This window comes from Photorhabdus sp. P32 (genome assembly GCF_038085095.1).
Classification (GTDB): Bacteria; Pseudomonadota; Gammaproteobacteria; order Enterobacterales; family Enterobacteriaceae; genus Photorhabdus; species Photorhabdus luminescens.
Genome location: NZ_JAZGJN010000286.1, coordinates 1 through 57,671, shown reverse-complemented (window position 1 = coordinate 57,671; position 57,671 = coordinate 1). Strand labels below are relative to the sequence as shown.

Annotated in this window: 48 protein-coding genes (1 of these 48 running past the window's edge); 28 read left to right on the top strand and 20 right to left on the bottom strand. The window is 43.2% G+C overall.

Going from position 1 to position 57,671, the window contains the following annotated elements; translation table 11 throughout:
• From thiB to rluA, 8 genes are all read left to right on the top strand, one after another.
• Positions 1-260: the final stretch of a thiamine ABC transporter substrate binding subunit gene (thiB, locus tag V2H77_RS18260; RefSeq protein ID WP_341499934.1), read on the top strand. 754 nt of this gene lie to the left of the window's left edge; only the last 260 of its 1,014 coding nucleotides appear in the window; the start codon falls outside the window, past its left edge; it ends in the stop codon at positions 258-260.
• Entirely contained in the window at positions 236-1,840 is a 1,605-nt protein-coding gene (thiP, locus tag V2H77_RS18255; protein WP_341499933.1) for a thiamine/thiamine pyrophosphate ABC transporter permease ThiP, read from the top strand. The genes thiB and thiP overlap by 25 nt, the downstream gene beginning before the upstream one ends.
• Positions 1,833-2,540, top strand: coding sequence for a thiamine ABC transporter ATP-binding protein ThiQ (gene thiQ, locus V2H77_RS18250; RefSeq protein ID WP_341499932.1), 708 nt, complete (start codon positions 1,833-1,835; stop codon positions 2,538-2,540). The genes thiP and thiQ overlap by 8 nt, the downstream gene beginning before the upstream one ends.
• A 170-nt stretch (positions 2,541-2,710) precedes the next feature.
• Entirely contained in the window at positions 2,711-3,190 is a 480-nt protein-coding gene (locus V2H77_RS18245; RefSeq protein ID WP_088373893.1) for an Hcp family type VI secretion system effector, read from the top strand.
• A 2-nt stretch (positions 3,191-3,192) separates the two neighbouring features.
• A complete protein-coding gene (locus tag V2H77_RS18240) occupies positions 3,193-3,933 on the top strand; it encodes a hypothetical protein (protein WP_341499931.1) in 741 nt (246 codons plus the stop codon).
• A 674-nt stretch (positions 3,934-4,607) separates the two neighbouring features.
• Positions 4,608-6,956 (top strand): DNA polymerase II, encoded by a 2,349-nt coding sequence (locus V2H77_RS18235; RefSeq protein ID WP_341499970.1) that lies wholly within the window; start codon positions 4,608-4,610, stop codon positions 6,954-6,956.
• 180 nt (positions 6,957-7,136) lie between these two features.
• Positions 7,137-10,043 carry an RNA polymerase-associated protein RapA gene (gene rapA, locus V2H77_RS18230; protein WP_265513862.1) on the top strand — a complete coding sequence of 969 codons (2,907 nt, stop codon included), beginning with the start codon at positions 7,137-7,139 and terminating at the stop codon, positions 10,041-10,043.
• Positions 10,044-10,138: 95 nt separating this feature from the next.
• Complete coding sequence (gene rluA, locus V2H77_RS18225) at positions 10,139-10,789, top strand: bifunctional tRNA pseudouridine(32) synthase/23S rRNA pseudouridine(746) synthase RluA (protein ID WP_265378697.1); 651 nt, start codon at positions 10,139-10,141, stop codon at positions 10,787-10,789.
• Between the two features lie 245 nt (positions 10,790-11,034).
• Here rluA and djlA read toward each other — a convergent pair whose 3' ends face one another.
• The gene (gene djlA, locus V2H77_RS18220; protein WP_341499930.1) at positions 11,035-11,856 is read right to left on the bottom strand and encodes a co-chaperone DjlA; all 822 of its coding nucleotides are present in this window, start codon (positions 11,854-11,856) and stop codon (positions 11,035-11,037) included.
• A gap of 184 nt (positions 11,857-12,040) precedes the next feature.
• Here djlA and lptD point away from each other — a divergent pair, with 184 nt between their 5' ends.
• The 6 genes from lptD (at position 12,041) to apaH (ending at position 18,752) form a co-directional block, all read left to right on the top strand.
• The gene (gene lptD, locus V2H77_RS18215) at positions 12,041-14,365 is read left to right on the top strand and encodes an LPS assembly protein LptD (protein ID WP_265378699.1); all 2,325 of its coding nucleotides are present in this window, start codon (positions 12,041-12,043) and stop codon (positions 14,363-14,365) included.
• Positions 14,366-14,434: 69 nt separating this feature from the next.
• Positions 14,435-15,736: a peptidylprolyl isomerase SurA gene (gene surA / locus V2H77_RS18210; RefSeq protein ID WP_341499929.1), complete on the top strand. Its 1,302-nt coding sequence runs from the start codon at positions 14,435-14,437 to the stop codon at positions 15,734-15,736.
• Positions 15,714-16,733, top strand: coding sequence for a 4-hydroxythreonine-4-phosphate dehydrogenase PdxA (gene pdxA / locus V2H77_RS18205; RefSeq protein ID WP_341499928.1), 1,020 nt, complete (start codon positions 15,714-15,716; stop codon positions 16,731-16,733). Before surA ends, pdxA begins: the two co-directional genes overlap by 23 nt.
• Entirely contained in the window at positions 16,726-17,544 is an 819-nt protein-coding gene (gene rsmA / locus V2H77_RS18200) for a 16S rRNA (adenine(1518)-N(6)/adenine(1519)-N(6))-dimethyltransferase RsmA (RefSeq protein WP_341499927.1), read from the top strand. The genes pdxA and rsmA overlap by 8 nt, the downstream gene beginning before the upstream one ends.
• A gap of 12 nt (positions 17,545-17,556) precedes the next feature.
• On the top strand, positions 17,557-17,934 hold the full coding sequence (apaG, locus tag V2H77_RS18195) for a Co2+/Mg2+ efflux protein ApaG (RefSeq protein ID WP_341499926.1): 378 nt from the start codon (positions 17,557-17,559) through the stop codon (positions 17,932-17,934).
• Positions 17,935-17,936: 2 nt separating this feature from the next.
• On the top strand, positions 17,937-18,752 hold the full coding sequence (apaH, locus tag V2H77_RS18190) for a bis(5'-nucleosyl)-tetraphosphatase (symmetrical) ApaH (protein WP_341499925.1): 816 nt from the start codon (positions 17,937-17,939) through the stop codon (positions 18,750-18,752).
• A gap of 55 nt (positions 18,753-18,807) precedes the next feature.
• Here the strand turns inward: apaH and folA are convergent, their stop codons facing one another.
• Complete coding sequence (gene folA / locus V2H77_RS18185; RefSeq protein ID WP_341499924.1) at positions 18,808-19,293, bottom strand: type 3 dihydrofolate reductase; 486 nt, start codon at positions 19,291-19,293, stop codon at positions 18,808-18,810.
• A gap of 178 nt (positions 19,294-19,471) precedes the next feature.
• Between folA and V2H77_RS18180 the strand changes: the two genes are divergently transcribed.
• The 11 genes from V2H77_RS18180 to V2H77_RS18130 all read left to right on the top strand — a co-directional run bounded on the left by V2H77_RS18180 (position 19,472) and on the right by V2H77_RS18130 (position 30,688).
• On the top strand, positions 19,472-20,086 hold the full coding sequence (locus V2H77_RS18180) for a LysE family translocator (RefSeq protein ID WP_341499923.1): 615 nt from the start codon (positions 19,472-19,474) through the stop codon (positions 20,084-20,086).
• Positions 20,087-20,722: 636 nt separating this feature from the next.
• A complete protein-coding gene (locus V2H77_RS18175; protein ID WP_341499922.1) occupies positions 20,723-26,104 on the top strand; it encodes a DUF637 domain-containing protein in 5,382 nt (1,793 codons plus the stop codon).
• Positions 26,101-26,451 (top strand): ribonuclease toxin immunity protein CdiI, encoded by a 351-nt coding sequence (cdiI, locus tag V2H77_RS18170; protein WP_341499921.1) that lies wholly within the window; start codon positions 26,101-26,103, stop codon positions 26,449-26,451. Before V2H77_RS18175 ends, cdiI begins: the two co-directional genes overlap by 4 nt.
• A gap of 43 nt (positions 26,452-26,494) precedes the next feature.
• Positions 26,495-26,935 (top strand): hypothetical protein, encoded by a 441-nt coding sequence (locus V2H77_RS18165; RefSeq protein WP_341499920.1) that lies wholly within the window; start codon positions 26,495-26,497, stop codon positions 26,933-26,935.
• Complete coding sequence (locus tag V2H77_RS18160) at positions 26,932-27,282, top strand: hypothetical protein (protein WP_049583742.1); 351 nt, start codon at positions 26,932-26,934, stop codon at positions 27,280-27,282. Before V2H77_RS18165 ends, V2H77_RS18160 begins: the two co-directional genes overlap by 4 nt.
• Positions 27,283-27,318: 36 nt before the next feature.
• The gene (locus V2H77_RS18155; RefSeq protein WP_341499919.1) at positions 27,319-28,077 is read left to right on the top strand and encodes a hypothetical protein; all 759 of its coding nucleotides are present in this window, start codon (positions 27,319-27,321) and stop codon (positions 28,075-28,077) included.
• On the top strand, positions 28,074-28,451 hold the full coding sequence (locus V2H77_RS18150) for a hypothetical protein (protein ID WP_341499918.1): 378 nt from the start codon (positions 28,074-28,076) through the stop codon (positions 28,449-28,451). The genes V2H77_RS18155 and V2H77_RS18150 overlap by 4 nt, the downstream gene beginning before the upstream one ends.
• A 122-nt stretch (positions 28,452-28,573) precedes the next feature.
• The gene (locus V2H77_RS18145; protein ID WP_341499917.1) at positions 28,574-29,086 is read left to right on the top strand and encodes a hypothetical protein; all 513 of its coding nucleotides are present in this window, start codon (positions 28,574-28,576) and stop codon (positions 29,084-29,086) included.
• Entirely contained in the window at positions 29,086-29,541 is a 456-nt protein-coding gene (locus V2H77_RS18140) for a hypothetical protein (RefSeq protein WP_341499916.1), read from the top strand. Before V2H77_RS18145 ends, V2H77_RS18140 begins: the two co-directional genes overlap by 1 nt.
• Positions 29,542-29,912: 371 nt before the next feature.
• Positions 29,913-30,362: an immunity 42 family protein gene (locus V2H77_RS18135; RefSeq protein ID WP_341499915.1), complete on the top strand. Its 450-nt coding sequence runs from the start codon at positions 29,913-29,915 to the stop codon at positions 30,360-30,362.
• 179 nt (positions 30,363-30,541) lie between these two features.
• Positions 30,542-30,688, top strand: a complete 147-nt coding sequence (locus V2H77_RS18130; protein WP_341499914.1) for a hypothetical protein — start codon at positions 30,542-30,544, stop codon at positions 30,686-30,688.
• Positions 30,689-30,777: 89 nt separating this feature from the next.
• On the opposite strand, the gene carB is transcribed toward V2H77_RS18130, so the two are convergent.
• The 8 genes from carB to ribF form a co-directional block, all read right to left on the bottom strand.
• A complete protein-coding gene (gene carB / locus V2H77_RS18125) occupies positions 30,778-34,014 on the bottom strand; it encodes a carbamoyl-phosphate synthase large subunit (RefSeq protein WP_341499913.1) in 3,237 nt (1,078 codons plus the stop codon).
• A gap of 15 nt (positions 34,015-34,029) precedes the next feature.
• Positions 34,030-35,193: a glutamine-hydrolyzing carbamoyl-phosphate synthase small subunit gene (gene carA, locus V2H77_RS18120; RefSeq protein WP_341499912.1), complete on the bottom strand. Its 1,164-nt coding sequence runs from the start codon at positions 35,191-35,193 to the stop codon at positions 34,030-34,032.
• A gap of 433 nt (positions 35,194-35,626) precedes the next feature.
• A complete protein-coding gene (gene dapB / locus V2H77_RS18115) occupies positions 35,627-36,448 on the bottom strand; it encodes a 4-hydroxy-tetrahydrodipicolinate reductase (protein ID WP_341499911.1) in 822 nt (273 codons plus the stop codon).
• A 120-nt stretch (positions 36,449-36,568) separates the two neighbouring features.
• On the bottom strand, positions 36,569-37,522 hold the full coding sequence (ispH, locus tag V2H77_RS18110; RefSeq protein ID WP_341499910.1) for a 4-hydroxy-3-methylbut-2-enyl diphosphate reductase: 954 nt from the start codon (positions 37,520-37,522) through the stop codon (positions 36,569-36,571).
• On the bottom strand, positions 37,503-37,973 hold the full coding sequence (gene fkpB, locus V2H77_RS18105) for an FKBP-type peptidyl-prolyl cis-trans isomerase (protein WP_265380009.1): 471 nt from the start codon (positions 37,971-37,973) through the stop codon (positions 37,503-37,505). The genes ispH and fkpB overlap by 20 nt, the downstream gene beginning before the upstream one ends.
• Before the next feature lie 5 nt (positions 37,974-37,978).
• Positions 37,979-38,482 carry a signal peptidase II gene (gene lspA / locus V2H77_RS18100; protein WP_265380010.1) on the bottom strand — a complete coding sequence of 168 codons (504 nt, stop codon included), beginning with the start codon at positions 38,480-38,482 and terminating at the stop codon, positions 37,979-37,981.
• Entirely contained in the window at positions 38,482-41,295 is a 2,814-nt protein-coding gene (gene ileS, locus V2H77_RS18095; protein WP_341499909.1) for an isoleucine--tRNA ligase, read from the bottom strand. The genes lspA and ileS overlap by 1 nt, the downstream gene beginning before the upstream one ends.
• Positions 41,296-41,319: 24 nt before the next feature.
• Entirely contained in the window at positions 41,320-42,264 is a 945-nt protein-coding gene (ribF, locus tag V2H77_RS18090; protein ID WP_265380012.1) for a bifunctional riboflavin kinase/FAD synthetase, read from the bottom strand.
• Positions 42,265-42,614: 350 nt separating this feature from the next.
• On the opposite strand from ribF, the gene rpsT reads away from it, so the two are divergent.
• Positions 42,615-42,878 (top strand): 30S ribosomal protein S20, encoded by a 264-nt coding sequence (gene rpsT, locus V2H77_RS18085; protein WP_049583754.1) that lies wholly within the window; start codon positions 42,615-42,617, stop codon positions 42,876-42,878.
• Between the two features lie 71 nt (positions 42,879-42,949).
• Here the strand turns inward: rpsT and nhaR are convergent, their stop codons facing one another.
• The 4 genes from nhaR to dnaK form a co-directional block, all read right to left on the bottom strand.
• Complete coding sequence (gene nhaR / locus V2H77_RS18080; RefSeq protein WP_049583755.1) at positions 42,950-43,864, bottom strand: transcriptional activator NhaR; 915 nt, start codon at positions 43,862-43,864, stop codon at positions 42,950-42,952.
• 209 nt (positions 43,865-44,073) lie between these two features.
• Positions 44,074-45,240, bottom strand: a complete 1,167-nt coding sequence (nhaA, locus tag V2H77_RS18075) for a Na+/H+ antiporter NhaA (RefSeq protein ID WP_341499908.1) — start codon at positions 45,238-45,240, stop codon at positions 44,074-44,076.
• Positions 45,241-45,735: 495 nt separating this feature from the next.
• Positions 45,736-46,854 carry a molecular chaperone DnaJ gene (dnaJ, locus tag V2H77_RS18070; RefSeq protein ID WP_341499907.1) on the bottom strand — a complete coding sequence of 373 codons (1,119 nt, stop codon included), beginning with the start codon at positions 46,852-46,854 and terminating at the stop codon, positions 45,736-45,738.
• 113 nt (positions 46,855-46,967) lie between these two features.
• A complete protein-coding gene (dnaK, locus tag V2H77_RS18065) occupies positions 46,968-48,878 on the bottom strand; it encodes a molecular chaperone DnaK (RefSeq protein WP_139655991.1) in 1,911 nt (636 codons plus the stop codon).
• Between the two features lie 311 nt (positions 48,879-49,189).
• On the opposite strand from dnaK, the gene satP reads away from it, so the two are divergent.
• Entirely contained in the window at positions 49,190-49,759 is a 570-nt protein-coding gene (gene satP, locus V2H77_RS18060) for an acetate uptake transporter (RefSeq protein ID WP_341499906.1), read from the top strand.
• 114 nt (positions 49,760-49,873) lie between these two features.
• Here the strand turns inward: satP and galM are convergent, their stop codons facing one another.
• From galM to V2H77_RS18045, 3 genes are read right to left on the bottom strand one after another with little or no spacing between them, the layout of a single operon-like run.
• Complete coding sequence (galM, locus tag V2H77_RS18055) at positions 49,874-50,953, bottom strand: galactose-1-epimerase (protein WP_445935566.1); 1,080 nt, start codon at positions 50,951-50,953, stop codon at positions 49,874-49,876.
• A gap of 8 nt (positions 50,954-50,961) precedes the next feature.
• Positions 50,962-52,122 (bottom strand): galactokinase, encoded by a 1,161-nt coding sequence (galK, locus tag V2H77_RS18050; protein ID WP_341499905.1) that lies wholly within the window; start codon positions 52,120-52,122, stop codon positions 50,962-50,964.
• 43 nt (positions 52,123-52,165) lie between these two features.
• Entirely contained in the window at positions 52,166-53,221 is a 1,056-nt protein-coding gene (locus V2H77_RS18045; RefSeq protein ID WP_341499968.1) for a UDP-glucose--hexose-1-phosphate uridylyltransferase, read from the bottom strand.
• Between the two features lie 493 nt (positions 53,222-53,714).
• Between V2H77_RS18045 and V2H77_RS18040 the strand changes: the two genes are divergently transcribed.
• Positions 53,715-55,346, top strand: coding sequence for a sodium/sugar symporter (locus V2H77_RS18040; RefSeq protein ID WP_341499904.1), 1,632 nt, complete (start codon positions 53,715-53,717; stop codon positions 55,344-55,346).
• Between the two features lie 112 nt (positions 55,347-55,458).
• Here the strand turns inward: V2H77_RS18040 and mog are convergent, their stop codons facing one another.
• The 3 genes from mog to V2H77_RS18025 all read right to left on the bottom strand — a co-directional run.
• A complete protein-coding gene (gene mog / locus V2H77_RS18035; RefSeq protein WP_341499903.1) occupies positions 55,459-56,034 on the bottom strand; it encodes a molybdopterin adenylyltransferase in 576 nt (191 codons plus the stop codon).
• 90 nt (positions 56,035-56,124) lie between these two features.
• Positions 56,125-57,078, bottom strand: coding sequence for a transaldolase (gene tal, locus V2H77_RS18030; RefSeq protein ID WP_132346326.1), 954 nt, complete (start codon positions 57,076-57,078; stop codon positions 56,125-56,127).
• 238 nt (positions 57,079-57,316) lie between these two features.
• Positions 57,317-57,671, bottom strand: a 355-nt coding sequence (locus tag V2H77_RS18025; RefSeq protein ID WP_341499902.1) for an ATP-binding cassette domain-containing protein, incomplete at its 5' end; no start/stop codon positions are given.

Genomic DNA, 57,671 nt, shown 5'->3' with positions numbered 1-57,671 from the left:
TGCAAGTCGAAGTGGCTGCACAACTGGCTTCCAGCAAGCAGCCGGAGCTTGCCCAGAAATTTATGCAGTTTATGTTGACTCCAACTTTCCAACAGGAGATTCCAACCACTAACTGGATGTATCCGGTCATTGATATTCCACTTCCAGAAGTATATTCACAGCTTTCAATACCTGAAAAATCGCTGCAATATCCCGCAGAAGACGTCGCAAAATACCGTAACCAATGGATTCGTGCATGGCAAAGCGCTGTCAGCCGCTGATAGCCGGATGGCTGTTGCCGGGGGCCATTGCCTCCGGTCTTTTACTATTGATCGCCTTACTAGCATTCGGTGCGCTTTGGTCTAATGCGCCTGAACATAACTGGTCTTTACTGGCAGAAGATAGCTATCTGTGGCATGTGGTGGGTTTTACCTTCTGGCAGGCTTTTTTGTCGGCGCTGTTTTCTGTTATCCCGGCTATTTTTCTTGCCAGAGCACTCTATCGCCGCCATTTTCCAGGCCGAACCCTGTTTCTCCGCCTATGCGCTATGACGCTGGTTTTGCCTGTATTGGTCGCTCTGTTCGGCATTCTGACGGTTTATGGCAGAGCCGGCTGGCTGGCTCAGTTCTGCGAATGGATCGGCATTGATTACCATTTCACCCCTTATGGTTTACCAGGAATTTTACTAGCACATATCTTCTTTAATATGCCATTAGCAACACGGCTTTTACTGCAATCACTGGAAAACATCGCAGTGGAACAACGGCAATTAGCGGCGCAGCTAGGTATGAATGAATGGCAACATTTCCGTTTTGTTGAATGGCCTTATCTACGCCGCCAGATCCTACCCACTGGCGCACTGATTTTTATGCTCTGTTTCGCCAGTTTTGCTACCGTGCTGGCATTAGGCGGCGGGCCTGCTGCAACAACTGTCGAATTGGCAATCTATCAGGCGTTAAGCTATGACTACGATCTCAACCGGGCCGCGTTACTGGCGTTGATTCAGATTATCTGCTGCCTTGGCCTTGTGCTCCTCAGCCAGAAGCTTAACAGTGCGCTATCCGTCGGCTACAGCAACCAACAACAATGGCGTAATCCACAGGATACTTTGTTGAGAAAAATCTGCGACAGCCTGTTAATTACCGCAGCATTATTACTACTCGTGCCGCCATTGCTAGCTGTTGTCGCGGATGGCCTTAACAGCGGGCTGTTTAACGTATTGCGCCAGCCTGCATTGTGGCAGGCATTTATCACCTCTGTAATGATTGCTTTAGGCGCAGGGTTACTGTGCGTTTTATTCACCATGATGCTACTGTGGAGCAGCCGCGAGCTATTCTTGCGTTATTCCCCCCGTTGGGGCCAGGCAATGGAAATAAGTGGTTTGTTGATCCTGGCGATGCCCGGCATTGTACTGGCAACAGGGTTCTTTCTGTTACTCAACGATACCGTTGGTCTGCCCCGTTCACCCTATGGTTTAGTGATTTTAACCAACGCACTGATGGCAATTCCCTATGCACTGAAAGTTCTGGATAATCCAATGAAAGATCTGGCGGCCCGCTATAATCCACTGTGTCGCTCCCTGAATATTCAAGGTATTAACCGACTGCGCTGGATTGAACTAAAAGCACTGAAAGTTCCGCTGGCACAAGCGCTGGCCTTTGCTTGTGTCCTGTCCATTGGAGATTTTGGTGTTGTAGCGCTGTTTGGTAATGAAGATTTCCGTACCCTGCCCTTCTATCTCTACCAACAAATCGGGGCTTACCGTAGTCAGGATGGCGCGATCACTGCTTTATTGCTGTTATTACTATGTTTTATGCTGTTTAGTTTACTTGAACGCTTACCGAGACCACATAATGCTTAAACTTGAGAATCTGACTTACCGCTATGAACATCTGGTGATGCGCTTTGACTTGCAAATTCAGGCCGGAGAACGTATCGCAATCCTGGGTCCCAGTGGGGCTGGTAAAAGTACGCTCCTAAACCTAATTGCTGGTTTTCAAACAGCAGAAAAAGGCTCCCTATGGCTGAATGGGAGAAATCATACCAGTACGCCACCAGCTCAACGCCCGGTCTCCATGCTATTTCAAGAAAATAATCTCTTCTCTCATTTGACAATTGAGCAAAATATTGGGCTAGGCTTACATCCCGGATTACGCCTTAATAGCGCACAGAAACAGACATTACAGCAAATAGTCTCTCAAGTTTCGTTGGAAGATTGTCTTAGCCGTCTACCAGCTCAACTTTCTGGTGGACAACGGCAGCGGGCAGCATTAGCCCGTTGTCTGGTTCGTCAGCAACCAATCTTATTACTTGATGAGCCTTTTTCTGCCCTAGATCCGGCACTGCGTAATGAAATGCTGGTATTGCTGGAACAAGTTTGCCATGAACGTCAGCTTACATTACTGATGGTTTCGCATAATCTGGATGATGCCGCTCGTATAGCTGATCGCGCTTTATTAATTGTTGATGGCAATATTCATTATGACGGATCAACAAACGCGTTGGTTGCCGGTACTGTTTCTGAGGCGGCTATTTTGGGAAGGAAGGTTGACTCTCATTAGGCGTTATTAACTCCATCGCTATCAGAATAAATGGGAATAGGATATGGCTTGGTATTTTGATTATTTCCTTCTGTGACTAAGGTCTATATTTTAAAAATAAAATTGGATGGTATAAATCTTTTTTGTTATAAGTATTTTTTATGTATTAATTTTTCATAAAGGATTTAATAATGTCTAACTTGATTTATGCGACCATAAAAGGAAAGAACCAAGGGTTAATTTCAGCAGGCTGTTCTACTTTTGATTCTATTGGTAATAAATATCAAGAGAACCACAGGGATCAAATATTAGTTTACTCCGCTACACATTCTTTAACTCGCGTACAGCATGTAAGTCATCATCCTTTTAATATCATAAAACCTATCGATAAATCCTCTCCTTTACTTGGACTAGCAATTTCAAACAACGAAGAACTTCATATCCTGCTAGATTTTTATAGAACTTCATCAGAAGGTGCTCAAGAAAAGTTTTATTCAATAGAATTAACAAAAGCAAAAATAAATGCTTTTAATATTAATTACCCTCACTCTTTAACCCATGCAGAGAATCAACCAGAAGAGAGTATCTCTGTCATTTATCAAAATATAACTTGGAGTCACCACATTGCGGGTACTTCTGCTTATAGTATCAGAGATGATGAGGTTTATTAAAAATGAATAAATTACGTAACAGGGTATTAAGTAATAATTTCTGTACATATGACCCAAGTTCCAGGCCATCTTTTAGGCGATGGGATGAAATAGATGCTTCAATTTACCTTCTTAATCAATTTATTCCAGGCTCAGTAAATTATCTGGATGGTTATAAAGATGCATATGTGAAATATAACAGAAACCTAATTTTAAAATATGCCCATATAGAACAAATCCCACCAAATCTTTTAGCTGGTGTTGCCAGAATAGAAGCGGGCGGTAAACCAGATATGTGGAAGTTAAACACTATTGCAATGAGGCAATGGCGTGAACAGGCTTTTAATCTTGATAAAACTCGCTCAAAAGGCTCAAATGAAACTTCTACGGGTATAGTTGCAATACAGATAAGACATGTAGCAGATATGATGGGTTTCGACTCAAATACATTAACAACAACAGACCAGTTAGAAATTGCAACTTGCCTTCAAATTGATGAATTTAATATTAAAATGGTTGCTCGTCATTTAAGAGATTTAATTCTCTATGATTATCCTAATGCAAATACCAAGAACTTAACAAAAGAACAATATATCATGGCTGGTTCTAGATATAACCGTGGTATAACAAGAGAAAAGGGAGATTTCATAAGAATAATGAACACTCCTCCTGAATTAAGCACTACTGATGAAAAAAAATGGATTTCTTACGGAGTAAGTATATATAAGCGGCTAGATTATTTAGATAATTTACTTAAAGGATAAAAAATGAAAATATCAGATATATTTACATTTTTTATGTTAAGTTTTTTATCCTTTGGATTAATTAACTCATTCGCTTTTCCTAGGGTTACAGACTTTTTTGACTTCAACTCAATTGATTGTGATATATGGCAATATGAAGATGGAGGTATTGATATAATCACTTCCATATTTATATTAATCCCACTTAGTCCTTTTTATATAGCCTGTTTTTACAAGTCATATGCTTTATTTAAAAACAATAAAATTAGATCAATAAGCTATTTTGTTTTTGCCTCCATTTTTATTCTTTATTGGTTCTATACTTACTACGCTAGATTTATGCTTTATTGCTAGACGGGATAAGCGTAATAATGTCTAACCTAGCGGTTTTATAAATTTAACCCGCCCTTTAACTTTATTAGAACCTCCATAAATAACTTAAACTTACAAGAACAAAAATAATATCTATACCCGTCATCTTTCAAGATGCATCGCGACGGCAAGGGAGCGAATCCCCGGGAGCATAGAGAACTATGTGACCGGGGTGAGTGAGTGCAACCAACAAAGAGGCAACTTGAAAGATAACGGGTATACATCACATCACGATATAGCGAGCTCAAACAACTGTACAAATAACCATTACCCAATGCTATAATTGTGGTTATTTTCAACAAATATAAGCGCCAGCCTCTATGATGCAACAGAATCATGCTGAACAAGGTTTTATACTGACACGCCACTGGCGTGATACTCCCGCAGGTATTGAAGTGGAATTTTGGCTCGCGACAAATCAGGGGCCACGTCATATAAAAATTCTTCACCAACAAGCTGTTGCTTTTATCCCGCAAGCCAATATGCCGCGGGTGGAAAAAATTCTGGCGCAAGAGCGCAACTACCATCTCCGCTCACTCTCATTAAAAGATTTCAATCGCCAACCTGTTGCCGCACTTTATTGCCAGCAATATCGGCAGTTACAACGAATTGAGAAAGTACTACAGCAACAGGAAATTCAGGTTTATGAAGCAGATATCCGTCCACCAGACAGATTTATGATGGAACGTTTTATCACTGCCCCCATCTGGTTCAGTCAGGCGCCTAATGGCAGCTATCAAATGAAACCCAACCCGACTTATCGCCCAACATTGAAATGGGCATCCCTAGATATTGAAACCAGCCAGCATGGAGAACTTTATTCCATTGGATTAGCAGGATGTGATCAGCAAAAAGTATTTATGCTTGGCCCTGCTAACGGTAATGAATACCCGGTAAATTTCGATTTGGAATATGTAGCAAGTCGTCCGCAAATGCTGGAAAGACTCAACGAGTGGCTGGAAAAATATGACCCTGACGCCATTATTGGCTGGAACCTGATTCAGTTCGATCTACGAATTTTACAAAAACATGCTGAACGCTACGGTGTCCCGCTGAAATTTGGACGTGCCGGAGGGTTACTGGAATGGCGGGAGCACGGCTTTAAACCGGGGCACTTTTTCGCTTCCACCGCCGGCCGGTTGATTATTGATGGTATTGAAGCGCTAAAAACCGCTACCTGGAACTTTCCCTCTTTCAGCCTGGAGTCTGTTTCACAGGAACTATTAGGCGAAGGTAAAGCCATCAATACTCCCTATCAACGCATGGATGAAATCGACCGCCGTTTCCAACAGAATAAACCCGCGCTAGCGCAATATAATCTGCAAGACTGTATTCTGGTAAACCAGATTTTCGATAAAACCCACTTAATGGAATTCTTGCTAGAAAGAGCAACGGTTACCGGTCTCGCGGTAGATCGCAGTGGCGGTTCAGTAACGGCTTTCACCCATCTTTATATGCCAAGAATGCACCGTATCGGCTATGTTGCACCCAATCTAGGCGTAAGATCAGGAGAGAATAGCCCTGGCGGTTTCGTGATGGATTCTCTTCCCGGTTTGTATGATTCAGTGCTGGTACTGGATTATAAGAGTCTGTATCCCGCCATTATCCGCACTTTTCTTATCGATCCTGTCGGCATGGTGGAAGGGCTAGCACAACCGGATAATGAACATGCAGTTCCCGGTTTTTGTAATGCCGTCTTTTCCCGTACTCAACACTGTCTGCCCGATATTGTGACGCAAATCTGGCACGAACGAGACGAAGCAAAAAAACAGCATAACGCCCCATTGTCACAAGCATTGAAGATTATCATGAACGCTTTCTACGGTGTTCTTGGAGCAGAAGGCTGCCGTTTCTTTGACCCGCGCTTAACGTCTTCCATTACTATGCGCGGTCATGAAATTATGCTCCAAACCAGAAAACTGATTGAATCCCAAGCCTATCAAGTTATCTACGGAGACACCGATTCCATCTTTATATGCCTAAAACAGGCACACACAGAAGAAGTTGCCCTTAGCATCGGTAAAGAATTGGCGCAGTCAGTTAATCAATGGTGGCAAAAGCACCTGCAAGAACATTTTGGACTCAAAAGCGCCCTTGAGTTGGAATTTGAAACTCACTATCGCCGCTTTCTGATGCCAACCATTCGCGGCGCTGAACAAGGTAGCAAAAAACGTTATGCCGGCCTGAGTGGCGATCGTATGGTCTATAAAGGTCTGGAAACAGTACGCACTGACTGGACACCTTTGGCGCAAGAGTTCCAGAAGCAATTGTATTCACTGATTTTTCATAATAAGCCTTATCAAGAATTTATCCGCCGCTATATTACCAGTACCCTGGAAGGAAAATTTGATGATAAACTAACCTACCGTAAAAGATTAGGCCGTAAACTGTCTGACTATCAGCACAATGTACCGCCACATGTAAGGGCAGCAAGGCTAGCAGATGAATATAATCTGCAACATAACCGGCCTTTGCAGTATCAAAATGGTGGCTGGATAAGTTATGTCATGACACAATCCGGGCCAGAACCGCTGGAAAATCTGCATTCATCACCGGACTATGATCACTATATCAATAAGCAGCTTCAGCCTATCGCTGATGCTATTCTGCCGTTTTTACAGGATGATTTTACAACTTTACTCACCGGACAGATGGTAATGCCTTTTGGCTGATGACTATTTTTTGCAGGTGACGACTGGCTTTGCTTCCATTAACATATCGCCCCTTTGACGAGTGATAAGGGAATTAACGGGGTGTTTTGCTGTCTGCCCACTATCTCCGTTAGACCAAATAAAAAGCTGTCGTCCTCCACCTATGAATAACATTATCTAACAGAAACTGAGTTAAAATTTATGCCATTTACCCTCGGTCAACGCTGGATCAGCGATACAGAAAGCGAACTTGGATTAGGAACCGTTGTTGCACTGGACGCACGAATGGTCACTTTGCTCTTTCCTGCCAGCGGCGAAAACCGCCTCTATGCACGCAATGACTCTCCTATTACCCGTGTTATGTTTAACTCGGGGGATGTTGTCACCAGCCACGAAGGCTGGCAACTCAAAGTGGATGAAGTCCAACTAGAAAATGGCCTGCTGATTTATACAGGCACACGACTTGATACTCTGGAAGAAAATATCAGTCTGCGCGAAGTGCTCCTTGACAGTAAACTTACCTTCAACAAACCACAGGATCGTCTATTTGCTGGTCAAATTGACCGCATGGACCGCTTTGCCTTGCGTTTTCGCGCCCGTAAATATCAAAGCGAACAATTTAAACTGGCTGAAAGCGGTTTGCGGGGTATCCGTGCAAGCCTGATCCCTCATCAACTTCATATCGCTAATGAAGTCGGCAAACGCTACGCGCCAAGGGTTCTGTTGGCTGATGAAGTCGGTTTGGGTAAAACCATCGAAGCCGGGATGATCATTCACCAGCAATTGCTGGCCGGTCGTGCTGAACGTGTTCTGGTGATTGTGCCAGAGAGCCTTCAACATCAATGGCTGGTAGAAATGCTACGCCGTTTCAATCTGCGCTTTGCTTTGTTTGATGATAGCCGCTATACCGAAGCACGACACGACAGTGATAATCCATTTGAAACAGAACAATTGGTGCTCTGTTCACTGGATTTTGTCCGCCGCAATAAACAACGTTTTGAGCATATGCTTGAAGCTAACTGGGATCTGATGGTGGTGGATGAAGCTCACCATCTGGCCTGGAGCGAGGATGCGCCTAGCCGTGAATATCAGGTTGTCGAACAGTTATCTGAACAGATCCCCAGCGTATTGCTATTGACTGCAACGCCAGAGCAGCTAGGACAGGAAAGCCATTTTGCCCGTCTACGCCTACTTGATCCAAACCGTTTCCACGATTATCAAGCTTTTATTGACGAACAACAAAAATACCGTCCAGTTGCCGATGCTGTCACACTGCTGTTATCCGGGGAACAACTCAATAATAATCAATTAAACCTAATGGGTGAGTTGATTAGTGAGCAGGATATTGAGCCCCTGCTGAAAGCCGCCAATAGTCATAGTGATGAAAGTGAAACTGCACGCCGTGAACTCATTTCCATGCTGATGGATCGTCACGGCACCAGCCGTATTCTGTTCCGTAATACCCGTAATGGCGTGAAAGGCTTCCCCCATCGGGAACTGCACCAGATAAAGTTGCCTCTGCCATCCCAATATCAGACCGCTATTAAAGTCTCCGATATTATGGGCGCTAAAAAATCGCTGGAAGCACGCGCATGGGATATGCTCTACCCAGAACAAATTTATCAAGAATTTGAAGGCGAAAATGCTACCTGGTGGCACTTTGATCCCCGCGTAGAGTGGCTACTTGGTTTTCTAATGGCGAATCGTCATGAAAAAGTGCTGGTAATTTGTGCGAAAGCAACCACCGCTCTGCAATTGGAACAGGTACTACGTGAGCGCGAAGGGATTCGTGGCGCTGTTTTCCATGAAGGTCTATCACTGGTTGAACGTGATCGCGCCGCAGCCTATTTTGCTTCCGAAGAAGAAGGGGCTCAGGTATTACTGTGCTCAGAAATTGGCTCAGAAGGCCGCAACTTCCAGTTCGCCAATCAATTGGTGATGTTCGATTTGCCATTCAATCCGGATTTACTGGAACAGCGCATCGGACGTCTGGATCGTATCGGCCAAAGCCGTGATATCCAGATCAGTGTGCCTTATCTGGAAAATACCGCCCAAGCAGTCCTGATTCGTTGGTATCACGAGGGTCTGGATGCATTCGAGCATACCTGTCCAACCGGTCGTACTATTTACGATCACTATTATGAAACTCTGCTGAACTATCTTGCTAAACCCAATAGCCAGGAAAAATTTGGTGAATTTATTGATCAATGTCGCCAACAACATGAGCAACTCAAACAGCAACTGGAGCAAGGCCGTGACCGACTGCTGGAAATGAATTCTAATGGCGGCGAGCATGGTTTGCGGCTGGCAGAAAAAATTTCAGAGTATGATAATGATACTGATTTAGTGAACTTCTCTCTCAACTTATTTGATATCGTTGGTATCAATCAGGAAGATCGCAATGACAACATGATAGTGCTGACACCATCCGATCATATGCTGGTCCCTGATTTCCCTGGGTTACCAAAAGATGGTTGTACTATCACCTTTAATCGTGAACAGTCACTGTCCCGTGAAGATGCCCAGTTTATCAGTTGGGAGCACCCCATTATCCGTAATGGGTTGGATCTTATCCTTTCCGGCGATACGGGTAGCTGCGCAGTATCCCTTTTGAAAAATAAAGCATTACCTGTCGGAACCCTGCTGGTGGAACTGATCTATGTCGTTGAAGCTCAAGCCCCGAAACACCTGCAATTGACCCGTTTCCTTCCACCAACGCCATTGCGGATACTGATGGATCTGAAAGGCAATAATCTGGCTGGTCAGGTAGAGTTTGAAAGCTTTAACCGCCAACTTAATGCAGTGAATCGTCATACTGCAAGTAAACTGGTCAATGCGGTACAAAAAGAAGTCCACGCTATTTTGCAACAGGCCGAAGGTTTAGTAGAAACTCAAGCTCAATCATTGATTGAACAAGCGAAACAGCAAGCAGATGAAAATCTCACTGCTGAACTTTCCCGTTTGGAAGCATTGAAGGCCGTTAATCCAAATATTCGTGATGATGAATTGGAAGCCATTGAATCCAATCGCCAACAGTTACTGCTTAACTTAAATCAGGCAGGCTGGCGTCTGGATGCTATTCGCCTTGTTGTCGTTACGCATCAGTAAATATTAGCAATACCCGGAGGCTGAACCGGGATGGGGTAAACTTTACTAAGAACCCTATTCCGAGCCTCCCCTAATATTCAGCTACCGGAGCCTCAATGGAAGCTTATAATCCTCCTACCGATCCCTGGTTACATGTGCTCTATCAGGATCAACATATCATCGTGGTCAATAAACCCAGTGGATTACTTTCTGTTCCCGGTCGGGCAGAAGAACATAAAGACAGTATTATGACGCGGATACAACAACAGTTCCCAGCAGCAGAATCTGTCCACCGGCTAGATATGGCAACCAGCGGCGTAATGGTGGTTGCATTGAACAAAGATGCAGAACGAGAGTTGAAACGCCAGTTCCGTGAACGAGAACCGGAAAAAACCTATATTGCACGGGTTTGGGGACGTCTGGAACCAGAAACTGGTCTTGTCGATTTACCGCTGATTTGTGACTGGCCGAATCGGCCAAAGCAGAAAGTCTGTTTTGAAACCGGGAAATCAGCTCAAACTGAATATGAAGTACTCGCTTACGAAGATGAGGCAACTCGAGTAAAACTTTCACCGATAACCGGTCGTTCACATCAGCTCAGAGTACATATGCTAGCACTTGAGCACCCGATTTTGGGAGATCGGTTTTACGCTCATCAGCAGGCAAGAGCAATGGCGCCTCGCCTGCAATTACATGCACAAGAGTTATATATCACACATCCGGTCTATGGAACACCAATGCATTTTCAGTGTAAAGCCGATTTTTGATTAATAGACAAATACGGTAACCGAATCCAATGAAGCCAATACCAGACACAAGGCTAAGCCACAACAAGCCAAAAGAACACGGATATTTGCCATTTTTTGCATTCCTCCTAAATTAAAACAAAATAAAACATAAAATATTCTAATATTTTAGAGAAATAAAAAATAAACTCAACAGCTATAGGGGATATTATTCCCCTATAAATTGAGTAACATTAGTAACATGTTTTTAAAAATAAAATAACAGGCTATTTAAAACTTTTCTCTTTTTTAATGAGATCATAAGCAGCCTGAATTGACTGGGCCTTTTGTTTAGCAATTTCCATCATTTCCGGTGGTAAACCTTTTGCTACCAGCTTATCCGGATGGTGTTCACTCATCAATCTACGATAGGCACGTTTAATTGTCGTCGCGTCATCCTTTTCACGCACACCTAACACCTTACAAGCGTCTGCGAGTGTTGGCCCCTGTGCGGCCCTCTGATAGCCGCCATACTGCCGTTGCTGCCACTCTCCCCCATCACCGAAATTACGGCCGCCTTCCATCATGGCAAGGAATTGTTCAAATTGGTTACGAGAGATTCCAAGTTCATCAGCAATAATAAACAGCACTTTCCTCTCATTCGGATGCAATTGACCATCAGAAAATGCAGCCTGTAATTGGATCTCCAAAAACATGCGAACTAAGTCAGACCGGCCAAAACAGGCACGACGCAATTGTCTTAGCGTCTCACGCAAAGGAAAATTGGGCTCTTTACCTTCACGAAAAGCCTGCTGTGCTGCTATCCTGGCTTGTCCGTGAAGTTGCATTCGCTCCATTAACTGGCTCGCAAGCCGGATATCTGTTTCAGTCACCCGCCCTTTTGATTTAGTAATATGGCCCATCACCTGAAAAGTACTACTGAAAAATAACAGTTGGCGAGACTGATTATTTGCAAAAAAACCTTGGTTTCTCCGTACACTGGCCCTATCAAGCATATGACCAATAAATAGACCAATAACAATACCCCAGAAGCCCGCTCCAGACACAACACCAAAGATCAGCCCAAGCAATTTTCCCCAATAACGCATATACTCCTCAATTCACCAATGCTCTGAGTGTAGTTTTGCATTATCATACTATTCATTCAGCTCCGTGCCTAACGGCAAGATAAGTAAAGGTATGACTTTACACTGGCGCATATTCATCGAGTGCGCTAGTCTCTTGAGGTTTGCCCGGCATAATGCCACTGATGATGGAACCGCATAAATATCTATGAAGAAATGTTATCCAACTTTGCTGGCCACAACGGTATGGGCCGCACTTTATGGTCAGCATGCACATGCTGATCTCGCAGCACAGTGTATGCTGGGTATACCTGTTTATGATCAACCAATAATTAATGGCGATCTCAATCAACTCCCTATCAATATCCTGGCGGATGATTCACAAGCAGATTATCCACGTTCCGCTAAATTTATCGGTAATGTCAATATTAAACAGGGTAATAAGACCCTTACCGCAGATAAAGTACAACTTGATCAAACAGAAGATGAAGTTCCGTTAAGAACCGTGACTGCAACGGGTAATGTTCATTATGATGATCCTCAGATTATTCTAAAAGGTCCACGCGCTTGGTCTAATTTAAATAATAAAGATACCGATATGTATCAGGGTGATTATCAGATGGTCGGGCGTCAAGGACGCGGCACCGCAGATAAAATGAAACTGCGTGGTGAAAACCGTTATGCCATTCTGGATAATGGTACTTTTACTTCCTGCCTGCCTGGTAATGATAGCTGGAGCGTTGTCGGCTCCGAAGTCATTCTCGATCGCGAAGAAGAAGTGGCCGAAATATGGAATGCCCGTTTCAGAATGGCTAACGTTCCAATATTTTATAGCCCGTATCTTCAATTACCGATCGGTAATAAACGCCGTTCCGGTTTTCTTATTCCTAACGCCAGCTATTCCAAAAAAGGTGGTTTTGAATTTCTGCTACCTTATTACTGGAATATCGCACCGAATTATGATGCTACGATTACACCACACTATATTAGTCAGCGTGGTTTAAAACTGGATAATGAATTCCGTTACTTAACTAAAGCAGGCACAGGTACCCTTGCTCTCGATTGGCTGAATAACGACGAGCAGTATGTCAAAGACAAAAAGGCAAACACACGTACCGCCAGAGAAAGTGATAATCGCTGGTTATTCTATTGGAGACACAGTGGTGTGATGGATAGGGTATGGCGTTTTAATATCGACTACACCAAAGTCAGCGATCCCGAATATTTTTCTGATTTCAGCTCTCAATATGGTTCCACCACGGATGGCTATGCCACACAAAAATTCAGTCTGGGCTATGCTCAACAGAACTGGAATGCCACGCTATCAACTAAACAGTTCCAAATTTTCTCTAAAGATACCAGTAGAAAAGCTTACAGGGCTGAACCACAGTTAGATCTGAACTATTACAAAAACGATCTGGGGCCATTTGACCTTAAAGTCTATGGTCAGGCGGCAAAATTCACCAGTGTAGGTAAAAATAACCCGGAAGCAACCCGCTGGCATCTGGAACCCTCCATTAACCTGCCGCTCTCTAATGGCTGGGCCAGTATGAATAATGAAGTTAAACTGATGGCGACTCATTATCAGCAAGATATTCCCAAGGCTCTTGAGAATGCTGAATATAAAGAATCTGTTAACCGGGTTCTGCCGCAGTTCAAAAGCGAAGCCAAAATGGTGTTTGAACGTTCAACGTACCTGAACAGCAATTACACCCAAACGCTAGAGCCGCAAGTTCAGTATTTGTATGTGCCATACAAAGACCAAGATAATATCAACAACTTCGACTCATCTTTATTACAAACTGACTATACCGGCCTGTTCCGTGACCGCTTTTATGGCGGCCTGGACCGTATCTCATCTGCCAATCAAGTGACTACCGGTCTCACTACCCGCCTTTATGATGAAGGTTTAGTTGAACGTTTTAACCTGTCATTAGGTCAAATCTATTACTTTGAACGTCCACGCACCGGTAAAGAAACCATGATCAACAGTAAAGATAGTACAGGTATGATGACCTGGGCAGGTGATAGTTACTGGAAAATTAATGATTCCTGGGGCTTGAAAGGGGGCATGCAATACGATACTCGCCTGAGCAGCGTAACGATGGGGAATGCAGTACTAGAATATCGCCGTGATGCAGACCGACTTGTGCAGTTGAACTATCGTTTTGTTGACAGAGATTATATCCAAGCTACAGCTAAGAGTGCCCCAGCCTTCCAGCAAGGGATTTCTCAAGTCGGTCTGGTTGCAAGTTGGCCGTTAAGTGATCGTTGGGGTTTCGTAGGCGCTTACTACTACGATACCAAAAAACAGCAACCGGCAAGTCAATTAGTGGGTTTGCAGTACAACACTTGTTGCTGGGCAGTTAACGTTGGCTATGAGCGTAAAATCGTTGGTTGGAAAGACAACAATAGCGAATATGACAACAAATGGTCATTTAACTTTGAACTTCGTGGCTTAAGTAACAATCATAGTCTGGGTAGCCAGAAAATGTTGAAGTCTGGCATCATGCCATACCAACGTGCGTTCTGATGCCAATAACATTTTGATATTAAACACGATAAATCCGCTATTGCGGAACCTACATATGATGGGAAAAGTATGAAGAACTGGAGAACTCTCATTTTCGGATTGATGTTTTCAGTGAGTACTGCTTTCGCTGCGCCTCAGCAAATGGACAAAATTGCTGCGGTCGTTAATAACGGGGTGGTACTGGAAAGCGACATCAACAGCCGCTTACAATCTGTCAAACTGGATGCGCAACATGCCGGCCAGCAAATACCAGACGAACAAATACTTCGTCATCAGATCCTTGAACGTCTGATTATGGATAATATCCTGCTACAAATGGCAAAACAGATGGGGATCGCTATTCCTGATCAAGGATTGGATTCTACCATTGCCAATATTGCAGCTCAAAACCACATCACTGTGGAGCAAATGAAACATCGCATTGCTGCTGACGGCATGAGTTTCGATACTTACCGTGATCAAATCCGTAAAGAAATGATGATAGCAGAAGTGCGCAATAATGAAGTTCGCCGCCGTGTCACCATTTTGCCTCAAGAGATCGACGCCTTAGTTAAACAAATTAGCAACCAGAACACCAACGATACTGAACTGAATATCAGCCACATTCTGATTCCATTACCAGAAAACCCTGATCAGGCGCAAATGGAAAAAGCCATGACGGTAGTGCAGAAAATTATGTCTGAACTTAAACATAATGTTGATTTCGGTAAATTAGCTATCGCCTACTCTGCTGATCCACAAGCGCTGAAAGGCGGTAATATGGGTTGGAGCAGACTTGAGGAATTACCAACCCTGTTTGCTGAACAACTGCAATCAGCTCAGAAAGGCGCCATCGTTGGTCCAATCCGCTCCGGTGTTGGTTTCCATATTCTCAAAGTTAATGACATCCGTGGCGGTAACCCAACCATCGCCGTCACTGAAGTTCATGCCCGCCATATTCTATTAAGAACTTCCCCTGTCATGACCGATGATCAGGCGCGCGCCAAATTGCAGCAAATCGCCAGTGATATTCGCAGTGGAAAAACCGATTTTGCCGATGCTGCTAAAGAGTTTTCAGACGATCCAGGTTCCGCCCTACGTGGCGGCGATCTCGGCTGGACTACTCCTGATATCTACGATCCTGCTTTCCGTGACGCATTAATGCGCCTGAATAAAGGTGAAATCAGCCAACCTGTTCATTCATCTTTTGGCTGGCATCTGATCCAACTGCTGGACACTCGCAAAGTTGATAAAACAGATGTTGCTCAGAAAGATCGTGCTTACCGTATGTTGTTCAACCGTAAATTCACCGAAGAAGCCCAAAGCTGGATGCAAGAACAACGCGCTTCAGCTTATGTGAAAATTTTAGATGGCAGCGATGCACAACAATAAACCGATTATTATCAATAAACCCATTGTTATTACCCCCGGCGAGCCTGCCGGGGTTGGACCTGACTTAACGGTTGCTCTCGCTCAACAAAGCTGGCCAATGCAATTGGTCGCTTGCGCGGACCCCAACCTGCTTCTCGACCGAGCCAGACAACTTAATTTACCTTTGCAATTACAAGAATACTCTGCTGACAAAATCCCCGAACCACAGGCTGCCGGGACGTTGACAATATTGCCAGTTCCTCTTCATGTTCCCGCAATCGCCGGCGAATTGAATCAAGAAAACGGCAGATATGTCACCGAAACACTGGCACGAGCCTGTGACGGCTGTTTAAACGGAGAATTTTCAGCATTAGTCACAGGACCGGTTCATAAAGGGAATATCAATGACGCAGGCGTACCTTTTATCGGCCATACCGAGTTCTTTGCCGATCGCAGTGGATGCCAGCGAGTTGTCATGATGCTTGCGACAGAAGAACTTCGGGTTGCACTGGCAACGACTCATCTGCCTATTGTTGATGTACCACAGTCCATCACTTTCGATAGTCTGCGAGAAGTGATTACTATTCTTAACCATGACTTAAAAACAAAGTTCGGCCTGGCAAAACCCTGTATTTATGTTTGTGGTCTGAATCCCCATGCAGGAGAAGGCGGCCATATGGGACGGGAAGAGCTCGATGTCATTATTCCTGCATTAACCAGTCTGAGAGCAGAAGGCATTGTGCTGGAAGGCCCTTTACCGGCAGATACCCTGTTTCAACCTAAATATCTTCAACATGCAGACGCCGTGCTCTCGATGTATCACGACCAAGGATTACCCGTGTTAAAATACCAAGGTTTTGGCAGAGCAGTGAATATTACATTGGGCCTGCCGTTTATCCGTACTTCGGTCGATCATGGCACAGCGCTGGAACTGGCCGGAACAGGTCAAGCTGATGTGGGAAGCTTTATCACCGCATTGAATTTAGCAATTAAAATGATACAAAACAGTAATGAATAACAGAGTCCACCAAGGGCATTTTGCCCGTAAACGCTTCGGGCAGAACTTCTTAACCGATCAATTTGTCATTGATAGTATTGTTGCCGCTATCAATCCACAACCCGGCCAGGCAGTATTGGAAATTGGCCCCGGTCTTGGTGCGTTAACAGAACCGGTTGGCGAGCGAATGGATAAAATGACCGTCGTTGAACTCGACCGCGATTTAGCCGCTCGTCTACAAATTCATCCAAAATTAAAAGATAAACTTACCATTATCCAGCAAGATGCCATGACGGTTAATTTTGGCGAATTGTCTCAGCAAAGAGGGAAGCCGCTGCGCGTCTTTGGTAATTTACCTTATAATATTTCTACGCCGTTAATGTTCCACCTTTTCAGCTATACTGATGCTATTGCTGATATGCATTTTATGCTACAAAAAGAGGTGGTGAACCGTCTGGTAGCTGGCCCCGGAAGTAAAGCTTTCGGGCGTTTGAGTGTCATGGCCCAATATTATTGTCAGGTTATCCCTGTGCTGGAAGTACCGCCGACTGCGTTTACTCCCGCACCTAAAGTCGATTCAGCCGTTGTACGTCTGATACCGCACAAAAGCATACCTCACCCCGTCAAAAATATTCGTATGCTGAGCCGGATCACGACTCAAGCTTTCAACCAACGGCGTAAAACCATTCGTAACAGCCTCGGTGATCTTTTTACTGTAGAACAGCTAACAGAACTTGGTATCGATCCAAGTACTCGTGCAGAAAATATTTCTGTTGAGCAGTACTGTAAAATGGCAAACTGGCTATCAGAACAACCTGAAATGCAGTCATAACAGGAGTCAATTATGATTAATACGCCCAGGGTTTCTATTCAGGTACAAAGTGTTTATGTAGAAAGCCAATCGTGTCCCGATCAACAGCGTTTTGTTTTTGCCTATACAATCACTATCCGAAATCTTGGGCGCGAACCGGTCCAGTTAATTAATCGTTACTGGCTGATTACCAACAGTGATGGCCGCCAAACGGAAGTTCAGGGGGAAGGCGTTGTTGGTGAGCAACCCATAATCCAGCCAGGGACCGAATACCGTTACACCAGCGGCGCAATATTGGAAACACCTTTGGGTACTATGGAAGGCCATTATGAAATGGTCGACCACAATGGCGAGCCATTTCGCGTTGCCATTCCGGTTTTCCGTCTGGCTATCCCAACGCTGATTAATTGATTATGTCTACATATCTCATTGGTGATATTCATGGCTGCTATCGTGAATTACGTGCTTTATTAACTAAAGTCGATTTTGATCCTAAAAAGGACACGTTGTGGTTAACAGGAGATTTAGTTGCCCGCGGCCCGGACTCTCTTAAAGTTCTCCGGTATATTAAACAGTTAGGCTCAGCCGCAAAAGTAGTATTAGGCAATCACGATCTCCATTTATTGGGCGTTTATGCCGGGATCAGCCGTAATAAACCTAAAGATAAAATTGATACGTTATTGTCTGCGCCAGACGCCGATGAATTAATTAATTGGCTACGCAAACAGCCGTTACTACAGTGCGATGATGATCTAAAACTGCTCATGACACATGCTGGTATTACGCCTCAATGGGATTTGGAGACAGCCAAAATGTGCGCCAGCGAAGTTGAAACCATGCTCAACAGTAGCAGTTACCCTCTGTTTCTCAATTCCATGTATGGGGATATGCCAAACAACTGGTCGCCAGAACTCTCTGGGCTGGCGCGTTTACGTTTCAGTACCAATACATTGACACGTATGCGTTACTGTTTTCCAAATGGTCAATTGGACATGTTGTGCAAAGATAAACCCGAAAACGCCCCTGCGCCACTAAAGCCTTGGTTTGAACTGCCACGCCAGATTTCATCAGAATATGCCATCGTTTTCGGTCACTGGGCATCATTAGAAGGCCAAGGAACACCCGATGGATTTTATGCATTGGATACAGGGTGTTGTTGGGGAGGACAACTAACAATGCTACGTTGGGAAGATAAACAGTACTTCACACAATCGTCATTACCGCAGTAAAACAGCATTAAAGCCAGACACGCCGTGAAAAAAGCTCATCGGCGTGTTCTATCAATTAGAAGCGACGTTGTAAAATCTCAAAACAGTAGCTGTGAGAATTTAGTTCATCGGCATCATGGTATTCAGTAAATTCAGAATCCCACTCATCCGGTTCATAGTCAGGAAAATGCGTATCACCTATCACTTCTGCATCGACGTGCGTCAGGTACATACGGCTCGCTCGTGAAATAAATTGGTCATAAACTTTGCCGCCACCCATGACCATAACTTCTTCTACATCACCCGCCACAGCCAGTGCTTCATCAACTGAGCTGACCCAGGTTACACGTTCATCATTACCCGGCTGATTACTCAATACAATATTGAGTCTTCCCGGTAATGGGCGACCTATGGATTCATAAGTCACTCGCCCCATAATAACGGGTTTATTCAATGTATTACGTTTAAACCAGGCCAAATCCCCCGGCAGATTCCACGGCATTTTATTCTCCATGCCGATAACCCGATCCATAGCTAAAGCAGCGATCAAGCTGATATTCATTAAGTCACCTTATAGGCAAATAGTATAAAAATTGATGACACTATACGGAAAGGGATGTACCCAGTCGATAGGCTCAACGCTTTCTTAAGTACAAAAGATTAATTTATACTTGCTTTATTACTTAAGACATTTATTGATCAAAATAATAACAAAGCTAATATTAACTATAGGGTACATTATGCTGGAAACATCACTAGTCGTCATCACTATCTCAACGTTGGGTATGCTCTCTCCTGGTCCTGATTTCTTTCTGGTAGTCAAAAATGCCATACGTTACCAACGCTCTGCCGCCATGATGACAGTAGTGGGCTTAATCGCCGCTATCACTTGCCATATGGCTTATTGCGTCGCCGGGTTGGCTATTGTTATCACCACAACACCGTGGCTATTTAATCTGATGAAATATGCCGGAGCGGCTTATCTTATTTGGATTGGGATCAATAGCCTGCTTTCACGCGGTGGAAATACTCTCACTTTCGATGATCAACCACGCCAGATTGTTACTTTCAAAAAAGCGTTTATGCAGGGATTCTTATGTAACTTACTGAATCCAAAAGCAACGTTGTTCTTCCTGGCAATATTTACTCAAGTGCTAAACATCAATTCTGGTGTTGGTGAAAAATTGTGGTATGCCTCTATTATCTGGGGATTATCGGTCATCTATTGGCCACTATTAGTCATATTGATCCAAAGTTCACCAGTACGCCGCGGATTAGCTAAGGTTCAGAAGATTATCGATAAACTACTAGGCATTGTTCTGATTGGATTAGGTGTCAAAGTGGCTCTGGGATAACAGACAGTGATTCTTTCTCTTTAAGTTTCCAATAAACATAAAAAAGTGCGCTTAATAAAGCGCATCTCAAAATCCAGCCCTGATTTATTCGAGTCTGTACATTATTCATGTCATTGGGTTAACGCCATAATTTTGCCGCCTCATTTATCAACTTAAAACCCATTTTTCCTGACATTTTCTCTTCCAAGATCAGTATTGGATTGAGTTTTTCATCCACTTTAAAAAATCTTTAATCACGGCCTCTTACCTTTAATGATTAAATTTTTTACCCGCCCTTTCATCGTGGGAGCTCATCCTAGCCCGATTGCCAGATACCATCACGCGAAAACTGAAAGAGTCATAGCTGGGGTAAGGAACAATATCTCCATCCTTATCGTGATTTAACGACATTTAATATAATAGATTCCCCATTATCAGGATTAAAAAACCGATCATTGATCACATTTCGCACTATTCATTCTGACAGCCAATTAATTTCACATTAGAATAGTTTAATTATGTAACTATTAAATCATCAATATTCTCTGTGGGTAGATGGTCATCTTATCACCGAAGCCTGACCACAGATAATTAGGTCACTTATTGGTCAGTACCACTGACGTTGTCACACTTAAATTAAACAAAAGGGAAAGTACGATGAGTAAACGCAACCACTCTGTGGCGAGAGGCACGAGTTATCTTTTAATTTACCTGACGGCAATCCAGCCGTTACACCCGGCGATGGCCGCGGGAATCACACCGGATAATAACCAGACTCAGGTAAAAAATCAGGGCAATGTCCCAGTTATCAATATTGCTACGCCGAATAACGCGGGGATCTCTCACAATACTTATAAAGAGTTCAATGTCGCCCCTCAAGGCGCCGTACTGAATAACGCCACTCAAACGGCTAAATCACAACTGGCCGGGCAACTTAACGCTAACCCTAATCTGCATGGCAAAGCAGCGGAACTGATTATTAATGAAGTGACCGGCAGCGGACGATCTAATCTGCAAGGCCAATTGGAGATTTTCGGTAATAAAGCCAATGTGATGATTGCTAACCCCAACGGCATTACCTGTGATGGCTGTGGTTTTATTAATACTTCAAGCGCAACACTAACCACAGGTAAACCCCAATTTGATAAACAGGGCGCGTTGGAAGCATTGGAAGTTAAAAAAGGCCAAATTACCATTGGCGGCAAAGGGTTAGACGGCAAGGCGACAGATTATGTCGATATTATCAGCCGGGCGACGGAATTAAATGGAAAAATTCAGGCCAATAACCTGTCTCTGACCCAAGGCGCTAACCGAATCAGTTTAAAAGACGGCACAGTGAAACCTGTTGCTGGAGAAGGAACTAAACCTCAATTAGCCGTTGACACCAAAGCGTTAGGCGGCATGTATGCCAATAAAATCCGACTGGTTGCCACTGAAGATGGCGTTGGCGTGAATTTAAAAGAGTTAACCAGTAACCAGCGGGATATTACTTTAAACGCCAATGGCAAAATTGAACTGGGAAATATCACAGCGAAAACGGACCTGAATATTGTTGGTAAAGAAGCCTATACTGCGCCAAATATTAAAGTGCAAGCGGGACGGGATATTACTCTGGAAAATACCACGCTAGAGAATAAAGGCAGTGTGACTGCCGGCCGAGATATGCGGATATTTGGCGACACGGTGAAAAATACAGGCAACAAAGCTTTACTACAAGCCAATGATAATATGTGGATACAGAAAGATGCTCAGGGGAATAAAGGTAAATTAGTCGAGAATAGATCTGCGACGATAAAAACCGTAAAGGGGGATTTGGTTATCAGGACAAAGGAGTTAAATAATACTCGCGATATCTTTGTTATGCAAAATAAGCCAGTCACGCCAGATTTCACAGATAGAGATATGACTATCTTTAGTGATATCAGTATTTTTGGCTCACCCTATACGATAACAGCAGAGTTGACTCCGCTTCCTGACAAATGGTTTGGGCATGCCTATTTTAGTGGTATTGGCCTTGAAGAGGATGGGACAGGAAAAGCTTATTTAAATAATAGCAGGATTAACAGTATTGTATTAAACAATTCTCAGCCAGGTTTTATCCTCTCTGGAAAAAACGCTTACATTAACAGTAATAATTTGTCCAATCAAATCAGTCAGATTAAGGCTGAGAAAGATATTTTCCTGTCTGGAAATAAGTTTATTAATGAAAGCAAAAGAAAAGGCTCACTAAATAATTTTATTATTTATGATCTTAAACTTGAGCCCGCGCCAACGGTATATACTTATAAAAAATCAGGAGAAACCAAAACCTGGAATGATGAGGAAAATGTCATTGAGCCAGCAAACATAATCGCGAAAGGTAGCATTGTTGCTGATTTCAAAGACAGTATTAATATTAATACCGCTCTTCCTTATGACATTAAAACGGTCTCAGAAGTTAATATTAAAGAACGACCGGCAACATTATCAGCAGAAAATATTATTCTCCATGCCGGGCAAATTGACATTACTGATAAAATAAAGGCAATTAATGCACTAGATATTATATCTGAAAAAGATATTAATCTTAATGATGCCTCACTACTGTCATCAAATAATGTATCTATGACAGCCATCAATAATATTCATTCGCTGCAAAGTGAGGTAAAAGGAAAAAATATTACCCTTATAAGCCGTAATGGAGATATACGATTCCAGAGCAGTGAAAAACCCGGTTATTTTAATGCAGACAATACCCGCAGAATGAGTACATTAAGTGCTCATGGTAATTTAACAATCAACGCCGGTAAAAATCTACTTTTAAAAAATACATATTTAACGCCAACTACTCATATCTCTCTGACAGCAAATAATGATATTGGAATAGAAAACAATACCTTACTATCCCCACGACAAACGGGTCCTATGCATCCAGACCAATGGGACAAAAATCTATTGAATGCGATTTTGCCTGAACAAGAGAAGGCAAGTTTTAAGCCTCTATTGCCAATGACCGGCGTTTTAACTGCCTCAGAGTCATTGATAATTAAGGCTGGTGGTAATCTTTTCACTCAAGGGGCTTTTATCTCGGCCGGAAAAGATGTTTATTTAAGTGCGGCAAAGCATATTGAGCTCAATTCTCGTGAGCTGATTTTTCATAGACTAGAAGAGCTTTTCTTATCGGGTAATTATGTCCCACCTTTACGTTCAATAGAATTAGGTAGCAGAATCACGGCAAAAAATAATATCAGCATAGTGAGTGGTGGAGATATTAACGGGAAAGCCATTCAGATACAGGCCAACGGAAACACATTATTATCCGCAGGCAGCAATATCACTTTACCTTTCCTGACTTATGTTTATTCCCCCATTCAATATCGCAATGATAACGACAAAGAGAATCTCCATTTCATGGCTCAAATCCGGGGTGATAAAAAACTGACAATAGCGGCAAATGGCGCTATTACCACAGCGGGTTCTAAATTGACTTCGGGTGGTGATGTCATACTTTCCTCCGGCGGCAATATGCGCTTCGAATCAGTGCAAAATCACATTTATCGGGAAAACGGCAGTGAATCCACCGAATCAGTGACTCAGAACGGCACTGAATTGACCAGCGGCGGCATACTGACGGTTATTTCAAACGGCAGCATTCTATTCCAGGCCACCAAACTAGCGTCCAAAGGGGCAATGGATATCGCGGCGAAAGGCGGTTATCTGTACGCTCAGGCGATGGAAGAATCCAACCGCTATGAAAAAACAGAGACCAAACGCAGGTGGTACGGTAAAAAGAAAACGACTACACGTACTCGTCATGATGTCAAAAACAAAGTCACTGAATTTACCGCTGGCGGTGATATCAATCTGTTAAGCCGGGATGACAGCACCTATGAAGCCAGTAAAATCGCCACCGATAAAAATGCCAAACTGACCAGCACTCACGGTAAAGTCAATTTTAAAGCGGTTAAAAACAGCACCTTTGAGCAGACTATTACTCATTCCAAAGGCTTTTATATCAAGCAGACCGATAAAGGTTATACCGAAAACAAATGGGTGCTTCCTGCCATTCATATCGGCGGAAAATTCACCGTGGAGGCGGCCAAAGGAGTTAGCGCGGATATCAAAGCCCAAAATGGTCAAGCGCTACAAAATGCAGTATCCGTATTCGGCAATACGCCGGAAACCGCCTGGCTGAAAGGACTCCATGAACGTAAAGACGTTCAATGGAATTTAGTCAAAGATGCCTATGACAGTTGGGATTATAAAAGTCAGCATCTAAATCCGGTGGTCTCTGCGGTCATCGCGATTGCAGTCGCCGCTGCGACAGCCGGAGCCGGATTAACCGTTTCCGTTGCCGGATCAGCCGCCAGTACCGCGGGTTCAGCCGCCACGGCAGCGGGCGCTACTGCCAGCACTGCCGCCGCCATGAGTTCAGTCGCTTACGGCGCGACCGCTTCCGGCATGGCCGCCCTCGCTTCTCAGGCAGCGGTAGCTTTGGTGGATAATCAAGGTGACTTATCCAAAGCTTTAAAAGTGATGGGAGGCAGCGATACGGTTAAATCAACCCTCACTTCAATGGCGATGGGTGGCGCACTGGCGGGTTTTGATAACGTCATGGGATGGGATAAAGCCGCCAATGGCACACAAATTGACCCGGCAAAAGCGACATTACCTAAACTGAGCAATGGTGACTGGAGCAAAGTGGCTCAACGGATCGCAGGTCAATCCATTATCAGTTCCAGCCTGGGTACAGCCATCAATGGCGGGAGTTTTAAAGACAATTTTACCACCGCATTACTGGCCAATATTGGCAGCCAGATTAACGCCGAGGGTGCCGGACTGATTGGCAAGAACGGTCAGGTGTTAGGTTTACCCGGAAAAGCTATCAGCCATGCGGCGGTTTCTGCCCTTGCGGCGGAAATTGGCGGCGGTGATGCCAAAGGGGCGGCTGCCGGGGCATTAGCCGCAGAACTGGCCGCGATAACATTGGATAAGACATTCAATGATCCAATGAAAATTCAGGCGGGCGGCAAAATCATTGGCAGCGTTGCAGGCGCCATTGCGACCAACAGCGCCAAAGGCGCTAACAGTGGGGCCAATGCCGGAGAAATGGTTATTCTCTTTAACCACCTGAACTCCATGAATGCCTACAATCTGGCGAGAGAGCTCCAGGAAGCTAATAAGCAAGGAACGCCTACCGAAACAATCTGGAACAAATACAACAAACTGAGCGCTGCGCAACGGGCAGAAATGTTGTCTACCTGCGCCGGGAACGGTGGGTTATGTACATTGACCTATCAGGCTGAAATGGACGGTGGGATAAAAACAGCGGATGCTATTAGTGGCTTAAGATGGATGTTTAACTTATCGGCTGAGGATGCCCATCGTATCAGCCAGTTTGTGACGACAGAAAATCAGAACGATTTAGGGCTGTTGTATAACTCGCTGCCTGCCTGGGAAAAAGGTGCGCTAATAGCCAAAGAAGCGGTAGAATCTGCCGGTATTGGCGGTGCTATCGGCGGTAAAGCTTCGGTTGCTTCGATTGCTTCGATTGTTGGGAAGAATAAACAACCTTATCAACCGAATCAGAGTACAGCTGGAAAGGGAACGACCACTTATCCAGAAGGAATTCATTTTAATATTAACCAAAAAAATCACCTAGCCACATTTGATGGAATCTCTAAAAAAGGGATAAGTGGCACACATAACGCTGATGCGTTTAATCAAACAGTATCTGAAAATGGAATTAAAATTGTTAGCCAAACACCAAGCAATGTTAAAGGCATTACGCGAATTGAGTATCAAATACCAGCAAAAGATAGAGCCGGAAATGTTATTGGCTACAAAAATCAAATATTCAAGAAAACAGTATATGATCCAAACGTTTTTTCTGACCAAAAGATGTTAGACCTTGGACAGCAAGCTGTTTCTAATGGTTATAAAAATGCAGTCTCTCAAGGTCTACGAGAATATGAATCAACAGCAGGTGGTGTGAAGTTTCAAGTTTATTTGGATCAAAAAACAGGTACAGTTACTAACTTTTTCCCGGTGACACAATGAGTAATAAACGTCTTTTTGAAAAAATAGATTATAGCAGTGATTCGAAGTGGGTTATGAAGGAGTTTTTTAATTCTATATATTCCCAAGGTGAATTTTTATGGGCTTTACCGCTTGTTCTAAAGAAGGACGGATGTGGAGTTAATGAAACCTATTGTACTTTTCCAAACTTAGATGATCCTGATCCTGAATATCATTTTGAAGGAGTAATGTTCGGGGTATGGGAAGGTGAAATCATAGTTCCCGAATCTACTTGCTTTGAGTATGTAAAACTAGCCTGTGAGAAATATCTTCAATTACATCCAGAAGATACAGAGCAAGTAAAATCCTTACTTGCTCAACTCCCTTAACCAGAAAGATCCTAGCATTGAATGCTAGGATCTTTCTTAACTTTTGAACAAGCTGCCAGCTTGGAAAAAAGGTGCATTAATAGCCAAAGAAGCGGTAGAATCTGCCGGTGTTGGCGGCGCTATCGGCGGTAAAGCTTCCGTTGCTTCGATTGTTGGGAAGAATAAACAACCTTATCAACCGAATCAGGGCGCTGTTGGTAATATGGGAGAATTTTTTAGACAACCCGGATTTGGAAGTCAGATAAAGAATAGCTCAAGTAAAACCAGCCAAATCTATCAAGGCCAAAGTGTTTATCAAGCTAAAGATGTGGTCGGAGATCATATAGCTAAAGGTGATAAATATTATCTTGATGGTATGCATAAAAATCATATTGAAATATTTGATAAGAATGGGAAATTCAAATCTGTTCTTAATTTAGATGGTTCGTACAATGAAGTTAAAACTCAAAAAGCTATGGCTGAAGGACGGAGATTGCCAAAATGATAGACCATATTCCTCTTGATAGAATGAAAAAAGACTTTTTGCTCATTCTCAACCAAAAATCTATTGGTACGATAGATACGGATAACCTATCAGTAAACTACAATGACCACTTAGATAAAAGACTAAAAAGATATTTAACTTTATTGTGTGATACCGCTGAGTTGCTAGCTAATGCGACAGAAAATAGAGATGAAGTAACTGCACAAGCAGCTTTATTGAGAATCCGTAGTCATTCAATGAGTTTATCTAGTTTCTTTGAAGCAATAACTGAAGATGTAGAAGTATTGCTTGGTCTGAATGGCTGGCCAAAGATCCCTGATAATTACATTTATCCATCTAGTAAATAATAATCCCAACCATTATGAACCGAAAGCCCACATCACGTGGGCTTTCGGCCTTTTGCCAATAATCACCAGATGTGCGTAAACAAGCTAGTAATACACCAAGAAGCCAATAAGCAAGGAACGCCTACCGAAGCAATCTGGAACAAATACAACAAACTGAACGCTGCGCAACGGGCAGAAATGTTGTCTGCCTGTGCCGGGAGCGGTGGGTTATGTACATTGACCTATCAGGCTGAAATGGACGGTGGGATAAAAACAACAGATGCGATTAGTGGCTTAAAATGGATGTTTGACTTATCGGCTGAGGATGCTCATCGTCTCAGCCAGTTTGTGACGACAGAAAATCAGAACGATTTAGGGCTGTTATATAACTCGCTGCCTGCCTGGGAAAAAGGTGCACTAATAGCCAAAGAAGCGGTAGAATCTGCCGGTATTGGCGGTGCTATCGGCAGTAAAGCTTCGGTTGCTTCGATTGTTGGGAAAAATAAACAACCCTATCAGCCGAATAAAGGTGCTGTTGGTAATATGGGAGAGTTTTTTAAACAGCCAGGATTTGGGGGTAACTTAAAAGATAATTCACGCAAAACAAGCAGAATATATGATGGACAAAGTATTTATCAAGCGTCCAATGACATGGGACAGTACATCCGGAAAGGGGATCAATTTTACTTAGATGGTAAACATAAGAACCATTTAGAAGTATTTGATAGCAAAGATCGTTTCCGTTATGTATTAAATCTAGATGGCTCAATTAACCCAGATAAAACCCAAGCTGCACAAGGGAGAAAACTTAAATGAGCAACCAAAATAATCTGAACTGCATTAAAGAAGTAATAATGCTATTTGCTGAAAAAGAACATATCCCAGTTCAAGAACTGCATAATCATTGGCAAAGTAACTATAAAAATGACTGGGATATTCGTTTTGCAGAAGATGTAGCTCTCTTAAATCGAGAGATATCTTTGTTAAAACAAGCATTAGAAAAGGATGATAAAGTTACACAAATTGCTGCTCTAGTTGTTGCACGAGGTATAGCTTTAGGAATTATGAATCAATTTGAAAATCTATTTGAAGATATAGAGAAAATGGCTTGGTCAGATGACTTTAAATGGCCAAAAATCCCAGAAGATTACAAAATACCTGATCATTATAACTATCCTCAAAACAAATAACTCACAACCCCAGCCACAGCTGGGGCTTATTTATCTGCCAGTTACTACTTACTTATCAGAGAAAATTATTTAAAAAGAGAGGTGAGACAAAAACAGCGGATGCTCTTAGTAGCTTAAGATGGATGTTTGACTTATCGGCTGAGGATACCCATCGTATCAGCCAGTTTGTGACGACAGAAAATCAGAACGATTTAGGGCTGTTGTATAACTCTCTGCCAGCTTGGGAAAAAGGTGCGCTAATAGCCAAAGAAGCGGTAGAATCTGCCGGTATTGGTGGCGCTATCGGCGGTAAAGCTTCGGTTGCTTCGATTGTTGGGAAGAATAAAGGTCAGCAATCTTCACATGGCTATACGCTAAACAAAAATGGTCAAATGATAGGTGCAAATGGAGTTCAAGTGCCGAGTAAAACAATTTGGAAAGGAGTAGGTAAAGAACGTATTGATGTGGAAAATCCAAATCCTGGTCAACGAGCAGGACAATTACACTATCAAGACAATCAAGGAAATAAGTACTATTATGACCCTATTTCAAATACATTTCCTGATGCGCCTAAAAAAGTCAATGAATTATTAAAGAATAGTAATTTTAAGAATGCGATTGATAAGGGTATGAAACAATACTTAGGGGAGAAATAATGCTAAAAGCTAACTTAAGCATGAAACAGAAAATGAATGAGTTAAAAGGAAATCATTTGGTTCTTACAGATGAACTACAATCAATCATTTCCAGTGGATTTATTGAAAAGGAACATTGCTTTTTCTCTAAAAAACTGATGACTTACAGCTCTTCTGCATCCCCAAAACACTTTCAGGATTGTGTTGGATTTGAGTGTTTTGTAAATTCACTTCATATTGATGACTATGTGAATAAAGATTATTTAGAGTATTCAATATTATTCTGTAACTCTTTACTTATTTCATGGAATTCTTTTAATCCCATTAATAAACTTAATGTTATTATTTCATTAGACGAATTTGGGTCTTTAGTTAAATTTCATTTAGACAGGAATGGGGAAATGTGGTTAAACGAAGACTTAGAATCATATGATGAGCCTATTTTAATAACAAGCAGCTTTATTGAATTACAGTAAAAAACACATAATATATAATTCCAATATAACCATATATTTATATATGGTTATATTGGTCAACTGAGCCAATAGTCGCTTCTAATGGGCTAACTTACAAATCAAACCCTAAACATACTCCCGGAGGTGATAGAAATCGCAAAAATGCAGGAATAGAACCTAGAGACTCTCTAATTCTTTTTGAAAACTCTATACCAAGCTTAAAAAATATAATAATAAAGAGGTTCGGTTCCCAGTAGACAAGAACGGTAATGTTCACCGATTTGAAGGAACTAACGGAGAATATCATTGGAATGGCAGCTCTGGAGAAACTAACAATTCCTTAACAAACAGGTACCAAGTGATATTCAGAAAAAACTAGGGGTGAAACTAAAATGATTTATGGTGATCCATTTTACTTTTCTCTTCAAGTTGACATTATTGAGTCATGGAACTTTCCAGATAGCTTTTGGAAAAATGGAGTATTTTCTTTCTATTTAGAAGGGAATAAATTATTTGACATTGTTGATGTTTTCGAATTAAGAACAACAATTGGCTTTTACTCAAATATGAAAATAGATGAGTTAGCATGTAATGATATTCCCTTTGATCCTATTACCTTATACAGAAATGCAGAAAGTTATTTTACAGGGGAAGGAGAAGATCTTATTGATGGCTTGTTTGATATGACTTGTACTGCAATGGGGGATAATGGCTATTATATTTATTTTATGAAAACAAGCCAAAATGATCGTCTAATTTGGAGTGTTGATGATGGGAATACAATAAAGGAGACATTATTACCTGCCGGTACAGTTCATTCTGTAATTCAAAAAATGTCATAATGTCCGTTAACTAAAATATCTACTAGTGACTCGTAAATCTAGATAAAACGCTAATCCCAGTCAGCTACAACTGGGATTACTTTAACTTTAGCGGATTCGATTAAATAAGGATAAATATTTTCTATTTATCAGTCTGATGCAGAGTTAGAATTAAAAATTCCAACCATCTCAGTCAGTTTGTGACGACAGAAAACCAGAACGATTTAGGGCTGTTATATAACTCACTGCCCGCCTGGGAAAAAGGTGCTCTGATAGCCAAAGAGGCAGTAGAATCTGCCGGTATTGGTGGTGCTATCAGCAGTTGTGAAATCTCTGACCTCGCCTAACAAAGCGCTGATTTTTTTATCCGGCATTTTGTCAGTAATAAATAATAAGTGCGCTTTCTCAAGCGCACCTTATTTATTACTTCAATTAATCATAATACGGACTGGCTATTAATCGCCGCATGCATTTCCTGTACAGAAATCACCTGCTCAGTTGGATCAGCACTCAGTGCCATTGTTGTAGCAAACCCACCATTTAATGTGGTGTCATAATGCACTTTATATTGCAGTGCACTACGGCGAATAAGTTTGGAATCCTCAATTGCCTGACGACCCGCAGTCGTGTTTACAATATAGCTATATTCACCATTTTTGATTCTGTCTTGAATATGTGGACGCCCTTCGTGAACTTTATTCACCAGACGAGGGTTAATCCCCGCTTCACCGAGCACAACCGCAGTACCGTGAGTCGCATCCAGTTCAAAACCCTGTTTCAGCAACTTAGCGGCCAAATCCACAACTCGGCCTTTATCACCTTCACGCACTGACAGAAGCGCTCGACCACTTTGCGGAATTTTGGCGCTGCATCCCAATAGTGCTTTTGAGAAAGCTTCGGCAAATGTACGCCCAACTCCCATCACTTCTCCGGTTGACCGCATTTCAGGCCCTAGAATCGGATCTACACCGGGAAATTTATTGAAAGGCAATACAACCTCTTTCACCGAATAGTATGGCGGGATGATCTCCTCAGTTGCGCCTTGCTCAGCCAGAGATTGCCCAACCATCACACGAGCCGCAACTTTCGCCAGCGGTAAACCAGTCGCTTTAGAAACAAATGGCACAGTACGAGCTGCACGCGGGTTGACTTCAATCAGATAAACCTCGTCATTCTTGACGGCAAACTGGACATTCATCAAGCCACGTACACCCAATTCAAATGCCAGTTTTTCTACCTGCTGACGCATGACATCCTGAATTTCCTGATTTAGGGTGTAAGCAGGCAGTGAACAAGCTGAGTCGCCGGAATGCACTCCAGCCTGCTCAATATGTTCCATAATGCCGCCGATCAATACACGCTCACCGTCACAGATGGCATCAACATCCACTTCCACAGCGTCATCAAGGAAGCAATCAAGCAATACCGGGGCATCATTAGAGACGCTGACCGCAGTCTGGAAGTAACGGCGTAAGTCAACTTCGTCATAGACGATTTCCATCGCACGGCCGCCTAAAACGTAAGATGGACGAACCACCAGCGGATAACCCAGAATGTTTGCCTTCTCAACTGCGCGTTCTATCGTGGTCACTGTAGCATTTTCAGGTTGTTTCAGGCCAAGGCGATTGACTGCCTGTTTGAAACGTTCACGATCTTCCGCACGATCAATCGCATCCGGGCTGGTGCCAATAATGGGAACACCGGCGATTTCCAGTTCACGAGCCAATTTCAGCGGAGTCTGACCACCATACTGAACAATCACCCCTTTTGGCTGCTCAACACGTACAATCTCAAGAACATCTTCCAAAGTCACCGGTTCGAAATAGAGGCGGTCCGAAGTATCGTAATCTGTTGAAACGGTTTCCGGGTTACAGTTCACCATGATGGTTTCATACCCATCTTCACGCAGTGCCAAGGCTGCATGAACACAACAATAGTCGAATTCAATCCCTTGCCCAATACGATTAGGGCCGCCACCCAATACCATGATTTTTGGCTTGTCGCTATTTGGATTAGCTTCACACTCATCTTCATAAGTGGAATACATGTATGCAGTATCAGTCGCAAATTCTGCCGCACAAGTATCAACGCGCTTATAAACCGGATACAGATTATATTTGTGGCGCAGTTTACGGATCTCTTTTTCGGCCACGCCAACCAGTTTCGCCAGACGTGCATCTGCAAAACCTTTACGTTTCAGATGACGCAGGAAGTCGGACGTCAAGCTGTTAATGCCCTGATCTGCCACCTGCTCTTCCAATCGCACCAGTTCTTCAATTTGCACTAAGAACCAGCGATCAATATCAGTCAGGTTAAAAACACCATCAACAGACATACCCGCACGGAAAGCATCAGCGATATACCAGATACGCTCAGCGCCCGCATCTTTTAATTCGCGACGAATTTTAGTCAATGCTTCTGGATCATCTAAATTGACTTTCGGATCAAAACCAGTTGCTCCGATTTCCAAACCACGCAATGCTTTTTGCAGAGATTCTTGCTGGGTACGGCCAATCGCCATCACCTCACCAACAGATTTCATCTGGGTTGTCAGACGATCATTGGCCCCTGCAAATTTTTCGAAATTAAAGCGAGGAACTTTAGTAACGACATAGTCGATAGAAGGTTCAAAGGAAGCTGGCGTGCGACCACCAGTGATATCATTCATCAATTCGTCAAGGGTGTAACCGACAGCCAGTTTAGCGGCAATTTTAGCGATCGGGAAACCTGTCGCTTTCGAAGCCAGCGCAGAAGAGCGGGAAACGCGTGGATTCATTTCGATGATAACTAAACGGCCATTTTTTGGGTTCACCGCAAACTGTACGTTAGATCCCCCAGTTTCTACACCGATTTCACGCAATACCGCCATCGAAGCGTTACGCATGATTTGATACTCTTTATCCGTCAGCGTTTGCGCCGGGGCAACCGTGATGGAATCACCGGTGTGAATCCCCATCGCATCAAAGTTTTCAATAGAGCAGACGATAATGCAGTTATCATTTTTATCCCGCACGACCTCCATTTCATACTCTTTCCAACCAATCAGAGATTCATCAATCAAGAGTTCGTTGGTTGGTGAAAGATCCAAGCCACGCTCACAAATTTCCTCGAATTCTTCACGGTTATAAGCAATACCGCCGCCGCTTCCTCCCATAGTAAAGGAAGGACGGATAATACAAGGAAAACCGACTTTATCAGCAACTGCCAGCGCCTCTTCCATTGAATGGGCGATACCAGAACGCGGAGTTTCCAAGCCGATCTTTTTCATTGCTATATCGAAACGGCGACGATCTTCCGCTTTATCAATCGCATCTGCGGTAGCACCAATCATGGTAACGCCAAACTCTTCCAGTACTCCCTGACGCTCCAGTTCTAGCGCGCAGTTGAGTGCGGTTTGTCCGCCCATTGTTGGCAGAATCGCATCAGGACGCTCTTTTTCAATGATTTTACGCACCACTTCCCAGTGGATCGGCTCAATATAAGTGGCATCGGCCATTTCTGGATCAGTCATAATGGTAGCAGGGTTAGAATTCACCAGAACGACACGATAACCTTCTTCCCGTAATGCTTTACAAGCTTGTGCTCCTGAGTAGTCGAATTCACAAGCCTGACCAATAACAATCGGGCCAGCTCCCAGAATCAGGATACTTTTAATATCAGTACGTTTTGCCATTTTATTTTCTCCTGATTACTTGGTGTTATGACGATTATTTTTCTGACAATACTGTTCAATTAGGTCAATAAAGTGATCAAATAACGACGCTGTTTCATGGGGACCTGGGCTGGCTTCCGGGTGACCCTGGAAACTAAATGCGGGTTTATCCGTGCGATGAATGCCTTGCAACGTACCGTCAAATAGAGATTTATGAGTCACGTTCAAATTCGACGGCAATGATTTTTCATCTACAGCAAAACCGTGGTTTTGGGCAGTGATCATGACAACATTACATTCAAGATCTTTTACCGGATGGTTTCCACCATGATGACCGAATTTCATTTTCATGGTTTCAGCGCCACTAGCTAATGCCAACAATTGGTGTCCAAGACAGATACCAAAGATTGGAATCTCTGTCTCAAGCAAGGTTTTGATTGCTTCGATTGCATAGCCACAAGGCGCCGGATCTCCCGGTCCATTAGATAAGAAAATACCATCTGGATTCAGTTTCAATACATCTTCAGCCGGTGTCTGGGCGGGAACAACTGTCAGGCGGCAACCACGATCCACCAACATTCGCAAAATATTACGTTTCGCACCAAAGTCATAAGCAACAACATGATAAGGCAGATCCTGTTCTTGCTTATCTTCCGGTAATCCCCCCGCCAACGTCCAGCTTCCCTGTAACCACGGATAAATCTGTTTAGTTGTTACCTCTTTTGCTAAATCCATCCCTTCCAATCCCGGAAATGCTTGCGCTTTTTCCAGAGCAACCTGAGCATCAATCTGCTTACCTGCTATAATACAACCATTCTGTGAACCCTTTTCTCTTAACAAACGCGTAAGTTTACGGGTATCGATATCTGCTATCGCAACAATATTATGGCGTTTAAGGTAATCGGAAAGCGTTTCTTCGCAGCGGAAGTTACTGGTCAACAGTGGTAGATCACGAATCACTAGCCCTTGGGCCTGTACTTTTAGTGATTCTTTATCGACTGAGTTAACACCGACATTACCAATATGGGGATAAGTAAGAGTGACAATTTGGCGGGAATAGGAAGGGTCTGTGAGAATTTCTTGATATCCGGTCATCGAGGTATTGAAAACCACTTCCCCAACTGCCGCCCCTTCCGCACCGATGGCGCGACCGTGGAATTGGGTTCCGTCTTCCAGAACCAATATAGCTGACTTAATCAAAACACCCTCCAAAGAATAATTACTCGCAACTAGTGCATATTAATTCAGATTTATTCCTCAAAATCAATGCCAAAGCTGCTTTTTAGGCAAAATTTTGGCAAATTGCGCGCATTCTAATGATGAGAGGGAGAGTTGTCTACAAAAAATGTTACTTTTCTTATTTTTTTACACATTACACTGGGTGAATTAATAAAATAAGACTAAAAACAGCAACAAAACTAATTTAGAAAACGGTAATCAGCATAGAAAACTTGATTATCAGATGAAAAGCTAAAAATAATCATAGAAAGGAGAAAAAAGCAGAAAATTAAGGCTTAAAATAAGATAAAAATAGAAAAAACAAACCAAAAAATAATAAAATCGAACAAAGAAAATAGAAATCGCACAATAAAACATTTAATTATGCGATATCAATAAGTTAAAAAAAAGTTTTTCAAAGCAAGTCGAGATCCAGCACATCTTTCATATCAAAAAGACCACTATTTTTACCACTTAGCCATAAAGCAGCCTTTACAGCGCCATTTGCAAACGTCATCCGACTGGAAGCCTTATGAGTTATCTCTACTCTCTCCCCAATATCTGCAAACATAGCGGTATGCTCGCCCACGATATCTCCGGCACGGATAGTCGCAAAACCAATACTTTTCGGATCACGTTCACCGGTATAACCTTCACGGGCATAGACAGCACACGCTTTTAGATCCCGCCCCAAAGCATGAGCAATAGATTCACCCATTGCTAAAGCCGTTCCTGATGGTGCATCCACTTTATGGCGGTGATGCGCTTCGATAATTTCGATATCGCTATACTCACCCATCACTTTCGCCGCTTTTTCTAATAGCTTAAGTACCAGATTCACACCTACGCTGAAATTCGCGGCAAAAACAATCGGGATATCAGCAGAAGCCTCTTTAATTACCTGTTTACCAACCTCATCAAAGCCCGTTGTACCGATCACCATCGCCTTACCGCTCTGACGACAAATATCAAGATGAGTCAACGTTCCTTCCGGCCGGGTAAAATCGATCAGGATATCAAAATTATCAACGATACTTTTCAGGTCATCACAAACAGTCACACCTGTATGACCAATACCCGCCAACTCTCCAGCATCGGCACCGATCAGAGAAGAACCGGAGCGCTCCAAAGCTGCGCCAAGAGCCACGCCATCTAATTGATAAATAGCCTGAATCAACTGACGTCCCATACGCCCACCAGCGCCAACAATCGCAACACGAATATCTGTATCAGCCATAAGCCCTCACTATGAAGTTAGTCCTTTTCCTGATTTAACACGATGATCAGTCAGATGAATGTCTTAAATAAAGAGTATATACACTGCTTTATGCTTATTTACCGTAGTAACTTAGATTATTTAGCTAATTTCTTTGACTTCAACACGTAACTCTTTCGGCACTTCAAACACAATATTTTCTTCCCTACCGTGTAATTCCTTGACGGAATCAGCTCCAAGATTTCTCAGACGTTCAATAACTTGCTGAACTAAAATATCCGGCGCCGAAGCGCCAGCGGTTACACCAACCAGAGAGGTGCCGGTAATCCACTCTTCTTTAATATCCTCCGCAGAATCTATCAAATAAGCAGGCTTACCAACTCGTTGAGCTAACTCAGCAAGACGATTTGAGTTAGATGAATTCTTCGACCCCACAACCAAGACAACATCAGCATCAGACGCCAGATCCCGCACCGCTTCCTGGCGGTTAGTCGTCGCATAGCAGATATCATCTTTACGAGGACCAACAATGTTCGGGAATCGCGCATTAAGCGCATCAATCACTTCTGAAGTATCATCAACAGATAACGTAGTTTGTGTCATAAAACACAGGTTATCTTCATCTTTGACTTTCAAGTTCCATACATCTTCGGGAGATTCAACCAGATACATTCCGCCTTCCGCATTGTTGTACTGGCCCATTGTTCCTTCAACTTCGGGATGGCCGGCATGACCAATCAGAATAGCTTCTTTACCCTTGCGGCTGGCTCTTGCGACCTCCATGTGGACTTTCGTCACTAACGGACAAGTCGCATCGAACAACATGGTCAAATTGCGGGAACGCGCCTCAGCACGAATAGCCTGTGAAACACCATGTGCCGAAAAAATCAGAATCGCATCATCCGGTACTTCTGAAATTTCTTCAATAAAGATAGCCCCTCGCTTGCGCAGGTTATCTACAACATAACGGTTATGCACAACTTCATGACGAACATAGATCGGCGCACCATATAATTCCAGTGCGCGTTCTACGATACTGATAGCTCGGTCAACACCAGCACAAAAACCGCGAGGGTTAGCCAGCAATATCTGCATGGTTTTCCTCCAATTGTTGATCAATTTCCAATACTTCAATTTCAAACGTGACGTTCTGATCAGCTAACGGGTGATTGAAATCAACAGTCACAGATTCTTCTGTTACGGCTTTGACTATGCCCGGCATTTCACTGCCATTCATCGCCGTAAATAACATTATAGTGCCAATTTCAGGCATACCCGTTTCAGCAAAATCACGCGGAGTAAAATATTGGATCAGATCAGGATTTGGTTTACCAAATACAGCCTCACCAGCCAGAGTAAAGCTATGTTTATCTCCCTCTTTTAGCCCAGTAAGCTGCTGTTCCAAAGGTGAGGAAAGGGTTCCATCACCTAAACGAAATAATGCAGGTTTGCCCTGAGTGTAAGTGGAGTCGGCAATGGAGCCATCTTGCAGTTTTAAAGTGAAATGCAGTAAAACTGCACTATCCGCCTGCACCTGGTTTGACATATTACTTATCCCACTTTGATTGTCTTTTCATCCGGGCTTAAAAAGCTATCAATGATAACCAATCCAGCCCCGAGACATATCGCCATATCGGCGATATTAAAAGTTGGAAAGTGCCAATCACCGACATAAAAATCAATAAAATCGATGACAAAACCATGAACCAACCGGTCAAATAGATTACCCAATGCTCCACCAATAATCAGGGCATAAGCGATATTACTCAGTTTCTTCTTTGCACTGGCACGATACATCATCACCGTCAACACAACTGAAATAGCAACGGCAATGAATGCAAAGAACCAACGCTGCCAGCCGTCTTTCTCAGCAAGGAAACTGAAAGCCGCCCCAAAATTCTGGGCATAAGTCAGATTAAAATAAGGTATCAATGGAACGGATTCATACAGATGAAAGTGTTGTAACACTAGCTGTTTACTACCCAGATCCAGAATCAATACCACAACAACTAACCAAAGCCAGCGAAGGCCGGTGGAGCAAATGGGTTTATTCATCAGGCAAACTTACGCTCTTCGCCGTTACCGGCAACATTAGTTACACAGCGGCCACAAAGTTCTGCATGTTCCGCTACCAATCCCACATCTTTAGCGTAATGCCAGCAACGAGGGCATTTTTCGCCATCCGCTTTACGGAAAGCAATTTTCAGGCTACCAATTTCGCTTTGCTGCGCATCTTCACCAGCCTGCTCATAATCTGCAACAACCACCTGAGATGTTAGCAAAACGAAACGCAATTCATCTCTAAGGCTATTCAGTTTGTCCGCCAATTCAGTATCGGCGTACAGCGTCACCGCGGCTTCCAGTGAACTACGGATATGTTTGTCTGCACGTGCCTGCTCCAACACTTTATTAACTTCACCACGCACTGCCAGCAAATCAGCCCAGAAAGCATCATTCATCTGCTCGCCTGCGGCCAGACCAAACAAACCGTCATACCACTCTTCGGTAAATACATATTGAGCACGTTTACCCGGCAACTCATTCCAGACTTCGTCCGCAGTAAAGGAGAGGATAGGCGCCATCCAGCGAACCAACGCTTCCGCAATATGATACAGCGCAGTCTGACAACTGCGACGAGCCAGACTATCGCTCTTAGCGGTGTACTGACGGTCTTTAATGATATCGAGATAGAACGATCCCATCTCTACGGAACAGAATTGCATCATACGCTGAACAACAGTATGGAAATCATATTTATCGTAACATTTGGCAATGTCTGCCTGCGCTGCCTGAGCACGCCCTACAGCCCAACGATCCAGCACAGCCATCTCTTCTGGTTCAACCCTATGTTGTTCAGGATCGAAACCCGTCAGGTTTGCCAACAAGAAACGGGCCGTGTTACGGATACGACGATATGCATCAGCAGAGCGTTTCAAGATCTCATCGGATACCGCAATTTCGCCGGTGTAATCGGTAGAAGCAACCCATAGACGCAGAATATCTGCCCCTAATTTATTTATGACATCCTGTGGACTGACGGTATTACCGATAGATTTAGACATCTTACGGCCCTGACCATCCACAGTGAAACCATGCGTCAACACCTGACGGTAAGGCGCTTTATCTTTTATTGCCGTTGAGATCATCAGAGAAGACATAAACCAGCCACGATGTTGATCTGAGCCTTCAAGATAGATATCCGCAGCGTTACCCTGGAATTCAGGGCGGGCATCAACCACCGATGCGTGAGTTGATCCCGAATCGAACCAGACATCTAACGTATCAAAAATTTTAACATAGTTAGCCGCGTCATCACCTAGCAGTTCGGCTGGCTCCAGATCCCACCACGCCTGAATGCCGTCAACTTCAACACGTTTTGCCACTTCTTCCATCAATTCGATGGTACGTGGATGAAGTTCTTCTGTCTCTTTATGGACAAAAAGAGACATCGGCGTACCCCAGGTACGTTGACGTGAAATACACCAGTCAGGGCGGTTTTCAACCATTGCCTCAATACGGGCCTGACCCCAACCCGGAATCCACTCAACCCCTTTGATCTCTTGCAACGATTGTTTACGCAGACCATTTTGATCCATGCTGACAAACCACTGCGGCGTGGCTCGGAAAATGATAGGCGTCTTATGGCGCCAGCAACAGGGATAGCTGTGCTGTAATTTTTCCAAATGCAACAATGCATTGTTTTCACTCAGGATATTCAGCACAACATCATTCGCCTTAAAGACAAATACGCCATCCAAAGCAGGATAAGTACCGGGCAGATAGCAACCATTCGGGCCAACAGGGTTTGCAACTTCCAAACCATATTTCTGACCGAGAACAAAGTCGTCCGGGCCGTGACCTGGAGCCGTGTGCACAGCGCCGGTACCTGCATCTAGAGTCACGTGATCACCCAGTACAACCGGTGAATCAAAGCCCATAAATGGATGTTTAAAGCGCAACAGCTCCAACGCCGCCCCTGCACAACTCCCTAATACCACCCACGAAGTTATACCCGCACGCTGCATCACGCTTTCTACCAAATCAGCCGCCAGGATCAGACATTCGCCCTCAATCTGTACTAATTGATAGCTAAATTCAGCATGCAAAGCGATGGCCCGGTTAGCCGGCAACGTCCACGGCGTGGTTGTCCAGATAACCAGAGAGATGGGTTGATCTGGCGCCTGCACACCAAATTTCGCACAAACCGCTGCGGCATCAACCGCCTTAAAACGCACATCAATCGATGGAGAAGTTTTGTCGTAATACTCAACTTCCGCTTCGGCCAATGATGAACGGCAATCGGTACACCAGTGAACAGGCTTGGCGCCTTTCAATAAATGACCATTAGCGATAATACGGCTCAATGCGCGAATAATGTTGGCTTCAGTCTTAAAATCCATCGTCAGATATGGACGTTCCCAGTCACCTAATATGCCCAGACGAATAAAGTCTTTCTTCTGACCTTCAATCTGCTCTTTAGCATATTTGCGGCATTCGGCACGAAATTCAGCGGCGGAAAATTTCTCCCCGGGTTTACCAATAATCTGCTCAACCTTAAGCTCAATAGGTAAACCGTGGCAATCCCAACCAGGAATATATGGCGAGTCATATCCCGCCATCCCTTTGGATTTAATAATAATATCTTTGAGAATTTTATTGACTGAGTGACCAATATGAATACTGCCATTCGCGTAAGGAGGGCCGTCATGCAGAATAAATGTTTTTTTACCGGCTTTTGCTTTACGAATTACCTGATACAACTCATCTTTGTACCAACGTTTTAACATATCTGGTTCGCGCTTTGCTAAATCTCCGCGCATTGGAAACCCTGTTTCTGGCAGATTCAGGGTGTTTTTATAGTCACTCATTCGATTCTCAATTCCAATTTTCCGCTAGATACATGACACAGGCCGCTGTTTAAGAAATTCCCTTGCAGCGACCAAATCATTAGCAATTTGCTGCTTGAGTGCATCAAGGGAAGCAAACCGCTGCTCATTACGCAATTTTTTGCGTAACACCACATCAATATAACGCCCATAGAGATCCATTTGGGTATCAATTAGATGTACTTCAAGTTGTTGACCCTGACCAGAAACTGTTGGACGTGTGCCAATATTGGCAACACCCGGTAAGGGCTTGTCTCCTAAACCATAAACTTCAACAACATAAACGCCTTGTACAGGAGCCACTAATCGTTTTAACGGCAAATTAGCTGTTGGAAAACCAATGGTGCTCCCCAGTCGTTTACCATGAACGACCCGGCCGCAAATACTATATGGATGCCCTAATAATGTTTCGGCTAATACCAAATCATCATTTTGCAATGCTTGACGGATAGCTGTGCTGCTGATCCGCAAACCATTATCACAAAAACTTTCACTATTGGTCACGTCAAAGCCATATGTTTCACCGGCTCGCTGTAAAAAGGCAAAATCACCACTGCGAGCTTGACCAAAACGAAAGTCGTCTCCCACCGCGAGAAACTTAACACCCAATTTTTCCACCAGCAACCGTGAAACAAAAGCTTCTGGCGTATTTGCCGCAAAATTTCTGTCAAATTTCACGCATAATAAATAATCCACACCACATTGGGCGAGATATTTGGCTTTATCCCTCAATCTCGTCAAACGCGCGGGAGCATTACCCTTAGCAAAAAACTCCAAGGGTTGTGGCTCAAAAGTCATGACCATTACTGGTAATTCCTGACGCTGCCCTTCGTGTTTTAAGTGTTTCAGTAGTGCCTGATGACCTCGGTGAACGCCATCAAAATTACCAATCGTCAACACGCAACCGCGGTGACATGCCCGGATATTACGTATACCGCGAATTAGCTCCATAGCTGGCCCAATACCCTGGAAATTGCCAAATTATACCTTGTACAAAGCTCAAGGTTAACCCACCATCATAAGATGATTTAAATCAATAACCCTGATTCATACAACAAAAACGCGCAGGAATCCCGAAAAATATTCATTTTATTTCTATCTGGACTATTCAATGAGATTTTTATTGTGAAAGACTGTATTCCCGCTAAGTAAGCTGATAAAATCCTGCGCCATCACAACGAAACAAGTTGCCGCGGTACAACGGCGCTTATTTGCACAAATCCATTGACAAAAGAAGGTTGAACAGGCATATTCCTCGGCCTTTGAATTGTCCTCGATAGAATATATTTGGGAGTTGGACCTTGGCTAATATCAAATCAGCTAAGAAACGCGCCATACAGTCTGAAAAACGTCGTCAGCACAACGCTAGCCGTCGTTCTATGGTGCGTACCTTCATCAAGAAGGTATATGCTGCTATCGCTACTGGCGATAAAGAAACTGCACAGAAAGCATTTAATGACATGCAACCTATTGTCGATCGTCACGCCTGTAAAGGTCTGATCCACAAAAACAAAGCAGCACGTCATAAATCTAATCTGGCGGCTCAAATCAACGCAATGCAATAATTTGCGTTTAGATTACTGAAAAACCGGCCTGCGCCGGTTTTTTTGTGTTTGCAGTTATTATCAATTATTTTTTAAGCACGCTTCTTAGGCGGCACATTAAACAACGCAGAAAAATCTTTATTACATACCCTTTGAACAGCCGGGTGTTGAATCATTCGTTCAGCAAAAATCACATAATACTCTTCCTGCACGGCATCCAATCGACCAATTTCAGCAATATCATTATCTGCAAAAATATCATTGGTATACAAAGATGGCGCTACAAAAATCGCATTATGATACATACCAAACGCTTTCATTAACGCGGCATCATCAAACTCACCCAATACTTCAACTTGAAGATTTTTATTACGTATCCAAGTCAACAATTTACGCCCCAACATAGAGCGACGCCCTGGAACCAATAAACGACGTTCCTCCAAACATTCCGGGAAAGGTTTTTCCGGGATAGGCTGTCGGCAGAAAAAACTTACATTACATTCACCCAGTTTTACCGAGAACAACCCTTCCTGTTGGGAAGAATCCACCGGGCAATCAGACAATATCATATCAAGTTTGTGCTGGCTGAGTTGCTCCAATAGCAATTCATGGGTTGATTCAAAACAACGTAGATGGATCTGTTCATGTTCCACAACCGCCGTTTTCAATACCTGGCTAACCAGACGTTTGGACAGCGCGTCAGCAACACCAACATCAAATAAAAGGTTAGATTCACGGCTATAGTTAACGATATCTAACATCTCCTGACTCAGCATAAACATCTTATCCGCATAGCGGAAAATAAGTTGCCCTAGCTCGGACGGTACTAAACCCCGGCCTTGACGTTTGAACAGCTTTCCTCCCAGACGCTCTTCCAGCGCCTTTATCTGTCCGGTGATCGTCTGAGGTGTTAGATAAAGTGCCTCTGCCGCTCCAACCACAGATCCTTCCTTGCAAACATGCCAGAAATAATAGAGATGATTAAAATTCAGATGTGACACCCGCATATATTTTTCCTTATGTATCGCTTTCGTCTAACAGACTACCTAGCCATACATCTCTAATTTACCGCTTTACGGCGATTTCCTGTTTTTCACTACATAAAATATCCGCGATACCATTTTAATATTGTACCGCGAGTACAAAAATGAGAGTCAGTTCGGAAATTCTTTCTGAAACTACCGGCTAAATTAATGAATTTACCACAGCTCTGCCATCACTTTTTCTTTGGTAAGACCATTCGTAACAAGCCATAACCCACAAATGCAGCAATGGTTGAACCCATCAGAATGCCAAGACGGGAATAGATACTAAAAGATTCATCTCCCCCTTCAAAAGCCAATCCTGAAATAAAGATAGACATAGTAAAACCGATTCCACAAAGAACGGAAACCGCAAATATCTGTTTAAGATTAATCTGCTGTGGCAATTTAGCAAATCCGATCTTAATAGAAATATAGCTAAACAGAAAAATTCCCAATGGCTTACCAAGAAATAGAGCCGCAGCAATACCTAGAGGCAACATATCGGTCAGACTATTTAATGTAACGCCATTCAGGACTACGCCTGCATTGGCAAAGGCAAATAACGGCAAAATAAGATACGCCACCCAAGGATGCAAACCATGCTCAAGTGATTCAGATGGTGAATGATTATTCTGGCCATGTAGAGGAATCAGAAAACCAATGATAACGCCAGCCAGTGTCGCATGAACACCCGATTTCAGGATACAAACCCAAAGGATAACGCCGACAACCAGATAAGCTGATATTTTTTCAACACCACGCCAATTCATCCAAACCAGCAAAGCAATCATCGCGGCTGACAATCCAAGCGCCACAAGGGAGACAGTTTTGGTATAAAACAGAGCGATAATCAGGATAACGCCCAGATCATCAATAATTGCTAGCGCCAACAAGAAAACCTTGAGTTCTGTTGGTACTCGCTTAGACAATAACGCCATCACACCCAGGGCAAAAGCAATATCGGTTGCCGCAGGAATAGCCCATCCCTGACGGGTAAACTCATCATTGCCATTAAATAGCAGATATATCAGTGCCGGAGCGACCATACCACCTATCGCCGCAATCACCGGAAATACCGCCTTATCACGCCCTGCCAAAGAGCCTTCCAGCAGTTCCCGTTTAACTTCCAAACCAACAATTAAAAAGAAGACCGCCATTAAGCCGTCATTAATCCACAACAATAAGGGCTTATTGATCTCCAGTGCTGCGAATTGTACTACCACCGAAATATTAAGAAATTGCTGATAAATACCCTGTAGTGGTGAGTTTGCCATTATTAGCGCAATAATGGCAGCAATGATAAGAAGGAGCCCTCCAGCCGCTTCTAATTTCAGGAATTGACGGATAATTGCGGTCACGATGATTAACCTCTGAAACTGATCGGACTTAAATGGTACTCTAGCTATGGTTTCGAAAAAAATCGATTTTATAACCAGAATAATTCGCCATAACCGATCTATTGATGATCTACATCTCAATAAAATAGATTATCAATCAGAGGAAATCGTTAAATGAGAGAAGCCCTATTTATCTTACATTAGCCCCAATTTCCCGCATCTTAGTCAAAATTCGGTTTAAATCATCTTCTGATAGTGTTAACTGTGCTGCTATATAGAATATACCCGTTATCTTTCAAGTTGCCTCTTTGTTGGCTGCATTCGCTCACCCCGGTCACATAGTTCGCTATGCTCCCGGGGATTCGCTCCCTTGCCGTCGCAAAGCATCTTGAAATTCATTGGGTATATAATTCTCAACTCAAACAAAAAGTCCTCATTTAATAACGAGGACTTTTTTTACCCATAATTTGAGCTTTATTTAACAATCGATCTCGCTATCTGTGGAGATATCGACCGTTACTTGGTCAAATCATCAAAGAATTTCTTTACGCCATCGAAGAAACTTTTAGACCGTGGACTATTTGTTTCTTCGCCAGCACCACCAAAAGATTCACCCAATTCACGCAGTAATTCTTTCTGTCTTTCATTCAATTTAACTGGCGTTTCTACCACTACCCGGCACAGTAAATCACCCTGAACACCACCACGGACAGATTTAACACCTTTGCCTTTCATGCGGAACATTTTACCTGTCTGAGTTTCAGCAGGTATTTTCAGTTTCACACGGCCATCGAGGGTGGGTACTTCGATTTCTCCGCCCAGTGCCGCCATTGCAAAGTTAACTGGCACCTCACAATAGAGATTACTTTCTTGACGCTCAAAAATATGGTGCGATTTCACCTGTACCTGAACATACAGATCACCTGCGGGGGCGCCTTTAGCTCCTGCTTCACCCTCACCGCTCAAACGAATGCGGTCGCCGGTATCCACACCTGCCGGAATTTTAACAGACAGGGTTTTGTATCTTTCAACTCGCCCATGACCATGACATTTATGGCAAGAATCTTTAATAATCTGACCACGGCCATGACAGTGTGGACAAGGTTGCTGAACGGTGAAGAACCCCTGACGCATATGAACCTGACCAGCACCTTGACAGGTTGAGCAGGTTACAGGGCTAGTGCCTGCTTTAGTGCCGCTACCATGACAAGTATCACAGGTTTCTAGTGTCGGGATGCGGATCTCTTTGGTCACACCACGAACCGCTTCTTCCAGCGTCAACTCCATGCTGTAACGCAAATCCGCGCCGCGGCTTGGACGCTGTTGACGACGACCACCACCGAAGATATCACCGAAAACGTCACCAAAGATATCACTAAAATCAGCACCGCCGCCGCCCATGCCGCCTTGTTCAAAAGCAGCGTGACCATATTGGTCATAAGCAGCCCGTTTCTGGTCATCCGTCAGAATTTCATAAGCTTCTTTAACTTCTTTGAATTGGCTTTCTGCCTCTTTATCGCCCTGATTACGATCAGGATGATATTTCATCGCCAGCCGCTTATAGGCTTTTTTAATCTCTTTTTCGTTCGCTGTTTTGGAAACCCCCAAAACCTCGTAATAATCTCTTTTCGCCATCTCTTATTTTACCCTTAACATGCGCGCACGGGCGCAGAGTTCCCTCAACGCCCGTGCCGGTTAATCAGCAACAGTTGTCATAATTTAACTGTCACCGCGCCCGCTAAGGGCTATTATTTTTTATCTTTAACTTCTTCGAATTCAGCGTCTACAACGTCGTCATCTTTCTTCGCACTGTCGCCAGCGTCTGCGGTTGCGCCAGCCTGAGCCTGCTGTTGAGCGATTTCCAACAGTTTAGCGGAAGCCTGAACCAGAGCTTGAATTTTCGCTTCAATATCCGCTTTATCTTCGCCTTTCGCCGCAGTTTCTAGCTGAGTGACAGCACTTTCAATCGCAGTTTTATCTTCTGCCGGCAGCTTGTCGCCCGCTTCTTCTACTTGCTTACGAGTACCGTGAACCAGTTGATCTGCCTGGTTACGGGTCTGTACCAACTCTTCAAACTTACGATCAGATTCAGCGTTAGCTTCCGCATCACGAACCATCCGTTGAATTTCTTCCTCATTCAGACCAGAAGAAGCCTTGATGGTGATCTGCTGTTCACGACCGGTGTTTTTGTCTTTAGCAGATACATGCAAAATACCGTCGGCATCAATATCAAAAGTCACTTCAATCTGAGGCATACCACGAGGTGATGGCTGAATACCATCCAAATTGAACTGGCCTAGAGATTTGTTATCGCCGGCACGTTTACGCTCACCCTGCAACACATGGATAGTTACCGCAGACTGATTGTCTTCTGCCGTAGAGAACACCTGGCTGTGTTTGGTTGGGATCGTGGTGTTTTTCGTAATGAGGGAAGTCATTACGCCACCCATTGTTTCGATACCCAGAGACAACGGCGTGACATCCAGCAACAAGACATCTTTCACATCACCGGCCAAAACGCCGCCCTGTACCGCAGCACCCATTGCTACCGCTTCGTCAGGGTTCACGTCTTTACGCGGCTCTTTACCGAAGAAGTCAGCAACGACTTTCTGTACCATTGGCATACGGGTCTGACCGCCCACCAGAATGACATCATTCACATCAGAAACTGACAGGCCAGCATCTTGCAATGCAACTCGTACAGGCTCCATAGAACGTTTAACCAGATCTTCTACCAGTGATTCCAGTTTCGCACGGGTCACTTTGATGTTCATGTGCTTAGGACCGGTTGCATCTGCGGTGATATATGGCAGGTTAACATCGGTCTGTTGCGCAGAAGAGAGCTCAATTTTCGCTTTTTCTGCCGCTTCTTTCAGACGTTGCATTGCCAGTGGGTCGTTACGCAGATCAATGCCCTGATCTTTCTTAAATTCGTCAACCAGATAGTTGATCATACGACTGTCGAAGTCTTCGCCGCCCAAGTGAGTATCACCGTTGGTCGCCAACACTTCATACGTTTTTTCGCCGTCAACTTCATCAATTTCGATGATAGAGATATCGAAAGTACCACCACCGAGGTCATAAACCGCGATAGTACGGTTACCGACTTCTCTGTCCAAACCATAAGCCAGCGCAGCAGCCGTTGGTTCGTTGATAATACGTTTTACTTCCAGACCTGCGATACGGCCCGCATCTTTGGTTGCCTGACGCTGAGCATCGTTAAAATATGCAGGAACAGTAATTACCGCTTCAGTCACTGGCTCGCCCAGATAATCTTCCGCTGTTTTCTTCATTTTCTTCAAAACTTCAGCAGAAACCTGAGGAGGAGCCATTTTCTGGTCTTTCACTTCCAGCCATGCGTCGCCATTATCTGCCGCAATAATTTTGTATGGCATGATAGCTACGTCGCGTTGCGCTTCTTCGTCTTGGAAACGACGGCCAATCAGACGCTTAATAGCAAACAACGTATTTTGCGGGTTAGTAACAGCCTGACGTTTAGCCGGTTGACCAACCAGAGTTTCACCATCCTGGGTATAAGCAATGATGGAAGGGGTGGTACGATCACCTTCGCTGTTTTCCAGCACACGAGCTGTCGTGCCATCCATAATAGCTACACAAGAGTTGGTAGTTCCCAGGTCGATACCAATAATTTTACCCATCTAAACGCCTCCAAAGAAATTCGTAATCAGTCAAGTTGCTAATCAATATGAGGATGACTCTCTGCTTTTCAATGGCACCCATTTTTATGCCTCTACGAGATTCCTCACTTTTGCTTTATACACCGGCTGTATAGGACAGCGATTAGCAACTGCGGTTGATTATAAGATGGGGTCGTTAAAACCATCATCAAGGGGGATGAGAAAAAAAAACCTTTTTATTATTTCAAAGGTCATTGTTTCCTTGCTGACAGATCATTATGATTCGCCACCTTTGCTATTTATGACTTTTGCGATTTTCTTTCAGAGGACTTATGAGCGCTAATCAATTAGCTAATCCCGGCCCCTTAGGTTTGATGGGCTTCGGTATGACAACCATTCTGCTTAATCTGCATAACGCAGGTTTCTTCCCACTGGCATCCGTTGTCCTGAGTATGGGCATTTTCTACGGCGGACTGGCCCAAATACTGGCAGGACTTTTTGAATATAAGAAAGGCAATACCTTTGCCGCAACGGCTTTCACCTCTTATGGATTCTTTTGGCTCAGTCTAATCGGGTTATTATTTCTGCCTAAGATGGGACTGGCAGAAGCCGCCAGCAGCCAATATTTAGCGGTATATCTTGGCCTGTGGGGTGTGTTTACTCTGTTTATGTTCTTCGGCACCTTCAAGGCTAACCGCGTGCTACAGTTTATCTTTGGCGGCCTGACGCTGTTGTTCGCTCTGTTAGCAATTGGCAACTTTACCGGCAATACCGCTCTTCTGACGATTGCCGGTTATGAAGGGATAATTTGTGGCGCCAGCGCATTTTATTTGGCAATGGCGGAAGTACTAAATGAACAGTATGGACGCACTATTCTGCCTATTGGCGAGATAAAACCGTAATAAATCGTGGATTGGGAGAAGGCAAATTATTTCTCCTCCCTCTTCCAGTCCGTTATCAACGTATTGCTATCCTATTTTTTTCAACGTTCAATGCTCGTCGAAGTCACTTGAGGTTTAATCAGCATTATGGATTTCGAATTGATAACAAGTACGATGCTTATAGCGTTGGTTAGGATGAAGTATGCAGCTTTCTTGCACCCATTCGGGATGGTTGGGAGAATCCGGTAAAAATTGTGGCTCAAATGCCATTCCCGCATAGTTCTCATATCGCCCACCATCACGATTAGGCGTTCCACTTAACCAATTGCCTGTATAAAACTGCACAGCCGGTTTTGTGGTGAATATTTTCATTGTGATTGCTTTATCGGGGGAGATGACTGAAATTGCATGATTCGCATCCAAACAGGCTGCTTGCAACCAGAATGAATGATCGTATCCATTTACAATCTGTTGTTGTTTATCCAGCATAAAGTGACTGTTAATGACTTTAGGTTTTCGAAAATCAAAACCCGTATTATCAACCGAAGCCAATTGGCCCAATGGAATGCCATTTTCATCGATCGGTAAATAATCGTCACTTTTCAATTCTAAACAATGCGATAAACATGTTTTTCCAGAGTCCGCCCCCAACAAATTAAAATAAGCGTGATTAGTCAAATTAATGGGCGTCGCAGCATCTGTATGGGCTGAATAATCCACGATTACGTGATTATCATTGGTTAATACGTAACGAACGGTCACAACGACATTACCCGGAAAACCTTGATCACCATCTGGTGACCGTAATGTAAAACTCACTGAATAGGCATCTCTTGCGGTGATTGTCCAACGCCGCTTATCAAAACCCTCAATCCCACCGTGCAAACAATTTCCCGCCTGATTGACCTGTAATTGATAAGTTTTGCCATCAAGATTAAAACAGCCATTTGCAATACGGTTAGCGTATCGCCCCACCGTAGCACCTAAATAGCTGGTCTGTGTATAAAAGTCTTTTAAGGTAGCAATCCCCAGTAAAACTTCTCTTTTCTCTTCATTTAAAGGTACACGGCAACTCAGCCACGAAGCGCCAATGTCCATCAGCACAATGGAAAAACCCGAAGCATTGGCAAGGCAGACAAGATTTGCTTTTTTTCCATCCCAGGCAACATCTTGTGTCATTGAAGCGTTCAATAATTCAAAATAAGCATCTGCCATTTTATTGTCTACCGTGTTTCAACTAAACTTGCACCATCCGAAGCCTGACACACATAAATAGTCTCTTTCAAACCCGTCAACGCAAAATAGTGTTGTTCCACCGCTGCCTTAACCACATCAACCAAAGTTTGTGGAACTAAAGCCACCACACAACCGCCAAACCCACCACCGGTCATTCTCACTCCACCCTGTTTACCAATGGCTTGCTGCACAATATCAACCAAGGTATCAATTTCAGGTACGGTAATTTCAAAATCATCACGCATTGACTGATGTGATTGCGCCATAAGTTCCGCGATTAATGGCATATCTCCCTCTGCCAACGCTTTTGCTGCCAGAAGTGTACGTTCATTTTCTGTGATGACATGACGTGCACGCTTAGCCACGATGCTATCCAGCTCAACACTCCGTTTTTCAAATTCATCTAATGTCACATCCCGCAAAGCGTTAACCTCAAATAATGCCGCAGCTTGTTCGCATTGAGCCCGACGAATATTATATTCACTGCCAACCAATTCCCGTTTTTTATTTGAATTAATAATCATAACCGCAATATCTTTCGGCATAGATACCGCTTGCGTGGTTAAATGACGACAATCAATTAATAATGCATGATTTTTCTTACCTTGTGCGGAAATTAATTGATCCATAATGCCACAATGACAACCGACAAATTCATTTTCAGCTTGTTGCCCATTTAACGCAATTTCCGTTTGGCTAATGGCTAAGTGGTAAAGATTCTTAATTGTTTGACCAATAACTGTTTCCAATGCAGCCGATGAACTTAATCCCGCCCCTTGCGGCACATTACCGGTTACCACAATATCTGCCCCGTTAAATATATACCCACGACTGAGCAGACATTTTACAACACCGCGAATATAATTAGCCCACATATTACTTTCATGAAATGTAATAGATTGGCTAATATCAAATTCGTCTAACTTATTATCATAATCAACCGAAACAACACGAATAATATTATCTTCTCGTTTCGCCGCAGCAGCCACAATTTGGTAATTAATAGCACAGGGCAATACAAAGCCATCATTATAATCCGTGTGCTCTCCAATTAAATTCACTCGACCGGGCGCTTGAATAATGTGTGTCGGCATATAATGAAATACTAAATCAAAAACATCTTTAACACGCTTAATTAAATTTTTCATCACCTTATTCTCAAATATGATATTAGCCGCACGATAATTATCATTATTGCTCTTTATAATGTACATCACCCACCGCACGTAAAAACTGAGCTGCTTGCTCTGCCGTTAAATCACGTTGTATTTCAGCAAACATTTCATAGCCCACCATAAATTTTCGCACAGTAGCCGATCGCAATAATGGCGGATAGAAAAGTGCATGCAGTTGCCAATGTTCAATATCGCTGCCTTGTTCAAAAAACGGTGCAAAATGCCAACCCATCGAATAGGGAAAAGAGCTATGAAATAAGTTGTCATAACAACTCGTCAGCTTTTTAAGCGCAACAGCCAAATCATCGCGCTGTTCATCCGTTAATTCATTCATACGACGAACATGAACTTTTGGTAACAACATAGTTTCATAGGGCCATGCTGCCCAATAAGGCACAACTGCCAACCAATGGGTTGTATCGACCACCACCCGTTCACCATCAGCTAATTCAGCCTGAACATAATCCATCAGTAAATTGGAACCATTTTCTTGATAATAGTTACGTAGCTGTTTATCTTTACGTTCAATTTCATTGGGTAAAAAACTATTCGCCCAAATTTGTCCATGCGGATGAGGCTGAGAACACCCCATTATCTCGCCCTTATTTTCAAATAATTGTACCCAGAGATACTCTTTACCCAATATCTCAAGTTGTTCATTCCAGGTATCAATCAATTGACGAATTTGTTCAACTGACAATTCCGGCAATGTTTTACTGTGATCAGGAGAAAAACAGATCACACGACTTAATCCTCGTACTCCTTGTATTTTAAATAACGGGTGAGACGATTGGGGAACATCAGGTGAATCAGGCATTAAAGCCGAAAAATCATTATTAAAAACAAAGGTTCCTTGATAAGCAGGATTTTTATCACCGGAAATACGTACATTTGATGGGCAAAGAAAACATCGCTGATCATAGTTAGGGATATCGTCTATCAATGGCTGCTCATCCTGCCCACGCCACGGCCGTTTCATCCGATGAGGAGAGACCAAAACCCATTGCCCAGTTAGCGGATTATAACGACGATGGGGATGTTCAACAGGATTGAATGTAATATTATTAGGCATAGCAGTCTCTACTTTTTGTATACCCGTCATCTTTCAAGTTGCTTCTTTGTTGGCTGCACTCACTCACCCCGGTCACATAGTTATCTATGCTCCCGGGGATTCGCTCCCTTGCCGTCGCGATGCATCTTGAAATCCATTGGGTATATTCTTCAACACCGATTATGAAAATCTTTATTAATACTCAGGCTGAACACAGTTTAACAACGGGCATTAATGCTAATCTGAGATATCAATCACGCAAATGTAAACGATTACACAAAAAATTTAAATATAAACCTAAAAGAGAGATAAAGTGCTCATATTTGATATATTCTGCAAACATGAGTTAAAAATCACAGTAAATTTACTTAATCTATTAATTAAAACAAATTATTAAGAATTAAGATAAGTTACAAATACGATATTTAATAACAATTTTGTGATTCTGATTACATCCCCACCAAATGGTAACGTTTACAATTCAGTATCAAATAGACTAGCCAGGAAAAGAAACATGTCCACTATAGAACACGGTTTAAGCTTGGTAGATATATTGGTATTTATATTCTATGTCGCCATTATCATCAGTGTAGGACTCTGGGTATCCAGAGATAAAAAAGGATCAGATAAAAGCACTGAAGATTACTTCCTGGCGGGTAAATCTTTACCTTGGTGGACAATAGGCGCCTCGCTGATCGCGGCAAATATTTCTGCCGAGCAATTTATTGGCATGTCCGGCTCCGGTTATTCCATTGGTTTAGCGATAGCTTCTTATGAATGGATGGCGGCAATTACATTAATTATCGTAGGTAAATATTTCTTACCCATTTTCATTGAGAAAGGCATTTATACTATTCCCGAATTTGTAGAACAGCGGTTTAATAAAAATTTAAAAGCCATCCTAGCCGTGTTCTGGATCTCACTCTATATTTTCGTCAATCTGACCTCTGTGCTTTATTTAGGTGGCTTAGCGCTTGAAACTATTCTGAATATTCCATTGATCTATTCGATTATTGGGCTTGCCATTTTTGCCCTGATTTATTCTATTTACGGCGGCCTCTCGGCTATCGTTTGGACTGATGTTATTCAAGTCTTCTTCCTGATATTAGGCGGATTACTCACAACATTTATCGCTATCAGCTATATTGGCGGTAGCGACGGCATGATGGCCGGATTTGCAAAAATGGCTGATGCAGCGCCAGAACACTTTAAAATGATTTTGGATAAAAGTAACCCTCAATTCATAAACTTGCCTGGTATTGCTGTATTGATTGGCGGTTTATGGGTTGCTAACCTCTATTATTGGGGCTTCAACCAATACATTATTCAGCGTACTCTTGCTGCCAAGTCAGTGCAGGAAGCGCAGAAAGGAATTGTTTTCGCCGCTTTTCTGAAACTCATTCTGCCTTTCTTGGTTGTTGTGCCGGGCATTGCCGCTTACGTGATCACAACATCCCCTGAATTAATGGCCGGTTTAGGCGACCTTGCACTAAACAACATACCTGATGCAACGCACGCAGATAAAGCTTATCCGTGGTTAACCCAATTTCTACCTGTCGGTTTCAAAGGTATCGTATTTGCCGCATTAGCAGCCGCTATCGTTTCATCATTAGCATCAATGTTAAATTCGACCGCCACCATTTTCACGATGGACATTTATCGGGAATATATTGCACCTGACTCAAGCGACCACAAACTGGTTAATGTTGGCCGTATTTCTGCCGTTATTGCCCTAATTATCGCCTGTTTTGTTGCGCCAATGCTTGGCGGCATTAACCAAGCATTCCAATATATTCAGGAATATACCGGCCTTGTCAGCCCCGGTATTTTAGCCGTATTTTTACTTGGTCTGTTCTGGAAAAAAACAACCAGTAAAGGAGCGATAATTGGTGTAGTATTATCGATACCTTTTGCTTTATTCCTGAAATTTATGCCATTTTCGATGCCATTTATGGATCAAATGCTCTATACCTTACTTTTTACACTGGTGGTTATTGCATTCACGAGTTTAAGTACATCGACTAATGACGATGATCCTAAAGGCATTGTATTAGTTTCATCTATGTTTGCTACGGGCCGCAGTTTTAATATTGCATCTTATGCCATTATGATCATTCTGGCGGTATTGTACGTTGTTTTCTGGTAGTCAGTTTCTTTGACCGCCTCTATTAATAGAGGCGGTCATAATAAGGCCGACGTTTCTTACCAAATCATTATTAGCGGGCACATTCAGGAAGCCATTAATTCGATAAATTCATTCAACGCCGAGCACTCTTCGGCCTAAAAGCCGCGACTACCTTATCATCGGTTTCCACATATGGGCCATCCAGCAATTGAATACAATACGGCACGCTGGCAAAAATGCCGGATACCAGAACGTTGCCATTTTCGTCTTTCAAGCCTTCTAGCGTTTCTGCGATTGCTTTTGGTTGCCCCGGCAAATTCAAGATAAGAGACTGCTTGCGGATAACGCCAACCTGACGGGATAAAATTGCCGTTGGAACAAATTGCAAACTAATCTGACGCATCTGTTCGCCATAGCCCGGCATTTCACGGTCTGCAACCGCTAATGTGGCATCAGGCGTCACATCTCGGCGTGCCGGACCCGTTCCACCAGTAGTCAAAACCAGATGACAACCGATTTCATCCACCAACTCACACAAGGTTTGTTCAATGATGATCTGCTCATCCGGGATCAGGCGAGTCTCTATCTGAAAAGGGGTAGTAATCGCACTTTTCAGCCACTCTTCCAATGCCGGAATCCCTTTGTCCTGATAAACACCGCTTGATGCACGATCAGAGACGGATACCAAGCCAATACGCAATTCATTCATACAAACCTCAATTAACACAATTAACTAAATAGCAAAAAGGCGGCCAATTATGCCGCCTTTAAAGCTAAAAGAATAGTTTATCGCCTATCATTACAACAGATCAGCGATCATCTTCTCAAGTTTGCCCTGATCAATAGCAAATTTACGGATACCATCCGCCAGTTTTTCTGTCGCCATTGCATCCTGATGATGTTCCCAGTAGAACTGAGCTTCATTCAATGGCTCTGGACGCGCTTTAATTTCACCGGAATAACCCAGTTTACGTTCAACTTCGCCCTGAGCTTCAGACAACTCTTTCAACAGCGCAGGGGCAATAGTCAAACGGTCACAACCGGCCAATTCCAAAATCTCACCAGCGTTACGGAAACTTGCTCCCATAACCACCGTGTTATAGCCGTGTTGTTTATAGTATTGGTAGATTTCAGTCACAGAAATGACGCCGGGATCTTCGTGTGGAGCGAACTCTTTCTGATCGCTGTTCGCTTTATGCCAGTCAAGGATACGGCCAACGAATGGCGAAATCAGATAAACCCCGGCTTCCGCACAAGCACGCGCCTGAGCAAAGGAGAACAGTAGCGTCAGGTTACAGTTAATCCCTTCTTTTTCTAACTGTTCAGCCGCGCGGATACCCTGCCAGGTTGAAGCCAATTTGATCAGAATCCGATCATTGCTGATACCTGCCTCGTTATACAACTTAATCAGGCGCTTAGCTTTAGCAACACTGCGTTCGGTGTCATAAGACAAACGGGCGTCAACTTCCGTCGAAATACGGCCGGGGATCAGTTTAAGAATTTCCAAGCCAATATTTACCGCCAGTTTATCACTCGCATCCATAATCTGCTGCTCGTGGGAATCGCTCTGTTCGCGCGCCCACGCAATTGCTTCATCAATTAATTTACGGTATTCAGGAATCTGTGCAGCGTTAAGGATCAGAGATGGGTTAGTTGTCGCATCTTGTGGCTGATAAAGTTTCATCGCCGCAATATCCCCGGTATCTGCCACGACTGTTGTCAGTTTACGCAGGGAGGTTAGTTTATCGGTCATTTTGTCATATCTCATCGTTATGCGTGAAATTGTGGCATGGTTTCTGAGCCATCCGTTGATGATAACACGGTAAAACCTTGCTGCAAGGCGGTAAAAACGATCACTCACTCGCAACCGTTTTCGATTCCATATCTGTCACCAATCTTAGTAAATCTTAAGGCAACTCCTGATATAATAATACTTGCTGATCCTATTTCGGTCAGCCAATTCAACATAATTTAAATTGCAACCAACCTTTTTATACCACCTCGCTAATGTCCAATCTTGAACCAATAGTTTCCATATGTGAGACAACGATTATTTTCTTATTTTTATCAATTCTATTTATTAATTTCCTGCAATCAAATTCATCAAATATAATCACATCTGAATTCGAGTTGTTGAGGTAATCTAAAAATCTATCGTTTGCTAAATAGGAATCAAAATTATGATCTATATATATGTATCCTTTTATTTCAGATAATTTCTTAAGAAGAAAGGTTTTACCACTACCATTGTTTCCCACTAATTGTATAATTCTATCTTTTTCCAAGTTTTGTTCTAAAATTGATAAATTAGAAGATAAATTTATTTTTTTATAATAAGCATTGTAG

Bases quoted from the DNA above. Each gene is read 5' to 3' on its own strand.
- thiP (WP_341499933.1), top strand. From the start codon at position 236: ATGGCAAAGCGCTGTCAGCCGCTGATAGCCGGATGGCTGTTGCCGGGG.
- thiQ (WP_341499932.1), top strand. From the start codon at position 1,833: ATGCTTAAACTTGAGAATCTGACTTACCGCTATGAACATCTGGTGATG.
- V2H77_RS18245 (WP_088373893.1), top strand. From the start codon at position 2,711: ATGTCTAACTTGATTTATGCGACCATAAAAGGAAAGAACCAAGGGTTA.
- V2H77_RS18240 (WP_341499931.1), top strand. From the start codon at position 3,193: ATGAATAAATTACGTAACAGGGTATTAAGTAATAATTTCTGTACATAT.
- V2H77_RS18235 (WP_341499970.1), top strand. From the start codon at position 4,608: ATGCAACAGAATCATGCTGAACAAGGTTTTATACTGACACGCCACTGG.
- rapA (WP_265513862.1), top strand. From the start codon at position 7,137: ATGCCATTTACCCTCGGTCAACGCTGGATCAGCGATACAGAAAGCGAA.
- rluA (WP_265378697.1), top strand. From the start codon at position 10,139: ATGGAAGCTTATAATCCTCCTACCGATCCCTGGTTACATGTGCTCTAT.
- djlA (WP_341499930.1), bottom strand. From the start codon at position 11,856: ATGCGTTATTGGGGAAAATTGCTTGGGCTGATCTTTGGTGTTGTGTCT.
- lptD (WP_265378699.1), top strand. From the start codon at position 12,041: ATGAAGAAATGTTATCCAACTTTGCTGGCCACAACGGTATGGGCCGCA.
- surA (WP_341499929.1), top strand. From the start codon at position 14,435: ATGAAGAACTGGAGAACTCTCATTTTCGGATTGATGTTTTCAGTGAGT.
- pdxA (WP_341499928.1), top strand. From the start codon at position 15,714: ATGGCAGCGATGCACAACAATAAACCGATTATTATCAATAAACCCATT.
- rsmA (WP_341499927.1), top strand. From the start codon at position 16,726: ATGAATAACAGAGTCCACCAAGGGCATTTTGCCCGTAAACGCTTCGGG.
- apaG (WP_341499926.1), top strand. From the start codon at position 17,557: ATGATTAATACGCCCAGGGTTTCTATTCAGGTACAAAGTGTTTATGTA.
- apaH (WP_341499925.1), top strand. From the start codon at position 17,937: ATGTCTACATATCTCATTGGTGATATTCATGGCTGCTATCGTGAATTA.
- folA (WP_341499924.1), bottom strand. From the start codon at position 19,293: ATGAATATCAGCTTGATCGCTGCTTTAGCTATGGATCGGGTTATCGGC.
- V2H77_RS18180 (WP_341499923.1), top strand. From the start codon at position 19,472: ATGCTGGAAACATCACTAGTCGTCATCACTATCTCAACGTTGGGTATG.
- V2H77_RS18175 (WP_341499922.1), top strand. From the start codon at position 20,723: ATGAGTAAACGCAACCACTCTGTGGCGAGAGGCACGAGTTATCTTTTA.
- cdiI (WP_341499921.1), top strand. From the start codon at position 26,101: ATGAGTAATAAACGTCTTTTTGAAAAAATAGATTATAGCAGTGATTCG.
- V2H77_RS18160 (WP_049583742.1), top strand. From the start codon at position 26,932: ATGATAGACCATATTCCTCTTGATAGAATGAAAAAAGACTTTTTGCTC.
- V2H77_RS18150 (WP_341499918.1), top strand. From the start codon at position 28,074: ATGAGCAACCAAAATAATCTGAACTGCATTAAAGAAGTAATAATGCTA.
- V2H77_RS18145 (WP_341499917.1), top strand. From the start codon at position 28,574: ATGTTTGACTTATCGGCTGAGGATACCCATCGTATCAGCCAGTTTGTG.
- V2H77_RS18140 (WP_341499916.1), top strand. From the start codon at position 29,086: ATGCTAAAAGCTAACTTAAGCATGAAACAGAAAATGAATGAGTTAAAA.
- V2H77_RS18135 (WP_341499915.1), top strand. From the start codon at position 29,913: ATGATTTATGGTGATCCATTTTACTTTTCTCTTCAAGTTGACATTATT.
- carB (WP_341499913.1), bottom strand. From the start codon at position 34,014: ATGGCAAAACGTACTGATATTAAAAGTATCCTGATTCTGGGAGCTGGC.
- dapB (WP_341499911.1), bottom strand. From the start codon at position 36,448: ATGGCTGATACAGATATTCGTGTTGCGATTGTTGGCGCTGGTGGGCGT.
- ispH (WP_341499910.1), bottom strand. From the start codon at position 37,522: ATGCAGATATTGCTGGCTAACCCTCGCGGTTTTTGTGCTGGTGTTGAC.
- fkpB (WP_265380009.1), bottom strand. From the start codon at position 37,973: ATGTCAAACCAGGTGCAGGCGGATAGTGCAGTTTTACTGCATTTCACT.
- lspA (WP_265380010.1), bottom strand. From the start codon at position 38,482: ATGAATAAACCCATTTGCTCCACCGGCCTTCGCTGGCTTTGGTTAGTT.
- ileS (WP_341499909.1), bottom strand. From the start codon at position 41,295: ATGAGTGACTATAAAAACACCCTGAATCTGCCAGAAACAGGGTTTCCA.
- ribF (WP_265380012.1), bottom strand. From the start codon at position 42,264: ATGGAGCTAATTCGCGGTATACGTAATATCCGGGCATGTCACCGCGGT.
- nhaR (WP_049583755.1), bottom strand. From the start codon at position 43,864: ATGCGGGTGTCACATCTGAATTTTAATCATCTCTATTATTTCTGGCAT.
- dnaJ (WP_341499907.1), bottom strand. From the start codon at position 46,854: ATGGCGAAAAGAGATTATTACGAGGTTTTGGGGGTTTCCAAAACAGCG.
- dnaK (WP_139655991.1), bottom strand. From the start codon at position 48,878: ATGGGTAAAATTATTGGTATCGACCTGGGAACTACCAACTCTTGTGTA.
- satP (WP_341499906.1), top strand. From the start codon at position 49,190: ATGAGCGCTAATCAATTAGCTAATCCCGGCCCCTTAGGTTTGATGGGC.
- galM (WP_445935566.1), bottom strand. From the start codon at position 50,953: ATGGCAGATGCTTATTTTGAATTATTGAACGCTTCAATGACACAAGAT.
- galK (WP_341499905.1), bottom strand. From the start codon at position 52,122: ATGAAAAATTTAATTAAGCGTGTTAAAGATGTTTTTGATTTAGTATTT.
- V2H77_RS18045 (WP_341499968.1), bottom strand. From the start codon at position 53,221: ATGCCTAATAATATTACATTCAATCCTGTTGAACATCCCCATCGTCGT.
- V2H77_RS18040 (WP_341499904.1), top strand. From the start codon at position 53,715: ATGTCCACTATAGAACACGGTTTAAGCTTGGTAGATATATTGGTATTT.
- mog (WP_341499903.1), bottom strand. From the start codon at position 56,034: ATGAATGAATTGCGTATTGGCTTGGTATCCGTCTCTGATCGTGCATCA.
- tal (WP_132346326.1), bottom strand. From the start codon at position 57,078: ATGACCGATAAACTAACCTCCCTGCGTAAACTGACAACAGTCGTGGCA.